Below are 47907 nucleotides of genomic sequence, written 5' to 3'. Positions count from 1 at the left end.
CAGTTGGCTCACGTTGACCGCGTCGGAGCCTGCCAGACCGGCGGCGACGTTGGTGATGCGGCGTTCGGCGCCCGTGCGGCCGATCGAGACTTCACCGCCGGCACCGGTCGCGGCCACGAGCGTGCCCGTGCCGGGGTTGTAACCTGACGTGGTGAGGTTGGCGGCTTGGGAGATGCTATTTGCGCCCAGTGCCACAGAGTTCTGTCCCAACGCCGTTGAATTAGCCCCAATTGCGATGCTGTACCCGCCAGCCACTGTCGCCTGAGTCCCGACTGCGACACCGAAATAGCCGGTCACTTTCGTGTCGTGACCACCGATCGCGACACCATCAATGTCACCGACCGCCGACGTCCTCAGACCGATAGCGACTGATCCCCCTGTCGGGTCACTGTTAACGGATGACGTACCAATTGCAACATTATCGGCTTGGCCAGAGTCATTCCCGCCTCCCGCTGAATATGCTGCGGCCTCCCCCATCGCCCCCATCAGCGCCGCCAACGTACTGGCGACCATCACCACCTTGCGAGCGCTGCGCTTGCCGCGGCCCTTTGCGATTTCCGACACCGCCATCCATGTTTGGGTGACGTCGTTCCAGATGACTCGATATGACTTGTTCATTTCATTGCTCCATGACCTGACGGTGAATCCGCTGGCCTGCTCGTGGCAGAGGAGCTGTTCCATAGGGGGCTCCGGCTTCGTCCAGCGACATGGACGCAAATCTAGGAGGCGAACGCAGGGCGAGCGATCCGGGCCTTTCTGATAGTCGGAAAAAAGCGTGGAACTCTCGGCTAGTGCTGTCTTGAAAATTGCGGCAATTGATTATCGTCAACACATATTTATTTGTCATTTACCGCATGACACAAATACGGTGGTTTTTTGAGCGGAAAAAAGGACTGTTACAGGAGGTAAAAGAGGGGCGACGAGGTGGCCGAACTGACTGACAGCGGCGCGATGGATTTGCCGTTCGGCCCGCTGCGCGACGTGACAGTCCGCCACGAATCCGGGCGCGGTTTTCGTAGGCCGGCCCGGCGCAGGACAAGGGTCGAATGGCGTTGGCATGAACACTGGCGCAGTGCCACATGACGATGGATTTTGCCGATGGAGTTGAGCGATGGAGTTGGGCAATGAAACAGGGCGACGCAAATGCACTTGCCATTTGCCGCGGTGACGGATCATCGACCCCGGCGCGCGGTGCCTGCTGCGATGTTGGAACCCGTCTCTGCGGGGCCGAATGCGGAGTTGGCTTGCATCTGGCTCCGCGCACGCGTCCGGGCGCGCGTTCAGTCCAGCCCTTCGCGCCGGGCGTATTCGAGCAGGTCCTGGTCGCTGAGGGCGCCGATCTTGTCCATGGCGGCGCGCTTCTGGAAGCTGATGGTCTTTTTGCTGCGGTTGAGCGCTTCGGCGATCTGGGTGACGGTGAGCCCGCTGGCAAAGAGGCGGACGACTTCGGTCTCGCGCAGCGAGAGCTGCGTTTCGGGCCGGGTGAGGCGCACGTCGGCCGATGCCTGGAGCAAGGCGGCGACGGCTTCGCTGGTGTACGAGCGGCCGGCCACCACGGCGCGCACGGCGGCGATCAGGTCGGCGCCGGGGTCGCGCTTGATGAGTACGACGTTGGCGCCGCGCTTGAGCGCCAGGCGGATGAGCAAGGGGCTTTCCAGCACGGTGAGCACGATGATGCCCATGCGCGGGTGCTGTTCGCGCAGCGCGGCGATGAGCGCGGCACCGTCGTCGCCACCGTCCATGTCGGGCATCTTGTAGTCGGTAACGACAACGTCCGGCAGGTGCTGGCCGACCAGCGCCATGAGCTGCTTGCCGTCATGGGCGCGGCCGCAGAGCTGGATTTCGGCGTCCTGCACGAGCGTGCTGGCAATGCCGTTGAGCACGACGGGGTGATCGTCGGCGATGACCACTTTGATCATGTCCTGCCTTTCTCTGTACGGGGTGCGGAAGCGCTTGCCGCATACGCGCGCAGATGCTCGATGGCGCGCTGCAGGGCCGCGCCGTCCTGCGCGTTGTTGGCGCTCTCGATATCGCCGCATAGTGTGGCACCGTCGAGCAGGTCGAGGGAATAGAAGCCCCCCTTGATGCGATGGGCCTGACGGGCAATGCCTTCGCGGTCGTTCTGTGCGTGGGCCTGCAGGAGTTGGCGGAGATCTTCGGCGAGCACGTCCCGCCATGGGCGATCGGATCGTCCGTCGCGCCCCGTCGCCTGTTGTGGGATGAGCGCCCGCCCGGCCGCGCTGCCCGGGTGAGCGTATTGCGCCAGCATGTCGTGCAGGGCGCCGAGCAGTACGGGCTTGACGAGGTAGGCGTCCATGCCGGCCGCCATCGCGCGTTCGATGTCGCTGGAAAGCGCGTTGGCCGACATGCCGATGATGGGCATCGCAAGCCCCTGCGCCCGGATGCGTTGCACCAGTTCAAAGCCGGTCATGCCGGGCAGCCCCACGTCGGTCAGTACCGCGTCCGCGGCCAGGGCCGGCAGAGCGGCGAGCGCGTCCTCCGCATCCTTGAACGCTGCGGCGGTGCAGCCGATGAGCGCCAACTGGTCGATGAGCAGATCGCGGCTGATGGGGTGGTCTTCCACGACGATCACGTGCAGCCCCAGGGGCTCGATGCGGTCGGCGGGCTCATCGGCGTGGACGTGCTCCCCGGCGCGCCCGAGCGCACGCAGCAGGGCGCCGACGATGTCGGCCTGGCTGTAGGGGTCGGCGCCGAAGCGCGTGCCGGACGACTGCCTGCCGGCGGGCGTATTGTCGAGCTGCACGGTGGCGAGGTAGGCGTCGTCGCCGGCCGCGGGTACGTCGTCGTCGCTGATGAGCAGGACGATGTCGCCGCGCGCGCTACCGGGCGGCACGGGATCGCCCTGGGCGAACGCGCGGGCGCCGTGGCTGCGGGCCAATTCGAGCAGGTTGCGGCGCACGTCGTCATCGGTGGCGCGCACGGCGATCACGGCCCCGCCCAGCACCGTCGGCGGCGGTGTGCTCGATTCGACGGGGAGTTCCAGTTCGACGATGAAACTGCTGCCCAGGCCGGGCGAGCTGACCACGTCGATGTCGCCGCCCATCAGGCGCGCCAGCCGCCGACTGATCGGTAGACCGAGGCCCGTGCCGCGGATGGTGCCGGCCTGCCCGGCCTGCACGAAGGGCTCGAAGATGCGGGCCTGCGCGTCGGGCGCGATGCCGGCGCCCGAGTCGGCGACCTGCAGCCTGAAGAACACCGTGGCGGGGCTTTCTCCATCGTCCGGCGACAACAGGTCGAGCTTGACGAAGACGCGCCCGACGCTGGTGAACTTGATGGCGTTGCTGACCAGATTCGCAGCGATCTGCCGGATGCGCGCGCCGTCCCCCACGAGACGCATGACGGGCGCCGGCTGCAGGCAGCACTGGAGGGCAATGTTCTTCTGCTGCGCCAGCGAGGCGTAGCCCGCGACCAGCGATTCGATCAGCGACACCGGATCGAACGCCTTGCGCTCCAGCGATTGTTCGCCGGCTTCGATGCGCGACAGATCGAGCACGTCGTCGATGACGGCCAGCAACATGCGGGCAGACTGCTGGGCGATGCCGAGCCGCTGCCGTTGTGGTTCGGGCAATTGGCTGCGCGCCATGATTTCGAGCGTGCCCAGCATGCCGTGCAGGGGCGTGCGGATTTCGTGGCTCATGGTGGATAGGAAGGTCGACTTGGCGAGGTTGGCCGATTCGGCCTGAGCGCGGGCTTCGTCGGCCTCTTGCGCGGCGGCCTGCACGGCGGCTTCTGCCTGCTTGCGGTCGGTGATGTCCACCAGCGTGCACAGCAGCGCCTCGCCCCCCTGGAACAGCGTGTCGCGCACCAGGGCAAGGATGATGCGCACGCTCCCGCCCTCATCGAGGATGGCGAACTCCTGGTGCTCGCCGGTTGCTGGCCGTCGCCGGGCGATGGCTTCGCGCAGCAGTGCGCCGTCGGCCTGCGCCAGCGGGCGCTCCATGAACGATTCGCCCATGGCGTTGGAGATGAGCGCTTTGCCGCCCTGCGCGCCCAGCACGACGATGCCTGCGGGCGCTGCGCTCAGGACACGGCCGATGAAGGCTTCGCTCTCTTGCAGGCGACGCAGATGCTCGGCGGCGGGCCGCAGCACGCCATCGCGGTAGCTTCGGTAGCCCAGCCAGGTCATGGACAGCGCGGTCAGCATCAGGCCGAAGGCCAACGCAACGCGGGCGAGGTCATGCCCGAACACTTGCGATATGGGCGTGCCGATCATCACGCGCAGCGCTCCGTAGCCTGTGCTGACAAGCAGCATGCCTGCTTCGAAACGGTAGTCGAACGGCTTCTTTTCGCCCATCGCCGCGCTGGCATCGCGAACGATCGGACGCAGGTCGCCGAGCTGCTTGCTCTGCAGAATCGGAAGGCCGGTGGGGCCATAGACGGATACGCGATCGAGCTGGCTCGGGAGGAAGCCGGCAGCAAACAGAGGCTTTCGCCCCACGGACAGGATTACGGAGCCGGCCTGGGCGGGCGCGCTCCCCGCGACCGCAAACCGCTGGGCAAGATAGATTCGACGCTCCCCCGGCGGCCCCGGATCGCCAGGATCGAGAAGGAAGATCGGCGAGGCACCGGCGCGCTGCAAGGTCGAATGCAATCGCTCGGCCAATTTCGACAGCGCGCCAACGTCGGTAATCGGTTCACTCTCGTCGTCGGCGGGAAACACCAAGGCTGCCGTGGCGCCGTCCATGACCACGTAGGTCGTGACGAGCGGAACGCCGTCCGGCCACTCCAGCGATTCCTGCGTCGCCAGGCGTTCGGCCATTTCGGCGAATCCGGGCGGGAATCCCGAAGCGCTTGTGGACAACATGGTGTACGGGCGATGGCGATTGCCTCCGCCTGCTTCGATCCGCCCGCCGCTCAGGCGCGCGGCGTCAGCCTGACGACGGGGCTTTTGCGCGGCCGTGGCGGCCATCCGTTCACCGTACCGCTTGAAAGAGGCCGCCTGGTCGAGCATCAACGACATCTGGCCGGCGCTGTCGACGAGCTGCCGTTCGATCGCCACCTGGGTCGCCATCGCGACGTAGATGACGAACAGGCCGAAGGTGCTCAGGAGTGAAACGAGCACAAAGCGGCGTAGTCGTGGCGGAATGCTGTCGGGTATGGCGGTGGTGCCACCTTCGCTGGCTTGCATGGGTTTCCCCTCCGGCAGACAGATCTCGCAGCACCTTACTCCGTGCGCCTCGAATGAGGGGCGTTGACACACCGGAACCCGGCACACAAGCCCCCAGACAGGATGCATGTAACCAGAAGACAATTCCGCACGCATAGGTGGAATTGTCGTGAAATCCGCCACGCCCCAAGTCTGGATGTTGTGGCGCGGCGCGCCGCGTATTCACCTTCTTTGAGACGGAAAATTCCCAATGGTGGGGCACCCCCGGCGGACGGCTCCACGTCGTGTGCCGTGACCGCATCGGGCACCTTCGATCCGGCTGCCCGAATGTGGCGAAGTGATACAAGTGCTGCGGCTGGCCGGTTTCGAGATTCGTCTTATGTTGGCCCTCGCCTCGCGTCGGCAAAGTTGCGCCATCGGTTGAACGCAATCGACCCATCAAAACCAACTTCACAGAGGCCCCAACATGACGAAACACATGAGCAGCCATGCCGCCAAGTCGAATGCTTTTCCTGGCGCCGCCAACGATCGCGCGCCCATCCGGGTGCTGGCAGTCGATCCTTCGCCGATGATCCGCCTCGGACTGGAAATCTGGATCAGGGACACGCCGGGGATCGAACTGGTGGGGCAGGCGGCGGACGCCACCACGGCGCTTTCCGTGGCCGCCGAGGTACGGCCCGATATCGTGTTGACCGAAGCCGTGCTGCCGGACATGAGCGCCGCGACCTTCGTCGAAACGCTGCGAAAGCTCTCGTGTCAGCCCGAGGTGATCATCCTGTCGGGCCGCGTGACGCTGCCCAGCATCGTGAACATCGCCCGCGCCGGTGCGAAGGGATTCGTCTCGAAGGAGGCGCAGCCTGACGTCGTGGTCAATACGATTGCGATGGTTTCCAGGGGATTCATCTGCCTGCCGGAATTCGCCAGCAGGGCGGACGGCTTCCAGACGCTTTCTGCGCGTGAAGAAGAAGTGCTCAAGAAGCTGCTGGCCGGCGAGACGAACCGGATGATCGCGGAAGAGCTTTCGCTCAACGAAAAGACCGTCAGCTACTACAAGTGTGCCGGCCTCAAGAAGCTCAACGTTCAGTCGATCGCCCAACTGGCGATGCTGGAAATCAAGCCTTGGTAGGGATCTGCCGGCGGCCCGCCTTCCGCCCTGCGCACGATGTCCATGACGAAACCGCCAGCAGCCACTAACTTTACGGTGGAGCAACAGGATGGCCGGGCGGGTTCGGCATTGCAGGTGAAGGAGCGCGGCATGGGCAACGAGCTCGCCGGCGCCTTGCTGGCAGCGATCGAGATCCCGGTCGACATCGTCCGCCAGACATGAGCCCCGGCGCGATGGATGCCGACGCAGCGGCCAGGATTGGAACCGGGCCACGGGGGCATGGGTCTACCGTGCCTGCAAAATCGAGGATGACGTCCACATGATTCGTGAAAACGCGCTGCGCCTTCGTCCGCTGGAACGAAGCGACCTGGGATTCGTCCACGAGCTGGACAACAACGAGACGGTGATGCACTACTGGTTCGAAGAACCTTACGAGGCTTTTGTCGAACTCGCCGATCTTTATGACAAACACATTCACGACCAGAGCGAGCGCCGTTTCATCGTCGAACGCGGCGATGACAAGGTTGGGCTGGTGGAGCTTGTCGAGATCAATCACATCCATCGACGCGCCGAGTTCCAGATCATCATCGCGCCTGACCACCAGGGGCAGGGCTATGCGGGACAGGCGACCCTGCTCGCCGTCCAGTACGCCTTTGCCGTGCTGAACCTGCACAAGCTCTACCTGCTCGTCGACAGCGACAACGAGAAGGCGATCCATATCTACCGCAAACTCGGCTTTCGCGTCGAAGGCGAACTCATCCAGGAATTCTTCAGCAACGGCAGCTATCGCAACGCGATACGCATGTGCATGTTCCAGCACGAGTTCTTCGGCAAGGAGCCGGGCGCCGCAGCGTAAGACCGGTAGCCCGCTTCTGTCGCGCCTGATTCAGTCGAAGTCGGTAGCGAGCGCAGGCTGGTGCAGATGCTCGAACATGCGCTTGATCTGCGCCGGCAACACGCGTCCGAGCGATAGATCGTCGGGCACTTCGTGTTCGCCAAACCACCGCACCTCGGAGGTTTCGAGACTCGTCGCCGCCGCTCCGCCGACGGGCCGGCACAGGAAGAACATCTTGCAGCATGAGAAAACCCCGGCCGGATGCGCCTGGCGAGTGCGATCCCAGACGGCTGCGAGCTTGGTCACGACGACCTCGTATCCGCTCTCCTCGCGAACCTCCTTGACCGCGTTCTCGGCCGCGGTGAAGTTCACGTCCGCCCATCCGCCGGGCAAGGTCCAGCGCCCACCGTCGGCGACCTCGCGCACCATCAGCACGCGCCCCGCATCGTCGAAGACGGCAGCACGAACATCCACTTTCGGCGTGGCGTAGCCTGTCTGCTCGGCGAACAGGGAAGCGATGCGTTCGACAGGTTCGCCAGTATGCGCGTGGAGCATTTCGGCGGCGAGCCCGCGCAGGCGCTCATAGCGCTCGCGGTCGTACGGGTCGCGCGTGAAGGTCAGGCCGGTCTGCGCGAGCGCCTGGATCTCTCTCGCCCAGACCAGCCATTGGGGTTCGGTATTTGCCATCGGTTCAAGTGTCGTGCGGCGTCGGCGGAATATTACGCATTGGCAAGTTCAGCATGGCGAGCGAGGAAATTCCGCAGCGCCTCCGCGGTATGCGTCTTTGCCTTCAGGATGCCGGACACCGGCCCTTCGAAGACCACTTCGCCGCCACCGTCGCCCCCTTCGGGGCCGAGGTCGATGATCCAGTCGGCCTCGGCCATCACGTCGAGGTCATGCTCGATCACCAGCACGGTGTTGCCCGCGTCGACAAGTCGATGCAGCACGTGGATGAGCTTGGCAACGTCGGCCATGTGCAGGCCCACGGTCGGCTCATCGAGCACATACAGGGTGTGCGGATTCTTGGCGCGCGGATTGCGCACGGCGCCGTCGAGCTTCACCTTCGACAGCTCCGTCACCAGCTTGATGCGCTGCGCCTCGCCGCCCGACAGCGTGGGCGACGGCTGACCGAGGGTGAGATAGCCGAGCCCCACGTCCTGCAGCAGTTTGAGCGGATGCTGCACGGACGGATGCGCGGCGAAGAATTCCACGGCGTCATCGACTTCCATCGCCAGCACATCGGCAATGCTCTTGCCGCGCCACAACGCCGTCAGCGTCTGGCTGTTGAAGCGTGCGCCGCCGCACACGTCGCAGGTCACCTTCACGTCCGGCAGGAAGTTCATCGCCACCGTCTGCTGGCCGGCGCCTTCGCATGCCGGGCAACGGCCTTCGCCCGTGTTGAACGAGAAGCGCGCCGCACCCCAGCCGCGCAGTTTGGCGACCTCGGTTTCGGCAAACAGCTTGCGGATTGCATCCCAGAAGCCGACGTAGGTCGCCGGGCATGAGCGGGGCGTCTTGCCGATGGGCGTCTGGTCGACTTCGAGCACGCGACCGATGGCCTCCCACCCCGTCAGGGCGGCGCAGCCTTCGATCTCGCGCGACACGGGCGCAGTGTCGCCCGCCTTGGCGCGCTTGCCCTTGGCAACCGGCGTATCGGCATAGACCAGTCGCTTGAGGTTCGCGTGCAGGATGTCGCGCGCCAGCGTCGACTTGCCGGAGCCCGACACACCCGTCACCACCGTGAGTCGACCGAGCGGCACATGCGCCGTCGCGTTCTTGAGGTTGTGCAGATTGGCGCCGGCCAGCGTGACGCGCGCATCGCTCTTGCCGACGTCGGCACGCGCATGCAGCGGATGCTGCAGCGGTTCGCGCAGACAGGCGCCCGTCACGGAGTCGTCCGATGCCATCAGCATCGCGGCATCGCCCTTGGCTACCAGATGACCGCCGCGCGTGCCGGCACCGGGGCCGAGGTCGAGCACTTCGTCGGCGCGGCGGATGGTCTCTTCGTCGTGCTCGACGACCACCACCGTGTTGCCCTTGCCGCGCAATGCCGACAGCATGTCGAGCAACACGCCGTTGTCGCGCGAATGCAGGCCGATGGAAGGTTCATCCAGCACGTAGCACACGCCCTGCAGGTTGCTGCCGAGCTGCGATGCCAGGCGGATACGTTGCGCTTCGCCACCCGAGAGCGTCGGCGCTGCGCGATCGAGCGCGAGATATCCCAACCCCACGTCTTGCAGGAACGACAACCGGCTGCCCAGTTCGGCAACGATGTCGCGACCGATCTCGGCTTCGCGCCCGACAAGCGCCAGCCCGTGCACCCACTCCGCCATGTGGCCAACGGCCAGACGGCTGTAGTCGGCGATGGACCGATCGCGGTAGCGCACCGCCAGCGCAGTCGGGTTGAGGCGCTGCCCATTACAGGCGCGGCAGGTGGTTTCTTCCGCACTTTCGTCCAGGCCGGAGAATTCCATCTCGGCCACGTCGACGTCCGGGTCTTTCATCCACTTGGGGATTTCGACGCCCGTGCCGCAGCAGCTTTCGCACCAGCCGTGCTTGGAGTTGTACGAGAACAGGCGCGGGTCGAGTTCGGGGAAGCTCGTGCCGCAACACGGGCACGCGCGCAGCGTGGAAAACGCCGTCGCCGCGCCGTCCAAGCCCTTGTCGACCGGCAGCACCTGCACCACACCCTTGCCGAACTCCAGCGCCTGCGCAAGCAGGCCGCGCAGGCCGGCCTCGTCGTCGGCGCTCACGACGGTGTCGCCCACGGGCAACTCGATGTTGTGCTCCTTGTAGCGGTCGAGCCGCGGCCACGGCGACACCGGCAGGAATCCGCCATCCACGCGCAGATGCGTGTAGCCCTTGCCCTTGGCCCACTTTGCCAGATCGGTGTACAGCCCCTTGCGGCTCACTACCAGCGGCGCCAGCAGGCCGATGCGCTGGCCGCGATACTCACGCAGGACGCGCGCGGCGATGGCGTCGAAACTTTGCGGTTCGATGGGCACGTTGCAGGTCGGGCAATACTGCGTGCCCAGCTTGACGAACAACAGGCGCAGGAAGTGATGCACCTCGGTCAGCGTGCCCACCGTGCTCTTGCGTCCGCCGCGACTGGTGCGCTGCTCGATGGCCACCGTCGGCGGAATGCCGAACACCGCGTCGACCTCGGCCTTGGCCGCCGGCTGCACGAACTGGCGTGCATACGCGTTGAGCGATTCGAGATAACGACGCTGCCCCTCCGCAAACAGAATGTCGAACGCCAGGGTCGACTTGCCCGACCCCGACACGCCCGTCACCACCGTGAAGCTGTTGTGCGCGATGTCGACCGAGATGTTCTTGAGGTTGTGTTCGCGCGCATGGACGATGTCGATCGATTCGCGCACGGCGCGATAGCTCACGCGGCGTTCGGCGACTTCGAGCGCGGCTTCCGCAAGCGGCTTGGCGAGCGCGGCTTCGTACTCGCGCAACGCGTGCCCCGTATGCGAAGCCGCTTGCGCGAGCAGATCGCGCTGCGTGCCTTCGACGAGGATTTCGCCGCCCGCATCGCCGCCTTCGGGACCAAGGTCGATCAACCAGTCGGCCGCACGCATGACGTCGAGGTTGTGCTCGACGACCAGCACCGAATTGCCGGCGTCGACCAGCGCACGCAATGCGCGCAGCAGCTTCGCCACATCGCCGAAGTGCAGGCCCGTGGTCGGCTCGTCGAACAGGAACAGCGTGCCATGCGCCGCCTTGGCGCTCTTGGTTTTCTTCTTGCTCGCGGCGGTGCTGGCTTCGGCCAGGTGGCCGGCGAGCTTGAGGCGCTGCGCTTCGCCACCCGACAGGGTCGGCACCGGCTGGCCCAGCGTGAGGTAGTCGAGACCCACGTCGACCAGCGGCTGCAGCACACGCGCGAGTTCCTTGTCGTCGCGGAAGAACGCCAGCGCTTCGGCTGCGGTGAGTTCGAGCAGATCGGCAATCGATTTGTCGCGCAGCTTGATTTCCAGCACTTCGGGGCGATAGCGCTTGCCGTCGCAGTCCGGGCAGCGCAGGTAGACGTCGGAGAGGAATTGCATCTCGACGTGCTCGAAGCCGTTGCCACCGCAGGTCGGACAGCGGCCGTCGCCCGAATTGAACGAGAACGTGCCGGCCGTATAGCCGCGCTGCTCCGCCTCTGGCAAGGCCGCGTAGCGCTTGCGGATGACATCGAAGGCGCCGACGTAGCTGGCCGGGTTCGAGCGCGTGGTCTTGCCAATGGCCGATTGGTCCACCATGACGATCGCATCGACGAGGGCATCGCCTTCGAGCCGGTCGAACTCGCCCGGCGCTTCGGTCGATTCGCCCTTGGCCTTTTTCATCGCCGGGAAGAGCACGTCCTGGATCAGCGTGGATTTGCCGGAACCCGACACGCCCGTCACGCACACCAGCCGCTGCAACGGCACGGCGAGGTCGACGTTCTTGAGGTTGTTGGCGCGCGCGCCGAGCAGTCGCAGGCGCGGCGTGGCCGAGTCCACTTCGCGGCGCACGAGGCCGGCGTCGACATGCTCATGTCCGCCCAGGTAGCGCGCCGTGACCGTATCGGTCCGGCCGCGCAATTCGTCGGGCGAACCCTGGAAGACGATATTGCCGCCCGCCGCACCGGGCCCCGGGCCGATATCGATGATGCGGTCGGCGGCCAGCATCACGGCTGGGTCGTGCTCGACCACCACCAGCGAATTGCCGGCGTCGCGCAGGCGGCGCATCACGCCGTTGATGCGCTCGATGTCGCGCGGGTGCAGGCCCACCGACGGTTCATCGAGCACAAACAGCGTATTGGTGAGCGAGGTGCCCAGCGCCGTGGTCAGGTTGATGCGCTGGACCTCGCCGCCCGACAGCGTGCGGCTCTGACGATCGAGCGTAAGGTAGCCCAGCCCCACCGCGCACAGGTAGTCGATACGGCTGCGGACTTCGGTCATCACCAGGTCGACCGCGTCGCCCGCCGCACCGCCGGGTGCGAGCTGAGCCATGAAGTCGCGCGTGCGCTCCACCGGCAGACGCATGACGTCGTGGATCGACAGACCGGGCAGGCGCTGCAGCACGGCCTCCGGCAGGTTGGCGCCGTTCGGGCGGAAACGGCGGCGTGCGCTGCCCAGCGCGGCATCGGCCTGCTCGCGCGTACCCACGCGCCACAGGAGCGAATCGGTCTTGAGGCGCGCGCCAAGGCAGGCCGGGCAATCGGTGTAGGCCCGATAGCGCGACAGCAGCACGCGGATGTGCATCTTGTATGCCTTGGTCTCGAGCCAGTCGAAGAAGCGCCGCACGCCGTACCACGTGCCCGGCCACGACTTGTTCCAGTTCTTCCATTCAGGCTCGCCTTCCATCACCCAATGGCGATGCTCTTCGGGCAGGTCGCGCCACGCAATGTTGGTGGCGATGCCACGCTTCTTGGCGTACTGCATCAGGTCGCGCTGGCATTCGTTGTAGCTCTCGGTCTGCCACGGGCGCACCGCACCGTCGGCCAGCGTCTTGGATTCGTCCGGCACGATCAGCCCGGCATCGATGCCGATCACGCGCCCGAAGCCGCGGCAGGTTTCGCACGCACCGACGGCCGAGTTGAACGAAAAATGCGCCGGCGTCGGTTCGGCGTACTGGATGTCGCAGGTCGCGCAATGCAGATCGGCGCTGTAGCGCCACACTGTCTCGGGCGTGGGCGATTCCACCACTTCGCCGCCCACGTGAACGGCCACGCGGCCGCCAGACAATTGCAGCGCCTTTTCCAGCGCTTCCATGGCGCGTGCGCGCTCCACGCCCGCCGCACGGAAGCGGTCGACCGTCACCGCCAGCATCTTGCCGACGGTCTCCACCACGCGCGTGTAGCCCTGGCGTTCCAGGTGGCCACGCATTTCGTCGGCCGTGAAGTTCTCGGGAATGGCCAGCGGCGCCACCACCGCCAGACGCGGATCGTCGGCCATCGCCGCACGGCGCAGCACGTCGTCCAGAATCGTCTCTGCCGTGTCGCGCTGCACCGGCGCGCCGCACTGCCGGCAATGCAGATGCGCCGCCCGCGCGTACAGCAGCTTCAGGTAGTCGGCCAGCTCGGTCATGGTGCCGACGGTCGAGCGCGAGGTGCGCACCTGGTTGGCCTGGTCGATGGCAATCGCCGGCGGCACGCCATCGATGCGGTCCACCTGCGGCTTGTCCATGCGATCGAGGAACTGGCGCGCGTACGGCGAAAAGGTTTCGACGTAGCGGCGCTGGCCTTCGGCGTACAGCGTGTCGAACACCAGCGAGCTCTTGCCCGAGCCCGACGGCCCCGTCACCACGACCAGTTCCCCGGTGGGAATGTCCAGATCGAGGTTCTTCAGGTTGTTCTGGCGGGCTCCGCGAATGCGGATGTACGGATGGGCAGTGGCGGGCTTGGGGGACATGGGGCGGCGTGGCGGACGAGCAAACGACGATTGTCCTATGTGGGGGCGGTCTGGCGAAAGTCCAGCCTTCTACATTACTGACACTTTCCACCAGGCAACCCTGAGTATCGCCACAGAATTCTACTGACAGCGACACGAGGCCGGCGAGGCATTCGTGATGGGGCATCGCCCCAGCGCCTGCAGAGCGGTAGCCATGGGCCTACTTGCGCAAAGTCTGGTCGCGCCCCAGAGAAATCCCAACGGCATTAAATCATGCCAGATCATTGATGCCCGTCGTCACCCGAACCGTGCTTTGCCATCAGCATCTACCTCTGGTTGCCGCCAAGCGCGACGCGACGGACCCATATCCACACCCAGTGGCCCAAGACCGTTGGGAATCCAGCTCTGCGAAATGCGCCTGACGGCCTCAGTCCTTTAAGGAGCCTTCATATGGTCACCCCAGGCACGCTGTCGATTCTACGCACCCCTTGCCCTTGCGCCGCTGCAACCCGCTCATTGGGGGTGCAACCATGAGCGCCACACCAGACAACAATCCCGACGCCCCCATCGTATTGGCGTCGCAATACGACGAATACGAGCGGCTTTGCGCCACTGCCACCCTGACGCCCAGCACGGACACGCGGCGCTGCGTCGTGCAGGCCAAAGGCAGGATCGTTCCGGTGCTGTTCGTGCCCGGCATCATGGGCAGTAACCTCAATTACGTTGACACCAAGGGGAACACAAAAACCGCCTGGGGCCCGCCAAACGGCTTTCTCGACGGCATCGGCCAGTCGCTGACCTATCGGTGGTTTCACTCCCCGGCAGACCGGGCCGAAGCGCTCGACCCCGACAACACCAGCGTCAAGAACGATGGGCGGGTTCATCCGGTGCCCAACACCATGCCCACCCAGGAAGACTACGAGCGCGCTCCTCACCCGTCCGACGATCAGGAGAGAGAGCCGCCCGAAGTCCTCGCCGGCCGGCGCAAGGCCATCAAGCGCGGCTGGGGCTCGGTGCACTTCGACAGCTACGCCGACTTTCTGCTCGCGCTGCAGGAATGGCTCGACCGGATTCATTTCAAGCCCGAAGAACACCCGTGGAGCGCGCTGCTTCAAGACTCATCCGCCGCGCCAGACAGCCAGACCACCCAACAGCCGCCCGAAGGTTTTGCGGGGCTCACAGCGGCAGAGCTCCTGCATGCCAGCAACTTCCGGTTCCCGGTGTATGCCTGCGGGTATAACTGGCTTCAGAGCAATCGAAGATCGGCATTGGGATATAAGTCAGGCCCGGATGTTGGCGTCAACGCCTTGGCCGACCGTATCGAGAACATCCTGACAGAGCTGCGCGCGCATCACGGCAACGGCGTGGGCGACCAGGTCATCATCGTCACCCACTCCATGGGCGGGCTCGTCGCCCGGGCCTATGCCAAGGCCCACCCTTGTCGCGTGCTGGGCATCGTGCACGGCGTCATGCCCGCTACCGGGGCGCCCGCCACCTACAAGCGTGCGCGCGCCGGCTTTGGCCGCGAAGGTGAAGGGGTTGGCGGAACCATAAAATCAGCCGCCGCCGCCAACATCCTTGGCAAGGACGCCGAACACGCCGCACCGCCCCTGCTCAATTCCGAAGGCGCGCTGCAACTCTTGCCCTGGCCCGACTACGGCCTGGGCACCTCGGGTATGGCGCAGGAACACGAAGGCGCCCCCCTCTCGCACTGGGTGCGCGTACGACGCAAGGGAGAGAAGACCGTATTGCTGGCGCTTTCCCGCGACGAGGTGCTGAGCTCTTCGGCCTGGTACGCCCTGCTGCCCGACGGCGACGCATGGAAGAAGATTGACGATACCGGGAGCGATGAATGGAAAACCGCTGATGCCAAATGGGGATACACGGGGAAAGAGAGTGGCGTAGAGCGCGACCGTCGCATCACCCCTTCGGACGAGCGCGCCATGGAAATCCGCAAGCGGCGCGGAATCACCGAAAAGCCCGAAGATGACCGAGTGGCACTGAAAAGCCGGATAGCGCGCGTCACTGAATTCCAAAAGGGCCACGCCAACGTCTATCTCACAGACCGCACCTATGCCTTCTACGCCAACGACCCAAAGCAGAAAAGCTGGTGGACCATCGACTGGGAAGGCGACATCCCCGCCGACGTCACGCCTGACATGCTGCGCAACGCCAAGCTGGACAGTGACGACGGCCAAGGTCGCCTGCGCGTGAAGCTTCAGGACGGAAGCATCCTGTCGCTGGATATCACACCGCCCACGCAGCCGGGGGACGGCACCGTTCCCGCCTGCTCGGGGCAGGCACCGGCGCAGGCGGACGTCCCCACCTTCACCCATACCGGCTACGAACACTCCGAGTGCTACCAGCCCGAATTCGAGGCAGTCGTGCACAACACGCTCTACGGCATCGTCAAGTTCGTTCAATCCCAGGAGGCCTGCTGACCATGCGCCCCGCATCGCTCAATCGGCTGCTTGCCGCTTTGCTTGCCATTTTGCTGCTGGCCGCCTGCGCCAACAGCCCCAAAACCGGAACCCCCACCATGCTCAACCTCGACAGCACGTTCTGCTTCGGCTACCACCAGATCAGCGTCCCTGCCAATGCCAAGACCAGCATCGGCCAACCCATCGTGTATGACCAATACAAGATCAGGACTCATCTCCATCAAGGCAAGGAGGGCTATGCAGCATTGATCAGGAAGGAGGAAAAGTACTATGCACCTCCTGGCATGGACGGCGAAATCATCCGCGACTCGCGCGAACTGTTTCCAGGTGGGCATGCGGTTGTTATTGGCATGAAGTTGCACCCGGAGAACACAACAGGGCAAATACTCCTGCAGCAAATTGGGGGCATTCCACACAAGTACTCTCTATACCGCCTCCTACCCCAGAACTTCACCGTCTACGAAATCACGGGTCCTGACTTCATCCTGAAATTCGAGGACGACGAAAACACCGTCCTGAACAAGCTCTATCAGGAGAGCGCCTCCTTCCTCCAGCGCATCAGTCCGCGCAAAGACCTAGACGTCCCCGCCCCCGATCAACGTGGTGTGTGCATCGACAGCGGCTTTATCGCGGACGCCAACGACGGGCTGGGCGAGCACTTCTTCAAGACCCCTTTTACCTTCGTCACCTTTCCCGACCTGCCGGGCGTGGAGATGCGCATCTCGGTCAATGTCGGTGTGGTCAAGCCCGGCGGCTACCTCTTCGACCGCAAGCCGGCCAGTTCGCTCGCCGCCATGCTCGATTTCTTCAAGTTCCGCACCCTGCGCAAGGCCGAGCGCACCGTCAACGGCGTGCCCGGGCAAGAAATTCTCACCGCCTGGACTTCGGACGCCGGACCGCAGTTTCTCTTCATCTGGGAATCCACCGAAAACCCGCGCTTGAAGGTCGAGGTCGATTGGGGACACCAGAAGGACGACAGCATGGGCTCCAGAAACACCCCCTCCCCCGTGTCGACCGAGCAAGCCATGGCCATCTGGGACGCCATGCTGCCCACACTCAAGGAGCGTTCGGTCAAGGATTGATGCGCTCGCACTCCCTCTCCCGTCCTTGCGCAAAGCCTCGCAGAGCCTTATGTTCCAGCCGACGGCCATTCAGGTCGCGTAGATCGATAACAAGCGGCACAACAGGGAGAGCAATACCATGATGAATTTTCTTGCGAGCAGGTTCGCGCGTGTGTTGGCACGCGTCGTCCTGACATTCGTGTTCTGGAGCGCCGCGCTGGCCAAGCTGATCGGCTTCAACGAAGGGGTGGCCGAGATGGCGCATTTCGGGCTGAACCCGCCGGCCGTCTTCAACGTGGCGGTCATCGTCGTACTGCTGGTCGGTTCGGCGCTGGTGATCTTCGACGTCTTCGCGTGGCTGGGGGCCGGCATCCTGATCGTGTTCACCGCGCTGACCATTCCCATCGCGCACAACTTCTGGACGATGTCCGGCCCTGTGCGGCTGGCGGAATTCCATGTCGTCATGGAACACATTTCGCTGATCGGCGGCCTGATGGTGGTGGCCTGCATGTCGGCGATGCAGCGGCGCGTCCGCTAGGGCCGGAAGGACGGCGGCCATGCGCGGTCGCCGTCGGGGAGATGCCGTGGTGGGGCTCAGCGTTGGAACAGCGCGTCGCCACTCCGGAAGTCGAATCCGGGGTGCGAGTCGAATCGCACCACGCCCACGGCGGCACGCCCCTTCACAGCCCTGGCGACAATGGCGGTGCCCTCGTGCCCGAAGCCGGCGCACAACTCGATGGCCACGATGCCCTGCTCGACCAGTTCGAGTGCCACTTCGCGCGCTTCCTCGTAGTCCTTCACGCCGACCACCGTCAGGCGCACCACGGGGGTGTCGACCACCGAGCGGTGCGCCGTCCGGTCCGCTTCGGGCGCGACGAAAATGAATGCTGCGTTGACCTTCATGGGACTTCCCTCTTTTCGACGAAAGTCCGCAACGCTACGGATCGCATGCGGCGACAGGCATGCGCGAGCGCAAGGCGGCCGGATGTTCAGAAATGCCCGAAGCCTGGCGTGCCAGGCGTGATGCGGCTTTGCGGTCCTATCTCAGATAGTGATCGACCAGCAGCGCCGCGAAGAGCAGCGACAGATACAGGATCGAGTACTTGAAGGTGCGGCGCGCCAGCGCGTCGCTGTAGTCGCGGTAGAGCTTCCAGGCGTAACCAATGAACACTGCATTGAGCGCCACGGCTGCAACCAGGTACAGCCAACCGGACATCTGCGTGGCAAACGGCAGCAGGGTCACGCCGCCCAGGATCAGGCTGTAGAGCAACACTTGCAGACGGGTGTATTCGGGACCGTGCGTCACCGGCAGCATGGGCAGGCCGGCGCGCTCGTATTCGCGCGTGCGGTACAGCGCGAGCGCCCAGAAGTGCGGCGGCGTCCACGCGAAGATGATCAGGAACAGCAGCAGCGCGTCGTGCGACACGTGCCCGGTGATCGCCGCCCAGCCGAGCACCGGCGGCATTGCGCCCGAGGCCCCGCCGATCACGATGTTCTGCGGCGTACGCGGTTTGAGAATGACCGTGTAGATGATGGCGTAGCCCACGAAGGTCGCCAGCGTCAGCCAGGCGGTGAGCGGATTGACGGCGTGATACAGCAATGTCAGCCCGGCCCCGCCCAGCACGCCGGACAACAGCAGGGTTTCGAGCGGGCCGATTTCGCCGCGCGGCAGCGGACGCGCACGGGTGCGCGCCATGACGCTGTCGATCTTCTGTTCGATGAGGCAATTGACGGCAGCGGCCGCCCCCGCCACGGCGCCGATGCCGAGCGTTGCCCACAGCACCGTGAGCATCGGCGGCAGGCCGTCGGGTTGCGCCAGGAACATGCCGATGACGGCGCAGAAAACGATCAGCGTGTTCACTCGCAGCTTGGTCAGCGCGAGATATGCGCGCAGATGCTGGCCAATGCTCAGCCTTTCGATGGACAAGGCCTTCATGCCCGGACTCCTTCAGAACCTGTACCCGATGCGGCGAGGCCGTGGTCGGAGCGCTGTGCGCCCTCGATGACCGGGCTTGCACGCAAGCGGTAATTGATCGACACCATCACGATGACCAGCAACGCGGCGCCCGCGTTGTGCGCCACCGCCAGCGGCAAGGGCAGGCTCAGCAGCACGTTGGCCATACCCAGCCCAATCTGCAGCAGCACCGCCGCCGCGAGCACGGCGCCAAGCGTGCGCTCGCCGCGCCGACGCAGCAGGGCGGCGGCAAAACCCAGCAGGAATACGCCCACCACGACGGCACCCACGCGGTGCGTCCAGTGGATTGCCTGCAAGGCGCCAAACGGCAGACGGTCGCCATCGGCCGTCATGCCCAGCTCGCGCACCAGGTGGAAGCCGTGATCGAAGTCCATGCCCTGCGGCACCCATTGCCCGCTGCAGGTCGGCAGATCGGTACACGCCATCGCCGCATAGTTGGTCGACACCCAGCCACCGAGCGCGATCTGCGCGACCACCAGCACCAGCCCGATACGCGCGGCGAGCGCGCGGCCCGAAGACACCGCGCGACGCGCCACGCCCGATTCGGCGTGCACGATCCACGTCAGCAGGCCGAGCACCGTCAGACCGCCCAGCAGGTGCGAACTGACGATGGCGGGTTTGAGCAGCAGGGTCACGGTCCACTTGCCAAGCAGGCCCTGGAACACCACCACCGCGACCAACGCGAACGGCAGCCAGGGCGCGATGCGCTGGCGGCGCCAACGGCGCCATGCCATGACCGCCAGTGCCACGATGAGCAGGCCCAGCGTGCTGGCGATGTAGCGGTGGGTCATTTCCTTCCACGCCTTGGGCATCGACACCCAGCCGTGCGGATCGGCGGCATGCTTTGCGGCGATTTCTTCTTCGGCGTGCGCGGGGCTGAGCTTGCCGTAGCAGCCGGGCCAGTCGGGACAGCCGAGACCGGCGTCCGAGAGGCGCACGTAGGCGCCGAAAACGACCACCACGGCGGTCAGCAAGAGTGCGATGAGAGCAAGGCGGCGCATCTTCAAAAACCTGTCATTTGCCCAGACTGGAGTACTTCAGCAGGCGCGACAGATCCTTGTTGAGCGCCTTGCCGTCGAGGGGTTCGTTGTAGCGGAGGACGAGATTGCCGAGCGGGTCGACCACCGCCACGCGGCCCATGCCGATCTGCGCCGCCAATGCCGCGTCGTGAACGCGAATGAGCTCAGTGTCGGGCGATGCCGCGCCTGCGTCGTCGCCTGCCACGACCGCAACACGCGCCACACGATGCATCTCCTTGGCCTGGAGCGTGCGCACCTGGCGCGTGAGATAAAGGGATTGTTCGCACGCTGCATCGCAGGCCGCCGGCATCGCCACGACCAGCACCCATTTGCCGTGCAGGGCTTCCGCCTGCGTGGCGGGCCACTGCACCGGCAGCGGCGGTTCGACCAACTGCCCCTGATTCGCCAGCGCCTGCGGCCGCCACAGGTAGAAAGCCGCGTACGAGGCCAGCACGGGCGCAAGGCACACCAGGAAGATCAACCACAGCGTGCGGCGCCCCGTCCTGCGGCGCGCTTCGACTGTGGTGTTATGCATCGTTGCGATGGTCATGTCTGCCTGCTACTCCCGATAGAGCCCGTTCTGAACAGGCTCTTGCGTACTGTCTTCCATCCGAACCACGCCGTCAGCCCGACCAGCACCGTCGCGAAAGCGAACCACTGGAAGGCATAACCGCGATGTGTGTCGATGCCGAAATCCGGTCGCGGCCAATCGCGCACAAGGCCATCGCCTGCCGCGCTTTCCTGCCGCACATACACGCGTGCCACGGGCTGACCGATCTCCTGCGCGGCGCGCGCCGGATCGATGCGTTGCCACACGCGCGGCTCGTCTTTCGACTCTCCCAGCGAGAATCCATGCGCCGGCTCCATGCCGAGCCCGGTGATGACGACTTCGCCATCGGGCGCGGGCACGACCGGCAATTGCCTGCGATCCGCGCCACCCGCAATCCAGCCGCGATCGACAATGACGATGCCCTTGCCATGATCGAGCAACAACGGTGTGAGCACGTCGAAGCCGGCGACCTGATCGCGTACGCGGTTGTCGAGGTACACCGTGCGCGCGTTCATCCACGTGCCACGCAATCCGACGCGCTGCCATGGCGCAACATCGCCGGCGCGATCGACGGCGAGCGGCAATCCGGCGGCGTCGAAGCGGGCCTGCAAAGCGGTCTTTTCGGCTGCGCGATGCAATTGCCATACACCGAGCCTGACGCACAGCAGCGCCAGGACAAAGCCTGCGGCGAGCGGTATTACACGGCGGATGCGCATACAGGTATTCCACGTGCGTGTGTGCGCCACATCGGACTACACTCTCGCATCCCGTTCATTCCGCGCCTTGCTGACATGCGCTACGTCGTCATTGCCCTGCTGGTCGCCATCTTCATCAGCCTGGCGTCCGGGCTCGTCTATCTCATTCGCGACAAGGGAGAAGGCACACGCACCGTGCGAGCGCTTACGTGGCGCGTCGGTCTGTCGGTGGTGCTTTTCATCTTGGTGGCGGTGGCCTACCGCATGGGTTGGATACATGGCCATCTGCTGGGGCGCTGATTATCTCAGATGAGGCCCGCTTTGCTCCCAAGAATCCATTTATCGGCCGATTAGGCAGTTCCTATCGGCCCTCCGCCTGTCCTGACTGTCGCCATGGGGCGACAGCCGGATACTGCATCACAGGATGTAGACCACCACGAACAGCAGCAGCCACACGTAATCCACGAAGTGCCAGTACCACGCGGCAGCTTCGAAGCCGAAGTGATGCTCGGCCGTGAAGTGCCCGCGCAACGAACGCACCAGCATCACGGTCAGCATGATGGCGCCGATGGTCACATGCAGACCGTGGAAGCCGGTCATCATGAAGAATGTCGAGCCGTACACGCCGGTGGTGAGCTTGAGCCCCTCGGCATAGGCGTGGTGATATTCGAAGGCCTGGCAGGCGAGGAAGATGACCCCGAGCACGATCGTCAGCGCCAGAAAGATATTGGTCTGCGCGCGCGAGTTCTTCTTGATGCCCCAGTGCGCGATGGTCAGCGTCACGGCCGATGTCACCAGCAGCGCGGTGTTGATCAGCGGCAGGCCGAACCAACCCATCTGGAGGAATTCTTCGCCCCTGTTATAGGGACCGGCGGTCGGCCACGCGGCCTCGTAGCCCGGCCAGAACAGGTGCTGCAGTTCGGTTCCGAGGTCAGGCACCGAGATCACCCGCACATAGAACAGCACGCCGAAGAAGGCTGCGAAGAACATCACTTCCGAGAAGATGAACCAGCCCATGCTCCAGCGGAAGGCGCGGTCGACCTGCTTGCCGTACTTGCCCGATTGCGATTCGTGGATGACCTGCCCGAACCAGCCGAAGAGCATGTAGAGCAGCACCGCGAAACCGAGCACGACGAGCGCCGGGCCGTGGTCGACCTTGTTCATCCACATGGCCGCGCCGCTGCCGAGCAGCAGCAGCGCGATCGATCCGAAGATCGGATAGCGCGACGGTGCGGGTACGAAGTACTTTTCGACTGTCTGGCTCATGCTGATCCCTCTGTGTCTCTCGTCAGTGCTTATGTTTTTGTCATTGCCGCGACGTTACGAGGCCGCGTTCATCACCACCAGCTTGACCACCGCCACGATCACCAGCACGAACACCACGCCGCCGACGATGCCGGCGATGATCACGTGCAGCGGCTTCAGTTGCGCCGCGTCGCGCTGGTAGTCGCTCTTGCGGCGGATGCCGGCGAACGACCACAGCACGGCGCGGATCGTCGCCAGCAGGCCCGGCGGTCTGTCGTGCTGCTCGCTCATCCTTCGCGCCCCTTTGCTGCGCCGGCCGTGCCCGCGACCTCGAAGAAGGTGTACGACAGCGTCACCGTGTTCACCTCGCCCGGCAGGGCGCGATCGATGGTGAACACCACCGGCATGACGCGCTTCTCGCGCGGCGCCAGCGTCTGCTGGGTAAAGCAGAAGCAGTCGAGTTTCTTGAAGTGCAGGCCCGCCACCTGCGGCCCGTAACTTGGCACGGCCTGCCCGGTGACCGGGCGATCGAGCGTGTTTTCCACTTCGTAGTCGACGCGCACCAGTTGGCCCGGATGCAGCGTCATGCTGGTCTTGAGCGGCTTGAAGCGCCACGGCATGTCATGCGTGTTGGCGTCGAACTCCACCGTCACGATGCGCGAGTCGTCCACCTGTGTGTTGCGCACCTCGTCGGCGCTATCCAGGCGATTGATGCCGGCGATCTCGCAGATCTGTTTGTAGAACGGCACCAGCGCGAAGCCGAAGCCGAACATGCCGATGGCCGCGATGACCAGGCGGCGGAGCAGGCGACGGTTTTCGGCGGCGCGTTCGTCGACCATGGCGTCACTGCCCGAACAGCGCGATCTTGACGATGATGCCGACGAAGAACGCCAGCGCGATGCTGGCGAGGATCACCAGCATGCGGATGTTGCGGGCGCGATTGGGTGCCATGCTGCAGGCCTCCATCATGTCGTTCAGTGATGCGCGCCGTGCGCGACCGGGTCGAAGGTCGGCGGCGTCTCGAAGGTGTGATGCGGCGCCGGCGAGGGCACCGTCCATTCCAGTCCTTGCGCGCCTTCCCAGGGACTGGCTGCGGCCTTCTCGCCGCCACGGATGCACTTGATCACGATGTACAGGAAGAACACCTGCGACAGCCCGAAGCCGAAGGCGCCGATGGTGGCGATCTCGTTGAAGTCCGTGAATACCGGGTTGTAGTCGGGCACGCGACGCGGCATGCCGGCCAGCCCGAGGAAGTGCATCGGGAAGAAGGTGATGTTGAAGAAAATGATCGACGCCCAGAAGTGCCAGCGGCCGAGCTTTTCGTCGTACATGTGGCCAGTCCACTTCGGAATCCAGTAGTACGTGCCGGCGAACAGCGCGAACAAAGAACCCGCCACCAGCACGTAGTGGAAGTGCGCCACCACGAAGTAAGTGTCCTGGTACTGGATGTCGGCCGGCGCGATGGCGCACATCAGGCCGGTGAATCCACCCATGGTGAAGACGAAGATGAAGCCAACGGCGAACAGCATCGGCGTCTCGAAGGTCATCGAACCGCGCCACATGGTGGCGATCCAGTTGAACACCTTCACCCCCGTGGGCACGGCGATCAGCATGGTGGCGTACATGAAGAACAACTGCGTCGGCGCCGGCATGCCGGTGACGAACATGTGGTGCGCCCACACCACAAACGACAGGATGGCGATCGATGCCGTGGCGTACACCATCGACGCATAGCCAAAGAGCGGCTTGCGCGCGAAGGTGGGGATGATCTGCGAGACGATCCCGAAGGCCGGCAGAATCATGATGTACACCTCGGGGTGCCCGAAGAACCAGAACACGTGCTGGTACAGCACGGGGTCGCCACCGCCTGCGGCCGAGAAGAAACTCGTGCCGAAGTGGCGGTCGGTCAGCACCATCGTCACCGCACCGGCGAGCACCGGCATCACGGCGATCAACAGATAGGCGGTGATCAGCCAGGTCCAGGCGAACATCGGCATGCGCATGAGCGTCATGCCCGGCGCACGCATGTTCAGGATCGTCACCACGATGTTGATGGCGCCCATGATGGAGGATGCGCCCATGATGTGGATGGCGAAGATCGCCATGTCCATGCCCATGCCCATCTGCACCGACAGCGGCGCGTAGAGCGTCCAGCCCGCGGCGGTCGCCCCGCCCGGCACGAAGAACGAGCCGATGAGCAGGATCGCCGCCGGCGGCAGCAGCCAGAAGCTCCAGTTGTTCATGCGCGCGAAGGCCATGTCGGATGCACCCAGCATCAGCGGCAGCATCCAGTTCGCGAAGCCGACGAAGGCCGGCATGATCGCGCCGAACACCATCACCAGCCCGTGCATGGTGGTGAGCTGGTTGAAGAATTCCGGATGCACCAGTTGCAGGCCAGGCTGGAAGAGTTCGCTACGGATCGTCAGCGCCATCACGCCCCCCGAGAGGAACATGATGAAGCTGAACACCAGGTACATCGTGCCGATGTCCTTGTGGTTGGTGGTAGTGATCCAGCGCATCAGCCCGGAGGGGGCGTAATGATGTTCGTGGTCGTGCGCGTGCTCGTGTCCCAGGGTCGCTTCAGGGGTAACGGCGCTCATGTCTCAACTCCTGTCGGATTCCGTGTGCCGCGCGAGTCGGGCTCACACCGCTCGCGCCGATCAATCTTGGGTAGCGGTGCTTATTGCGCCGTCTTGATTTCCACGCGGCGGCCGGCCCGGCCGTCGCCTCCTTCGGTCACCAGTGCGGGCGGCTGCATGACGATGCGGTTCTCCGCCACGCCATCGGCGACGAGGGTGTCGCGCACGGCCACAGCGCGGTTCTTGGCCAGCTCCTGGTTCTTGTCGAGACGGCCGGTCTTGTCGGTGTAGCCGGTGATGGTCACGCGGGCATCGGCGTTGGCGGCAAGCCAGTCGGCGGCCACGCGGATCGCTGCCTTGCCGGCGTCGTCGAGACGATCCTTGCTGCTGTCGAAGTAGACGCTGGCCGGCAGCGCTGCGGCCTGCACCTGTGCGGGCGCAGCGATCGGGGCCGACGCTGCGGCGCCGGCAGCGGCCATCTGCCCGGCCACCCATTCGCGATACTTCGATTCGGACAGTACGTGCACTTCGATCGGCATGAAGCCGTGGTCCTTGCCGCACAGTTCGGCGCAGTTGCCGCGGAAGATGCCTTCGCGGTCGGCGCGGAACCAGGTGTCGCGGATGAAGCCGGGAATGGCGTCCTGCTTGACGCCAAAGGCCGGCACCCACCACGAGTGGATGACGTCCTGCGCGGTGGTGAGGATGCGCACCTTCTTGCCCACCGGCACGACCAGCGGATTGTCGACTTCGAGCAGGTAGTTGTCGCCCTTCCATTCGCCGCGGTCGATCTGCGCACGTGGCGTGGACAGCGTCGAAAAGAAGTGGATGCCTGCGCCTTCACCCTTGATGTAGTCGTAGCTCCACTTCCACTGGTAGCCGGTGGCCTTGATGGTGATGTCGGAGTTGGAGGTGTCCTTCATCGCCAGCACGGTCTTGGTGGCGGGCCACGCCATGCCGAGCAGGATCAGCACCGGCACGATCGTCCAGGCGATCTCGACGGTGGTGTTTTCGTGGAACTGGGCGGCCACCGCGCCTTTCGACTTGCGGTGGGCATACACCGAATAGAACATCACGCCGAACACGGCGATGAAGATCAAGAGGCAGATGATCAACATGAACGTGTGCATGTTGTAGATCTGCTCTGCGATGTGGGTCACCGGTTGCTGCAGGTTGAAGCGACTGTTCGTCGTCGCACCGGTTTCCGCCAGACTTGCCTGGGCGCCAAGGATGCCCAGCGCAAAAAATGCTGCGCGTGCTGCCATCGTTCTCATGTCTCTGCCACCCGGGATAGCCCGCGGCGACGAGGTGAAGCACATCTCGTCGCAACGAGGACTTCTACGTGTTTCGTTTTTATTGATCCGCAGGTGTCCCTCTCTGTACCGACACCCTGCGGCTGCTCTGCCGACGCTTATGTGCGGCGAGCCTCACCAAGCGTCGAAATGGTGCCACAGGCGGCCGAATACCAGCAAGAACATTGCGGCTAATCAACGACTATCGTTTAGCGATGTGTTGGCTATCGCACGCCAGACGAGGCGCCGCACACAGACGCGCGCGCGACCCCATGCCGGGTGCATGAGCCACCGGCGCCTTTGGGCGGAGACGCGCGGCGCCGTGTCGAGCGGCTTTACATCGAGCCGGCCGACACTCCACTAACTATCTGTTTCGATTGAAAATCGCGCATCGGCACGGATGCTGTATCCGGTGCGCCGTCCCTTCATCGCTGGGAGATGCCGATATGAGAATCCTGCTGCGTGCGGTATTCGCGCTGCTGATCACAACTGGCCTGACCAATGGTGCCCACGCCGTGGCGGTTACGCCGGGCACCCAATACACCTATTACATCGGCGCCAATGCGGTGGCCAACGTCATGTCGGTCGCCGCGACCTTCGATGGTCTGCCGACCGCATTCCTGCGCAACGGGCTTGATCTGGCGCTCAACGAGAGTCAGACCGACCTGGGCAGCGGCAATTGGCTGATCACACTGGCGCTTACGTCGCGGGGTGATATTTTCCCCGGCGCGGCCGACGTCAGTCTGCTGGGCATGGGGATCGCGGGCGATGGGCTCGATCTGACCAGCGCCTTTCGCCTCGACGACGCGCGCATACAGTTCATCACCGACGAAGGACAAACGCTCCAGACGGGCAATCTGGCAGCGTTCTTCCCCGAGTACTTCGGCTCACCATGGAACGGAGATTTCGGTCTCGGCATCCTGTTTTCGACGGGTAACGTCGGCGACCGCGGCATAACCGAAATCCGCATGCTGTTCTCGGTGTCGCCTTTCCTCGCCGTACCGGAGCCGACCGCATTGGCTCTGGTGTGGGTCGGCCTGCTGGCCCTGTGGAAACACAACGGCGCCCGTACGGGCGCCGTGCGATTGAAGCGATAAACACGCCAGCGGCCCGGGCGGGCGCCCGGTCAGCGCGCGTTAGCCTCGTACATGACGCGGCCTTCGACGATGGTGTGGCGAACCTGCCCGGTCACGGGCAAGCCGAGGAACGGCGTGTTCTTGCCCTGGCTGCGCAGCGAGTCGCGCGACAGCAGGCGCTCGGTGCGCGGATCGAAGATGCAGACGTCTGCACGCGCGCCCGGCGACAGGTGCCCGCCGCGCTTGATGCCCATGATGCTGGCTGCGTCCGAGGTGATGCGGCCGATCGCGTCGATCAGCGGCACTTTCATTTCTTCCGCCCACTTCAGCGTCAGCGGCAATAGCAACTCCAGCCCCGTGGCGCCGGCTTCGGCCTCGCCGAATGGCGCCAGCTTGCTGTCGTCATCGACCGGTGTGTGATCCGAACACACCGCATTGATGGCGCCGCTTGCCAGTCCCGCACGCAGGGCCTCGCGATCGCGCTGACTGCGCAGCGGCGGTACGAGGTGGCACAACGGGTCGAAGTAACCGATGTCGATGTCGCACAGGTGCAGGTGATGGATGGCAACGTCGCAGGTCACGTCCAGCCCTTCGGCGCGGGCGCGCTCGATCATGGCCAGCCCGGCAGCCGACGACACGCGCGTGACGTGCAGCTTGGCGCCGGTGGTGCGTGCCAGTTGCAGGTGCGTGGCCAGCGCCACGGTTTCGGTTTCGACCGGAATACCCGTCAGGCCCATGCGCGAGGCGACCTCGCCGTCATGCGCCACACCGCCCTTGCCCAGGTACGGATCGATCGGCTGCAGCCACACGCGAAAACCGAAGGTTGCTGCGTACTGCATCGCGCGCAGCAGGACCTGCGTGTCCTTGAGCGGGTTGTTGGCCTGGCTGAACGCCACGCAGCCGGCTTCGACCAATTCGGCCATCTCGGTGATGCGCTCGCCCTTGAGGCCCACGGTCAGCGCGCCGACCGGATAGACGTGCGCGCAATTCAGGTTCTTGGCGCGGAAGCACAGCATTTCGACCAGACCCGGCTCGTCGAGCACGGGCTCGGTGTCCGGCGGGCACGCGAGGCTGGTGACACCGCCGGCCATGGCGGCATGCATTTCGGATTCGAGCGTGGCGCGGTATTCGAAACCCGGTTCGCGCAGGCGCGCGGCCAGATCGATGAGGCCCGGTACGACGACCAGCCCAGCGGCGTCGATCGTGCGTTCGGCCACGAAGCCGGCCGGCGCGCTGCCCAGGGCGGCAATGGCCTCGCCCGCGATGAAGACGTCCTGCACCTTGTCGGTACGGTTGGCCGGATCGATGACGCGGCCGTTCTTGATATGGATATTCATTCTCTTCAGCTCCCTGCCAGCATGCTCATGACCGCCATGCGCACCGCGATGCCGAAAGTGACCTGCGGCAGGATCACGGCACTCTTGCCGTCGGCCACGGCCGAGTCGATTTCCACGCCACGGTTCATCGGGCCCGGGTGCAGCACGATGGCGTCCGGCTTGGCGACGGCGAGCTTTTCTTCGGTCAGACCGAAGATCTTGTAGTACTCCTGGCTGGACGGCAGCAGCGCGCCCTGCATGCGTTCGTTCTGGAGGCGCAGCATCATGACCACATCCACGCCGCGCAGGCCTTCCTTCATGTCGTGGAAGACGCGCACGCCCATGCGTTCGATATCGGAAGGCAGCAGTGTCTTGGGGGCGATGACGCGCACTTCGGGCACGCCCAGCGTGGTCAGCGCGGCGATCTCGGAACGTGCCACGCGCGAATGCAGCACGTCGCCCACGATGGCCACCGTGAGGTTGGTGAAGTCGCGCTTGTAGTGGCGGATCGTATACATGTCGAGCAAGCCCTGTGTCGGGTGCGCGTGGCGCCCGTCGCCGGCGTTGACCACGTGGATGTGGTGGCGGCCGGTGGCTTGCAGATGTTGTGCGATGAGGTACGGCGCGCCGCTCGTGGCGTGGCGCACGACAAACATGTCGGCCTGCATCGCGCACAGGTTGTCGACCGTATCGAGCAGGGTCTCGCCCTTGTTGGTCGACGAGGTCGCCACGTTCAGGTTGATGACGTCCGCCGACAGACGCTTGGCGGCGATTTCGAACGTGGTACGCGTGCGCGTGCTGTTTTCGAAGAACAGGTTGAACACGCTTTTGCCGCGCAGCAGCGGCAGCTTTTTGATTTCGCGCTCGGCCACTTCGGTGAAGGGTTCGGCCGTGTCGAGAATCTGGTTCAGGATGTTCTTGGGAAGTCCATCGAGCGTGAGCAGGTGCTGCAACTCGCCGTCGGCATTGAGCTGCGGGTTGCGCGCGGGATTATTCATGGAGGAGCCTCAGCGAAAAGAGTCCGGCTTCGTCCTGTGACAGGGCAAGGCTGGAGCCGGCGGGAAGCGGGTGCGACAGGGTGTGTGCGCAGTAACGGGCGCCGATGGGCAGTTCGCGCTCGCCACGATCGACCAGCACCGCCAGATCGATGCGCGCCGGGCGGCCGTAGTCGAACAGTTCGTTGAGCGCGGCGCGCGTGGTGCGCCCGGTGTAGAGGACGTCATCGACGAGGATGATCGAACGGCCTTCGACGTCGAACGGAATGTCCGAGCGCTGGGGCTTGCCGTGCAGGCCGCGCGAGCCGTAGTCGTCGCGATAGAAAGCCACGTCGATGGTGCCCAGCGGCTGGGTGATGCCCAGCTCGCGATGCAGGTATTGAGCAAGCCACACGCCGCCGGTGTGGATACCGACGAGCGCGGTATCGGGCGTCAGCGTGGGACGGATGAGGTCCACCAGGTGGCGGGCCAGCAGGTTGGCGTCAAGTTGTTCCATGGCTGTCCAGGTAACTCTGAAGAATGCGCTGGGCCGCCAGCGCGTCGAGGTGCTGCTTGCGTTCGCGCCAATCGCGCATGCGCCCGCCGCCCGCGTGGCCGACTTCGCGCAACATGTCCTCGGCCTCGGCCGAAGACAGGCGCTCGTCGACAAGATCCACGGGCAGGCCGAAGCGGCCATTGAGCTGATTGGCGAAGCGCCGGCAGCGCGCTGTCATGTCGTGCTCGGCGCCATCCATGGCCAGCGGCAGACCAACCACCAGCCGGCCGGGGCGCCATTCATCGATGAGCTTGGCAATGGCCGCGAAACGCGGCGCGGCCGCCTCGCCGGCAATCGTCGTCAACGGCTGGGCGAGGCCGGTTTCGGTCTCGCCGACCGCCACACCGATACGGGCCGTGCCGAAATCGAAGCCGAGCAGGGTCGTCACCGGGGCCCTCCCGGCGGCAGCCCTGCAATAGCGGAAAAGATAGCGGCGGCGCGGCGGCGCGATAGGGCGAAGGCGGCGCCCTCACGCATGTCCGGCGACGTCCGAGAGGTTGGTGAAATCGATGCCGAGCAACTGCATCGCTGCACCCAGCCGCTCTTCGGGCGGCAGGTTGAAGATGATGTCGCCGTCGGCCGGTACGGTGAGCCAGGCGTTCTGGGCGAGTTCTTCTTCGAGCTGGCCGGCGGTCCAGCCTGCGTAGCCGAGCGAAATGAGGATTTCACGTGGCTCGCCCTGGCTGCCGACCGACTGCAGGATGTCTTTCGAGCTGGTCAGCGCGATGTCGCTATTGACGCGCAGGCTCGACTGCCAGTCGCCCGCCGGTCGATGCAGCACGAAGCCGCGATCGGTCTGCACGGGGCCGCCGAAATACACCGGCAGATCGGCAAAACCGTCGGACTCGAGCGACAGCTCGACGCGCTCGAACAGCCCCTGAACCGTCAGGTCGATCGGGCGGTTGACGATGACTCCCAGCGCTCCGTCCTCGTTGTGCTCTGCCACGTAGGTCAGCGTGCGGGAGAAATTCGGATCAACCATCGAGGGCATGGCGATCAGGAAATGATGGGTGAGGTTGACGTTTTTCACGGTGTGCATTTTAGCCTTCCTCGACGCCCTCCGGCAGACCGCGGCCTGCAAGAGTGCTGCAAATTGAAACCGGCGCGAATGCCGGCCGCGCCCCGCTTGACGCCCGGCGCCGATGCGCTAGGGTGGGCGGCCCATCGAGAAGCGTACCGCCCGCATGCCCGATCCGACCGATACGCCAGCCCTGGTCTGGTTCCGCCGCGACCTGCGCGACGACGACCACGCCGCGCTCTACCTGGCCTTGCGCAAGCACGCCCGGGTGTTCTGCGCGTTCGTCTTCGACACCGATATCCTCGATGCGTTGCCTCGGCGCGATCGACGGGTGGAGTTCATCCGCGAATCGCTGGTCGAGCTGGACGCCAGCCTGCGCGCCAGCGGAGGTCAGTTGATCGTGCGCCATGGCAAGGCGCGCGAGCAGATCGTGCGGCTTGCCGTCGAGCTGGGCGTGGGCGCGGTGTACGCCAACGGTGACTACGAGCCGGCCACCATCGAACGCGACGCCGACGTTGCCCGCAGCCTGTTCGATGCGGGCATCGGTTTCGTGAGCAGCAAGGATCAGGTGATCTTCGAGAAAGACGAGATCCTGACTCAGTCCGGCCGGCCGTTCGCCGTATTTACGCCGTATCGCAATGCGTGGCTGCGCAAGGCCGATGCGTTCTTCCTGTCGAGCTGGCCGGTGCACCGATACCGCCACCGGCTCGCGCCGCCGATCGATCATGCTGGCGTGCCGACGCTGCAAGACATCGGCTTCGAGCCCACCAACCTGCGCGAGCTTGCCCTGCCCTGCGGCATGCACGGCGCCGCCGCGACATGGACGGACTTCCAGCGGCGCATCGATCGCTACCATGAGCTGCGGGACTTTCCGGCCAGAAAGGGCGTGTCGTACCTGTCCGTCCACCTGCGCTTCGGCACCCTCTCGATCCGCGAACTCGCACGATTCGCGTGGCAGCGGGACTCCGAAGGCGCCCGCGCGTGGCTGTCCGAACTGATCTGGCGCGACTTCTATCAGCAGATCCTCTACCACCATCCGCACGTGGTCGCGCGAGCCTTCCGGCCGGAATACGACAGCGTCCAGTGGCTGGACAACGAAGCTCACTTCCGGGCCTGGTGCGAGGGGCGCACGGGATACCCGATCGTCGACGCGGCCATGCGCCAGTTGAATCAGACCGGCTACATGCACAACCGGCTGCGCATGATTACCGCAAGCTTCCTGACCAAGGACCTCGGCATCCACTGGCTGCGCGGCGAGCGCTATTTTGCGCAGCAGCTCAACGATTACGATCTGGCGGCCAACAACGGGGGCTGGCAATGGGCGGCATCGACCGGCTGCGACGCGCAGCCATGGTTCCGAATCTTCAATCCCGTCACCCAATCAAGAAAATTCGATCCCGACGGCGACTTCATCCGCCGCTACGTGCCTGAACTGACGGGGGTTTCGGGAAAGGTCATTCACGCTCCGTGGGCCGGCCCAGGGACTTCAAGCAGCCTGTTCGACACACGAGCGTACCCGCCGCCCATCGTTGATCACGACGCAGCCCGCAAAGCGTGCCTGGCCCGCTTCTCTCGTCTCAAGCCCCACGCATAGGGGGCCACACGGGGCGCAGTGCGGAACGATGGGAACAGCCCAGGGGGCTGACCGCCTTCTTTGGTTGCAGTCCCTGCCGCCCGCCGCGGAATCCCGAAGACTCTGACGTCAGTTTTTTATCCAGCGCTCGCCAGAACATTCTCCTGCCCGCAGGCAATCGCGAGAGAGGCGAGCTATCTCAATTGATGATCCACAACGCTGCCAGGTTTGCGCGACTTATCTGATTGTCATCCATTGTGACCGGAACCATTCTTGCCTCGTTCCGGCAAACAGCGGGACAGCAAAAAGATCAAGGAGACAACGATGGCAACCATTCACCCACGTATGCTGGCGATGCTCGCCTGCGCCGTGATGACCCTTTCGGCATGCGGCGGAGGCGACGGCAATAACGACGATCCGCCCAGCACACCGTCCTCTTCAAGCAGCAGCGTGGCGAGCAGCAGTGATGCGTCGAGCGCTTCGAGCGATGCTTCGTCGTCGAGCTCGCAGGCATCCAGCACCAGCAGCGCACACTCGTCGGACAACAGCTCGACGAGCTCCACGTCGTCCGCCAGCAGTTCGTCTACGTCGAGCAGCGCGACATCCAGCTCGTCGGTGTCATCGAGTTCTTCAAGCAAGACCAGCAGCTCGAGCAGCATGTCGAGCACCGCGAGCTCAAACTCGTCCAACGCGTCGTCGAATTCCTCCGACGCATCATCGTCGAGTACGACGTCCAGCTCAGCGAGTTCGCCCACACCGTCTTCAAGCTCGTCCTCCAGCACTCCGAGTGTGCCGACGGGACTGAGCGTCTACAACGTCGACGGCTACGCGGCCCTCGGCACCAAGGTCACCGGCGGGGGTGTCGTCGCCGAGACCGACGCGACCTATCGCAAGGTCACCACGCCAGCCGAATTCATCGCCGCCATCACGGCGGCCAAGATCGGCACCAAGCCAGCGCCGGTGAAGGTCATCGAGATCATGAACGACCTGAATCTCGGCACGATCGAATCGGGGCTGCCTATCAGCGGTCCGTACCGCGCCCAGAAAACGCAGCCGCAGATCCATCCCGAGCTGATACTGACCGGCATGAGCCTGATCGACATCCAGAAGATCGACGGACTCACGATCTTTTCCAAGAACGGCGCCACGCTGCGCCACGGCGAGTTGAACCTGAAGGATGTGAACAACGTCATCATCCGCAACCTCAAGTTCGACGAAGCCTGGGAATGGGACGAAGCCACCAAGGGCGACTACGACAAGAACGACTGGGACTACATCACGCTGGGCGACGGTACGGCGGCCACCAAGGTGTGGATCGACCACTGCACGTTCTACAAGGCGTACGACGGCATCGTTGATATCAAGGGCGGCTCCAGCGGCATCACCATCTCGTGGAGCGAAATCCTCGGCGGCGACAGCCGCGGCGGTGCGTTCATCAAGGCGCAGATGGATTACCTCGAAGCCAACAAACCGACGATGTACAAGAAACTGCGCGACAACGGCCTGACGCAAGACCAGATCACCCAGGTCACCCGCACGGTGAAGAAGGGACACCTTATTGGGGCCACGGCGAAAGATACGAAGAACAACAGCCTGCAACTGACGCTGCACCACAACTACTACCAGGATCTGCAGGACCGCATGCCGCGCCTGCGGGGCGGCGACGTGCAGGTGTTCAACATCTTTGCCGACAGCAGCAATGCTCGCGTCATCAAGTCCTGGCTGGATCCGATCATTGCCGGCAGCGCCGCGCTCACGAAGGACTTCACCGGCACGGGCTCGTACCACTTCGGCATTACTTCGAACGGCACGATCTCGACCGAAAGCGGCGTTATCGAAGTCGACAACAGCCTGTACGTCGGCGTCCTGACACCGCTGCGCAACAACCAGACCAATCCGAGCGACGCCACCTACACGGGCTCGATCATCGCGCGCAACACGCAGCACGAACTGCTCGCCGCTGACATGCCGGACGCCTCGCAGCAGAGCACCTATGCCGCACAGGGCCAGACCTGGGCCGTATGGAAGGGCGACAGCGCGGATTCGACCAGCACGCTGGGGCCCGTTCAGGCGCCACCGATCTACCTGAGCTACAAGAACGCTCCGCCCAATCCGATCGCCATGCACCAGCCGACCGAATTGCGGGCCGTGCTGCACACTGGCTCGGAACCGGCCGGCGCGGGCAAGATCACGCTGACGACGGCGCAGTGGCTCAATTCGGAGAACTGACGAGATAGGGCTGCGAACTCCCGGGCACTGTCGGGAGCGCGAAAAAAATGGCCGGCATGTGCCGGCCATTTTTGTTTGCGGCGAAACGCCGTGTGGCATCAGAACGATGCGTTGGTGTAGCCCGGCGTGACGACGATATTGTCGAAGCGCGCGGCGGACGGCGTCTGCGGCTCCCAGGTCAACGTCGGGAAGATCGCCGGATTCTTCTGCGATGCGCACAGCTCGTCGAAGCGCGCCTGCGTCAGGTTCGGGTACGACGGCATCGATCCGAGGCAGGTCAGGCGCTTGGTCTCGTTGCCACCGAAGAACGTGCTGAAGAACACCGCGTTGACCCACGTTGCCTGCGTGTCCGGCACCGTGCCCGGACACGTGCCGTTGCACTCGTCGCGCAGGGCCACGTTCGGATAGACCAGCAGACGCTTGTCGGTTCCGCTGGCATTCTTGATCGCGAGGCTGACCTCACCGTTGCCGGACACGGGGATCGGGTCGCCCTGACTATCGAGCACCAGGTTGCCGCTGCCGTCGCGCTGGTAGACCACCGAGTTGTTGTCATTGACCTTGACCGACAGGCGGATGGTGTACCACGTGCCCGGAGTGAAGCGGAACTTGCCGTTGTTCGGGATCTGGCCCGGCACTTCATACGGCGCATCGCCATCGACAGCGTCGATCATGCGGTCGATGCCGCAGTTGCCGGACGGACGGCTCTGGTCGTACGAATACAGCTCGACTCGACCATTCGCGCGCCACATCAGTCGCACGCTCCAATTGGTGCCTTGCCGCTTGGCGTTGCCGTCTTCGGTGCAACCGCTGTCGAAGGCCTTCGATGCCAGGCCCGGCAGCTTGCCGCCCTTGGCGAAGTCGAAGCCCGGTTCGAAGTACACGTCATACGTGAGCGTGTAGGACTTCGACGGCACCGGTGCATTGGTGTCCTTGCCGCTGTCGTTGGTCGTGCCATCGATCGGCAGATTGGCCTGCGTCACGTCGGTCGCGGTGTTGGTGATGCCGGTGCCCGAGGGCGTCCAGTCGATGACACCGTTGGTCGTGGTGAACACCGGATTGGCCGGCGGCTGCTTGTGGATGCCGTCCGCGTGACGGTAGACCACGCGATAGCAGTTGGAGCTATCCGGACCGCATGACGCCGTGATCAGCGCGTTCTCGGGGTGGGCCTTGATCTTGGAACTGTCGATGTTGTTGGTCCAGATCGCGCCGGTGGTCAGCGAGTTGAAGGTCTGCTTGTAGGCCGGAGCCACCGAACTCGAACTGCTCGACGAACTGGACGACACGCTCGACGACGAGGACGACGAGACCGAAGAACTGCTCGAACTGGAACTGGACGCCACCGAGGACGACGAGCTCGAACTGCTGCTCGAACTGGACGAACCGCCCACCGGCACGCCGCCGACCAGGAAGGTGCACGGCGAACCGTTGATCACGCAGTTGGCCAGGTTGGCGGCGTTGAACGTGCCGTTGGCCGTAAAACCGAAGCTGGCGGTCTTGCCCGGATTGATCGTCCCGTTGAACGACACGTTGGTGAAGGTGTAGGGATCGGTGCCGCTCTTGTTGGCACTGTAGAAGCTCTTGAGCGAATTGCCGAGGGTGAAGCTCAGCGACCAGCCGTTGATGGTGGAACCGGTATCGTTCGTGATGACGACATCGGTCGTGTAGTTGGCGCTGCCCGTACTCTTCATCTGGAAGTCGACGGTCACTGCATGGGCCTGGCCAGCAAGCGCCAGGACCATCAGTGAACCGCAGAACCGCCCTATCGGACTTGTGATTTTCATGCTGTCTCCTCCATGGGATAGCGGGCCTGTGAAGCGCCCGCGGCGGAGTAAAACGTTAAACAGCATGAACTTCCACTAGGAAGTTTTCTTACACGTAAACCTTTATGTTAAAACGAATATACGATCAGTTAATCGTTTTACTCGTTTTGCCGATCGTTTTGGTGATTCGGACAAATCAACGCCTCAGCACGTGAGCGGCGCACCAACCTTTGGCAGCAACCTGCTTGCCGCCGAAAGCCGAGCACGGGCCCCATGCATCGGTCGGCTTGCCTGCGAACAACTGGCAATTGGCACAGGTGTCGCCGGCCTTGTAGTTGGCGTATTTCTTCTTGTCGACCTTGGCAACGTCTTCCTTGTAGCCCAGGGCCACCGCCGTCGGGTCGGTCTCGGCCACCTTCGCCGCCTGTGCGCTCGCGCTGCGGCTTCCTAGCAGACCCAGGCCGATGACGGCCGGCACAACGGTCATGAAACGACGACGTTTGTTCATTCTTTTCACCCTTTTTGCTACATGTTGGAGCCGTTACCTTATACGAGGTGAGCAATCCGGGCACGCATCAAGCCCACATCCGGATTTGATGGTAATCAAATGCAAAATGCACCCCAAGGCGCTGGACGGCGCTTGCCGAAATCGGCGGCAGCCCTCAGCATCGGGGCCGCCGTCGGCATAGCTGCTGGGAGTTCGACCATGACAAGCCTGCATGCACTCATTGCGGACATCACCACGCTCAAGGTAGATGCGATCGTCAACGCCGCCAATTCGAGCCTGCTCGGCGGCGGGGGCGTCGACGGGGCCATCCACCGCGCCGCCGGCCCCGGCCTGCTGGCGGAATGCCGCCTGCTCGGCGGTTGCCGCACAGGTTCGGCCAAGCTGACAGGCGGTCATGACCTGCCCGCGCGGCATGTCATCCATACGGTGGGGCCCGTCTGGCAAGGAGGCCGCCATGGTGAAGCCGAGCTGCTGGCCGCCTGCTACCGCAACAGTCTTGAGCAGGCCGAGGCGCACCGCCTCCACAGCATTGCATTTCCGTGCATCAGCACCGGCGTTTATGGCTATCCGGCAGACGAGGCGGCCGTCATCGCAGTGCGTACGGTACGCGGCTTCGTCGACGCCGGCTGCACGCTGACGGACGTGCTCTTCTGCTGTTTTTCCGAGACCAACCTGGCCTTGTATCAGGCGCTGCTGAACGGCCCTCCTGATCCCGCGGCCAACGAGCGATCGAGATGACCGCGTCCAGCAAGCAGCCGCTCCCCTCCGCCCGCGTCGTCACGCGACCGCGTCGGCTCGACCTGGCCACCTGGATTCGCATGGGGGCGGTACTTACGGTGCTGGTCACAGTGATTCCGCTGCTGATCGTGGTGGACCGCTTTGCCAAGCATTACGCCGAACGGCAGGCCGTCGAGTCGCTCGACCAGATCGCCAGTGAACTCCGCGACGGACTCGACCGCGGCATGTTCGAGCGCTACGCCGAGATCGTGCGCATCGCCAGCGCCGACACCATCGTGCACCGCGACGTCCCCGCACGCGTGCAACGCATGCTCGAACGCCTGCAGGCCACGCTGCCGATTTATGCATGGATCGGCGTCGCCGATACCGACGGCGTCGTACAGGCGGCCACCGGCGGCTTGCTCAATGGCGCGGATGTGAGTGCGCGGCCGTGGTTCAAGGCCGGGGCGATCGCGCCTCATGTAGGCGATGTGCATGAGGCCGGTCTGCTCGCTTCGTTGTTGCCGAAGCGAGACGAGCCTTGGCACTTCGTCGACATCTCGGCCCCGATCCGCCTGGCCGACGGCACGCTGGTCGGCGTGATCGGCGCGCATCTGTCGTGGAACTGGGCATCGCAGCTCGAAAAGGAGCTCATCGAGAACGAGCGCATCAGGCGCGGCGCGGACGTGTGGATTGTCGACCGCAGCGGCGCGGTGCTGCTCGGACCGCCCGACCAGAAGATGACGCACATCGACGTTGGCGCGATGCGCCACAAGGAGCACGGCCCTGAGCAGTTGTTCGTCACCTGGCCGGACGGCCATCGCTACGCCACTGCCGTGAGCGACACGCTCGGCTACATGTCTTATCCGGGCCTGGGCTGGACGGTGGTGGTGCGCCAGCCCGAATCGGTCGTCTATGTGGAATTTCGCGAACTGCAGGCGCAACTGGTCATGACGGGGGCGCTGGTGTGTACGGTGTTCTTCCTGCTTGCGACGGTGTTCGCGCGCGGGCTGGCACGCCCGCTCAACGAACTCTCGCGGGCGGTCGAACGTTATACGGCGGGCGAACATGACATCGAGATCCGCCGGCAATCGAATTACCACGAGTCCTTCGTCCTGTCCGACGCGATCATCCAGATGATCGACACCGAAAGGCAGCACACACGCGAGCTCGCCGCGCTCAATGCCTCGCTCGAACAGCGCGTCGAAGAACGCACCGAAGCACTCCACGAAGCCAACGAACATCTGGCGCGCGCACTCATCGAGCGCGGGCAGGCGGAAGACGCGGCGCTGCGCAGCGAAGAGCAGGTGCGCGACATTCTGCGCAATGCCAACGTCGCGTGCATCACGGTCGACGAGCAGCACCGCATCACCTCGTGGAACCTGCAGGCGCAGTACACCTTCGGCTGGATGGCAAGCGAAGTGATGGGCGAACGCCTCACAGACCTGGTCGTGCCGCCTGCCTGTCGCAAGGACTACGACCAGTTGCTGCGCCACGCGCTGGTGGACAGGGGCGATCGGGCCATGGATACGCCGCGCCGCGAACTCAAGTTGCTCAGGCGCGATGGCGCGGAGTTCATCGGCGAGGTCGCGACGTCAGTGGTTCGTCGCGGCAGTACGGTGATCATCACCGGCTTCGTGCATGACATCAGCGAACGCAAGGAAGCCGAGCGCGCCCTGCGCGAGAGCCAGAGGCGGCTCAAGACGATTACCGACAACCTGCCAGTGCTGATCGGTTACGTCGACACCGATCTGCGGTATGGCTTCGCCAATCAGGCGTACCACACCGTCTTCGGCATCGATCCGGCCGACATCATCGGACGCAAGGCGCAGGAAGTGCTCGTGCCCGACACGATGGCACGCGTGGCGCCCTACATGGATCGCGCCGGCGCGGGCGAGCAGGTGCAGTTCGAGAACGTGATCGCCATGGATGGCACCGAGCGCTATCTGCTGACGACCTACATCCCGCACGTAGATGAGGCGACCGGCAAGGTGCTCGGTTTCTACACGATGGGCGTCGACATCACCGAGCGCAAGCAGCTCGAACTACGGCTCGAAGAGCAGGCCATGCAGGACCCGCTTACCGGCCTGCCCAACCGGCGCGCGTTCATGGAGCGCCTGCCGCAGGCGATGGCGCGCGCCCGTCGATGGGGCAAGCCATGCGCGTTGATGTTCCTCGACCTGGACGGTTTCAAGAATGTGAACGACACGCTCGGCCACGAAGCGGGCGACGAATTGCTGCGCCAGTTCGCCGTGCGTCTTCTGGAGAACGTGCGCCAGACGGACACCGTCGCGCGGCTCGCGGGGGACGAATTCACGGTGCTGCTCGAATCGCTCGGCGACGGCATCGACGACGCGCGCGAAGTCAGCCGCCACATCGTCGAAGCAATGACGCAGCCCTTCCACATCGCGGGCCAGCAATTGACGATGACGACGAGCATCGGCATTTCGCTCTATCGCCCGGACAGCGGCTATAACGCCGACCACTTGCTGGCCGCCGCAGACGAAGCGATGTACGCCGCCAAGCGCGCAGGCAAGAACGGCGTGCAGCTCGCGCCCGAAGAGGCCTGAGCGCCGGCGCTCAGTCTTCCTCGACGAACACGACCTCGCGACCGCGCTTGATCGCCGGCACAAGCACGGCGATCAGTAGCAGCGCGGCCATCGCCAGCAGCGTGGCCGAGATCGGGCGCGTGATGAATACGGTCGGGTCCCCGCGCGACAACGACAGCGCGCGACGAAGGTTTTCTTCCAGCATCGGCCCCAGAATGAAGCCCAGCAACAGCGGCGCCGGTTCGCACTCCAGACGATGGAAGATGTAGCCGAGCAGCGCGAAGGGCAGCGTCAGCATCACGTCGAACAGGTTGTTCTGGATGCCGTACACACCGATCGCGCAGCACACCAGGATGCACGGATAGAGCAGCCGGTACGGCACGCGCAACATGCGGATCCAGATACCGATCAGCGGCAGGTTGAGCACCAGCAGAATGGCGTTGCCCACCCACATCGACGCGATCAATCCCCAGAACAGCGCGGGGTCGGTGTTCATCACCTGCGGGCCGGGCTGGATATTGTGAATGGTCATCGCGCCGATCATGAGCGCCATCACCGGGTTGGGCGGAATGCCCAGCGTCAGCATCGGGATGAACGAGGTCTGCGCACCGGCGTTGTTGGCGGACTCGGGGCCGGCCACGCCTTCGATGGCACCACGACCGAATTCCTGCGGCGTGCGCGAGAGCTTTTTCTCCAGCGAGTACGACGCGAAGGACGACATCAGCGCGCCGCCGCCCGGCAGCACACCGAGGATCGATCCGAGCAGCGTTCCGCGCACGACGGCGGGCGCCGCGCGGCGCATGTCGGTGCGCGTAGGCCAAAGGCTGGAGACCTTCTGCAGACTGGCCTCGCCCGCCTCGGCCTGTTCGAGGTTACGGATGATCTCGGCGAAGGCGAACAGGCCCATCGCCACCACCACGAAGTTGAAACCATCGGACAGTTCGGGCACGTCGAATGCAAAACGTTGTACGCCCGAATTGACATCGGTGCCGACCATGCCGAGCAGTAGTCCCAGCACGATCATGGCGAACGCCTTGAGCAGCGAACCATGCGCCAGGACCACCGCGCCGACCAGGCCCAACACCATCAGCGACACGTATTCGGCGGAGCGGAAACTCGTGGCGAATTCCGAAAGCGGAGTGGCGAAGGCCGCGATGAGGATCGTCGCCACCGTGCCAGCAAAGAAAGATCCGAGCGCAGCGATCGCCAAGGCCGCCCCCGCCCTGCCCTGCTTCGCCATCTGGTACCCGTCGAGACAGGTCACCACCGACGACGACTCGCCCGGCAGGTTCACGAGGATCGCCGTGATCGAGCCGCCGTACTGCGCGCCGTAATAGATGCCGGCCAGCATGATCAGCGCCGACACCGGCGACAGCGCATACGTCAGCGGCAGCAACATGGCGATGGTCGACACGGGCCCCAGCCCGGGCAACACGCCGACGGCAGTGCCGAACAGCGCGCCGATGAAGCAGTACATGAGGTTATTCAGCGTCAGCGCAGTTTCGAAACCGAGCGCCAGATGGTTGAGCAAGTCCATGATCAGGCCGAGGCAAGAGAAGCGCGTTCGCGGACGCGCGAAAGATCAAACACGATGAGCCGATGCGTCAGAACCGTGGCCACACGTTGAGCGGCAATTTGAGTCCGTAGGCGAACACCAGCACGGCCACCACCGTCAGCGCGATCGCGGCGACGAAGGCCTCGATCCAGTGCGGCTTGCGCTGCCCGGCCGTCGACACCATCACCAGCGCCCAGGACGCCAGGGCCAGTCCGCCTTTTTCAAGCAGCAGCGCGAATACCGCGATGGCCGCACAGATCGCCAGCAGCGGGCGCAGCGGAAAGCCGCGCAGCAGGCCTGCCGTCACCGGGGCACGCGCGCCCACCGCGAACACGGCAATGCCGAGCAGGACCAACACGCCGCCGAGCATGCGCGGGAAGAACCCCGGCCCCATGCGGGCGGCGGTGCCCATGTCATAAGCACCGGCACCAATGACAAAGGCAAGGCCGAAAAGGACGAATACGATTCCCGCAAGGGTGTCGCGGTTACGGGCGGGCAATAAGGTTTTCATGGCGGACACGGATGCGCGGGTAGCGCGCCGGAATGCGCGCAACACACACGCGGAAAAGGAATACGGACGGCAGGGTGAATGCGTCACCCTGCCGGTACATCATCAGTCGACCTTGGCGCCCGAGCGCTTGACGACCGGCGGCCAGTGGGTGAATTCGGCCTTCATCAACGCGGCGAACTCTTCCGGCGAGCCGCCAGCGGGCTCTGCACCGGCCGCTAGCAGCTTATTGCGGACATCGGGTTGCGCGAGGATCTGATTGATCGCGCGATTCAGGCGCGTGACCACATCCTTGGGCATGCTGGCCGGCGCAAGGAAGCCATTCCAGGTTGTCGCGTCGAATCCGGGGAAGCCCTGCTCGGCCACCGTCGGCACATCCGGCAAGGCAACCGAACGCTTGCCGTTGGACACCGCGATCAGCTTGACCTTGCCCGACTTGACCAGCGGCTGCACGTTCGACAACGCGGCAAAACCCATCTGCACTTCGCCCGCAGCCAATGCCTGCGCGGCGGGCGGGCCGCCGTTGAACGGCACGTGCAGCATGTACAGGCCGGCTTCCATCTTGAGCATTTCCATCGACAGGTGCGACAGCGAGCCGTTGCCGACAGAGGCATAGTCGAGCTTGCCGGGACGCGCCTTCACGTAGGCGATCAGTTGCTTGAGATTCGACACGCCCAGATCGCTGCGTACCGCCAGCACGTTGGGCTGCGTGGCGGCCAGGATGACCGGCTGGAGATCCTTGGCGGGGTCGTAGGGCAGTTTGGGGAACAGCGAAGGCGCGACCGTCAACGGGCCGTTGTAGCCGAGCAGCAGCGTGTGGCCGTCGCGCGCCTTGGCCACGACGTCGGCACCGATCGTGCCGCCGGCGCCGGCGCGGTTTTCGACCACGACCGGCTGGCCGAGCGAATCCTTGAGCCTGTCGCCGATCACGCGGGCAACGATGTCGACCGAACTGCCCGCCGGCGTCGGCACGACGATGCGAACGGGTTGCGACGGCCAGTTCTGGGCGTGGGCTGACGACAGCAACCCCGCCGCGGCGATGGTCGCAGCAACCATGCGCAGAATTTTCATGTTCGTGACTCCCTATTTGTCTTTATCGTGACAGATGCGCTGTGGCGGCGATGATAGCAGCTTGAGCGAGGCTCGCCGCCAATACGGCGGGCAAGCGGCGGCATGTCGGGCAAACTCTGGCACCGCGATCGGCCGATTCCGTTAAGCTAGGCACTCCCCGTCCGAGAGTTCTGGCCATGCAATTGATCGGCATGCTCGATTCGCCTTACGTTCGGCGCGTAGCCGTGTCGGCGGCGCTGATGGACCTTGCGTTCGAACACCGTTCGGTATCGGTGTTCCGCGACTTCGAGGCGTTCAAGATCGTCAATCCCATGGTCAAGGCGCCCACGCTGCTGTGTGATGACGGCGAAATCCTCATCGACAGCACGCTCATTCTCGATTACCTCGAAAACATGGTGGCACCGTCGCACCGGCTGATGCCCAGCGCGACATGGGTACGCCGGCGGGCATTGCACATCATCGGCGTAGCGCTGGTGGCGGCCGAGAAAACCGTGCAGTACATCTACGAGGTAAAGCTGCGGCCCGAGGACAAACAGTTCGAAGACTGGGTCGTGCGCATCACCAGCCAGCTCTCGCACGCGTGGGACCTGCTCGAACCGATGGCGGCCGGCGCCCATCCCTGGCTGATGGGTCAGCGCATGACGCAGGCCGACGTGACGCTGGCCGTGGCGTGGCGCTTCAATCAATTCTCGGTGCCCGGGCTGAGCGATCCGCAGCGCTATCCCGCGTTGGCAGCGTTCTCCGCGCGGGCCGAGCAGTTGCCGGCCTTCATCGCGTATCCCGTCGACCGGGAGTGACACGCCCGGCGAGGCCACCGGACGCGGGCGCGTCCGGCGTCTTCGGCCGCGCCTAGCCCTTGCGGCGGAAGATCAGATCCCACACGCCGTGCCCAAGGCGCAGGCCACGCGCTTCGAACTTGGTCAGCGGACGATAGTCGGGGCGCGGCGCGAACTCTTCGCAGGAATTCTCCAGGAGCGGCTCAGCGCGCAGGACCTCCAGCATCTGCATGGCATAGTCCTCCCAATCGGTGGCGCAATGCAGGTAGCCGCCGGGAGCCAGGCGACGCGCGAGTTCAGTGACGAACGCCGGCTGCAGGATGCGGCGCTTGTGGTGTTTTTTCTTCGGCCACGGGTCCGGGAAGAACACATGCACGCCGGCCAGCGAACCTTCGCCGATCATGTCGCGCACGATCTCTGTCGCGTCGTGCTGCATGACGCGCAGATTGGTGATCCCGTCCGCCTCGATCAGCTTGCACAGATTGCCCACGCCGGGACCGTGGACTTCGATGCCGATGAAGTCGGTGTCCGGGCGAGCCTTGGCGATCTCTGCCGTCGCCACGCCCATGCCGAAGCCAATTTCCAGCACCACCGGTGCGTGACGGCCGAACACGGCGTCGGTGTCGAGCCGCGCCGCGCGATAGGGAATGCCGTAGCGCGGCATCAACGCTTCGATGGCGCGCGTCTGCGCGTCGGACATGCGCCCCTGGCGCAGCACGAAGCTGCGGATCGGCTGGCGCGACAGGCGCGGGACGTCGTCGTCCATCGGCGGGGGTGAAGCGGTCATGAAACGAACCCCGTTCAGGAGCCGATCAGTCCGCCGGTCGGCGAACTGGGCGAAGCAGAATAGAACTTGCGCGGCATGCGCCCCGCGAGGAAAGCATCGCGCCCCGCCTCGACGGCCTTCTTCATGGCGCCGGCCATGCGCACCGGGTCTTGTGCCGCGGCGATGGCGGTGTTCATCAGCACACCGTCGCAACCCAGTTCCATGGCAATCGCAGCATCGGACGCCGTACCGACGCCAGCATCGACGATCACCGGCACGCGCGCCTGCTCGATGATGAGCTTGAGATTCCACGGATTCAGAATGCCCATGCCCGAACCGATCAGCGATGCCAACGGCATGATGGCGACACAACCGATGTCTTCGAGCATGCGCGCCTGGATCGGGTCGTCCGAGCAATACACCATGACCTGGAAGCCGTCTTTCACCAGCACGTCAGCGGCCTTGAGCGTTTCCGGCATGTTGGGGAACAGTGTGTGCTGGTCGCCGAGCACTTCGAGCTTGACCAGCGAATGTCCGTCCAGCAGTTCGCGCGCCAGTCGCAGCGTACGCACGGCCTCGTCGGCCGAATAGCAGCCGGCCGTATTCGGCAGATAGGTGAAATGCGACATCGGCACTGCGTCGAGCAGGCTGGGCGCTTTGGGGTCCTGCCCGATATTGGTGCGGCGGATGGCGACGGTGACGATCTGCGCCCCCGAGGCGTCGAGTGCCGCGCGCGTCTCGGTGAAGTCCTTGTACTTGCCCGTACCGACGAGCAGACGCGATGCGTAGCCCTTGCCGGCAATCAGCAGCGGATCATTCATAGGTGTGTGCTTCCGGAAAATGCAGCGCCGCGTCTCAGCCGCCGCCCACGGCGACGACGATTTCCAGGCGATCGCCCTCGGTCAGCGAGGTCGCAGCATGCAGACCGCGCGGCACGATGGCGCCATTGCATTCCACCGCCACGCGTTTGCCCGCCAGTTCAAGCGATTCGAGCAGACCGGCAACCGTCAGCGGCCCGAAGAACTGACGGCGCTCGCCATTGATGGAGAGGGTAAGCATGCGGCGACTCGCCCGCGAACGCGGCTCATCGAAAAATGGGAGCGGGGATTCTAGCACGGTCGCCGCCATGCTCCTCGCAGGGCTTGCGCGCATCGCCCGCCGTCGCCGTCACGCGACCGCCCATTTCCGCAGAAGCCCGATCGCGGTTCTAAGATGACATCTTGACCAGGTCGGCAGGCACTTGCATGCCTGCGAAACACCCGTCTCATGCGGCCGCCGTGCCGAGGGCGGCCCATTTCTTGCGAAGCCGGCGTAACCCGTTTTTTCCAAATGACCATGAAGTCACTCCGTCAGACCTTACCGGCGCTGATCGGCGCCACTTTGTTCGTCTCTCTCCCCGCACACGGCCAGGGCCGCCCCAGCGACCCTGCGTTCAAGAGCATGGCGTCGTCCCCGCAGAGCGGAAACGGCCGCTGGACAGGCTCATTGGGCTTTGGCATGACTATCAGCCGCGGCAACAGCAATTCCACGCAGGCTTCGCTGTCGGCCGACGCGGTGAGGGCATTGCGCGACAGCCGCATCGTCCTGCATGGTTTGTTCATCCGGAATACCAGCAACGGCGACACGACCGCGGATAACGATCTGGCCAGTGCACGTTATGAGCGCAACTTTGCGCAAGCGTGGTTCGGCTTTGGCGATGCGACGCTCGAACGCGATCCGTTCAAGGACCTGGAACTGCGCCAGACCTACGGCGCCGGTGCCGGTTATCGGCTGCTGCGCGCGGAGGGGCTGCAGTTGAACGTGTATGGAGGCCTGGCCTACACCTTCGAAGACAACAAGACCGCGTCGGACGCCAAGGGCATTGAACCGATGGTCGGCAATGATTTCACTTACGCGCTGTCGCAGACGGCCACGCTCTCTCAGCGCTGGGTGCTGTTTCCGAACACCGTCGGCCGGGGCGGCATTCGCTCGGTCTTCCAGGTCGATCTCAGCACCAAGATCACCGAGCGCTTCGGCTTGCAGCTTTCGGTGCTGAACAAATTCCGCGAGAAGGTCCTGCCCGGCGAGAAGAAGTCGGACACGATCATTTTCACGGGCATCACCGCCAATTTCTGACGCAACTCGCGCCGCGTGCCGGTTGAGGCGGGCAGCCGATTTCCGTACAATCGGCTTCTCTTAGCTCCCGGCCTGTTGCGTCGGCGGGCCGCCCGAGCGGGCGTCGTATAATGGTAATACCCTAGCTTCCCAAGCTAGAGCCGTGGGTTCGATTCCCATCGCCCGCTCCACGAATTCCGGCGACAAACACTGATCGCCAAACAAAAAGCCAGGCTTTCCGAGCCTGGCTTTTTGTTTATCAAGTCCCATCCGGTCGCAGCGAAACCCAGTGATCACTTCGAGGCACGGTCGCGCGTCTTGCGCGCACCCTTCTGCCCAGCCCTCCAATGCGCAACCAGGATCAATTCCACCGGTGAACCGGACCGATCCGCATGACCCGTCCGTCACGCACAACAGATTTTGATTACTACGAAATCGGACTTTGTCGCAGACACTTGAACACCCGGTTAAGTGGCTGCGGCGCCTGATTTATGTCAGCTTTGGGCGCATTCTCAGATCATAGGATCGTCCCATACAAGCGGTGTTTCCTTGCTTGCGCAACAGCGTTTCCAAGCCG

The 47907-nt window shown here is 64.4% G+C and carries 45 protein-coding genes and 1 tRNA gene; 16 read left to right on the top strand and 30 right to left on the bottom strand.

The window, feature by feature from the left end:
• The 3 genes from ACDA63_RS09945 to ACDA63_RS09935 form a co-directional block, all read right to left on the bottom strand.
• Nucleotides 1-681, bottom strand: a 681-nt coding sequence (locus ACDA63_RS09945; protein ID WP_373663077.1) for an ESPR-type extended signal peptide-containing protein, incomplete at its 3' end; no start/stop codon positions are given.
• 599 nt (nt 682-1280) lie between these two features.
• A complete protein-coding gene (locus tag ACDA63_RS09940; RefSeq protein WP_373663076.1) occupies nt 1281-1919 on the bottom strand; it encodes a response regulator in 639 nt (212 codons plus the stop codon).
• Nucleotides 1916-5149, bottom strand: a complete 3234-nt coding sequence (locus ACDA63_RS09935; protein WP_373663075.1) for an ATP-binding protein — start codon at nt 5147-5149, stop codon at nt 1916-1918. The genes ACDA63_RS09940 and ACDA63_RS09935 overlap by 4 nt, the downstream gene beginning before the upstream one ends.
• A 445-nt stretch (nt 5150-5594) precedes the next feature.
• Between ACDA63_RS09935 and ACDA63_RS09930 the strand changes: the two genes are divergently transcribed.
• From ACDA63_RS09930 to speG, 3 genes are all read left to right on the top strand, one after another.
• On the top strand, nt 5595-6254 hold the full coding sequence (locus ACDA63_RS09930; RefSeq protein WP_373663074.1) for a LuxR C-terminal-related transcriptional regulator: 660 nt from the start codon (nt 5595-5597) through the stop codon (nt 6252-6254).
• A 42-nt stretch (nt 6255-6296) separates the two neighbouring features.
• On the top strand, nt 6297-6455 hold the full coding sequence (locus ACDA63_RS09925; RefSeq protein WP_373663073.1) for a hypothetical protein: 159 nt from the start codon (nt 6297-6299) through the stop codon (nt 6453-6455).
• 97 nt (nt 6456-6552) lie between these two features.
• Nucleotides 6553-7089: a spermidine N1-acetyltransferase gene (gene speG / locus ACDA63_RS09920; RefSeq protein WP_373663072.1), complete on the top strand. Its 537-nt coding sequence runs from the start codon at nt 6553-6555 to the stop codon at nt 7087-7089.
• Between the two features lie 30 nt (nt 7090-7119).
• Here speG and ACDA63_RS09915 read toward each other — a convergent pair whose 3' ends face one another.
• Together ACDA63_RS09915 and uvrA are read right to left on the bottom strand one after the other, a co-directional pair.
• The gene (locus ACDA63_RS09915) at nt 7120-7755 is read right to left on the bottom strand and encodes an NUDIX hydrolase (protein ID WP_373663071.1); all 636 of its coding nucleotides are present in this window, start codon (nt 7753-7755) and stop codon (nt 7120-7122) included.
• A 32-nt stretch (nt 7756-7787) separates the two neighbouring features.
• Nucleotides 7788-13451, bottom strand: coding sequence for an excinuclease ABC subunit UvrA (gene uvrA / locus ACDA63_RS09910; RefSeq protein WP_373663070.1), 5664 nt, complete (start codon nt 13449-13451; stop codon nt 7788-7790).
• A gap of 467 nt (nt 13452-13918) precedes the next feature.
• Between uvrA and ACDA63_RS09905 the strand changes: the two genes are divergently transcribed.
• From ACDA63_RS09905 to ACDA63_RS09895, 3 genes are all read left to right on the top strand, one after another.
• On the top strand, nt 13919-15871 hold the full coding sequence (locus ACDA63_RS09905; protein WP_373663069.1) for a lipase family alpha/beta hydrolase: 1953 nt from the start codon (nt 13919-13921) through the stop codon (nt 15869-15871).
• A 2-nt stretch (nt 15872-15873) separates the two neighbouring features.
• On the top strand, nt 15874-16953 hold the full coding sequence (locus tag ACDA63_RS09900) for a T6SS immunity protein Tli4 family protein (protein WP_373663068.1): 1080 nt from the start codon (nt 15874-15876) through the stop codon (nt 16951-16953).
• A 118-nt stretch (nt 16954-17071) separates the two neighbouring features.
• Nucleotides 17072-17470: a DoxX family protein gene (locus tag ACDA63_RS09895; protein WP_373663067.1), complete on the top strand. Its 399-nt coding sequence runs from the start codon at nt 17072-17074 to the stop codon at nt 17468-17470.
• Nucleotides 17471-17526: 56 nt separating this feature from the next.
• Here the strand turns inward: ACDA63_RS09895 and ACDA63_RS09890 are convergent, their stop codons facing one another.
• The 5 genes from ACDA63_RS09890 to ACDA63_RS09870 all read right to left on the bottom strand — a co-directional run bounded on the left by ACDA63_RS09890 (nt 17527) and on the right by ACDA63_RS09870 (nt 21192).
• The gene (locus ACDA63_RS09890; protein ID WP_373663066.1) at nt 17527-17835 is read right to left on the bottom strand and encodes a DUF6506 family protein; all 309 of its coding nucleotides are present in this window, start codon (nt 17833-17835) and stop codon (nt 17527-17529) included.
• Between the two features lie 136 nt (nt 17836-17971).
• Nucleotides 17972-18868: a heme o synthase gene (gene cyoE / locus ACDA63_RS09885; protein ID WP_373663065.1), complete on the bottom strand. Its 897-nt coding sequence runs from the start codon at nt 18866-18868 to the stop codon at nt 17972-17974.
• The gene (locus tag ACDA63_RS09880) at nt 18865-19908 is read right to left on the bottom strand and encodes a heme A synthase (protein ID WP_373663064.1); all 1044 of its coding nucleotides are present in this window, start codon (nt 19906-19908) and stop codon (nt 18865-18867) included. The genes cyoE and ACDA63_RS09880 overlap by 4 nt, the downstream gene beginning before the upstream one ends.
• 13 nt (nt 19909-19921) lie before the next feature.
• Entirely contained in the window at nt 19922-20476 is a 555-nt protein-coding gene (locus ACDA63_RS09875; RefSeq protein WP_373663063.1) for a hypothetical protein, read from the bottom strand.
• Complete coding sequence (locus ACDA63_RS09870) at nt 20473-21192, bottom strand: SURF1 family protein (RefSeq protein ID WP_373663062.1); 720 nt, start codon at nt 21190-21192, stop codon at nt 20473-20475. Before ACDA63_RS09870 ends, ACDA63_RS09875 begins: the two co-directional genes overlap by 4 nt.
• Before the next feature lie 75 nt (nt 21193-21267).
• Between ACDA63_RS09870 and ACDA63_RS09865 the strand changes: the two genes are divergently transcribed.
• Complete coding sequence (locus tag ACDA63_RS09865) at nt 21268-21471, top strand: twin transmembrane helix small protein (RefSeq protein ID WP_373663061.1); 204 nt, start codon at nt 21268-21270, stop codon at nt 21469-21471.
• Between the two features lie 117 nt (nt 21472-21588).
• Here the strand turns inward: ACDA63_RS09865 and ACDA63_RS09860 are convergent, their stop codons facing one another.
• From ACDA63_RS09860 to coxB, 6 genes are all read right to left on the bottom strand, one after another.
• Complete coding sequence (locus tag ACDA63_RS09860; protein ID WP_373663060.1) at nt 21589-22437, bottom strand: cytochrome c oxidase subunit 3; 849 nt, start codon at nt 22435-22437, stop codon at nt 21589-21591.
• A gap of 54 nt (nt 22438-22491) precedes the next feature.
• Entirely contained in the window at nt 22492-22707 is a 216-nt protein-coding gene (locus ACDA63_RS09855) for a DUF2970 domain-containing protein (protein WP_373663059.1), read from the bottom strand.
• Nucleotides 22704-23255: a cytochrome c oxidase assembly protein gene (locus ACDA63_RS09850; protein ID WP_373663058.1), complete on the bottom strand. Its 552-nt coding sequence runs from the start codon at nt 23253-23255 to the stop codon at nt 22704-22706. The genes ACDA63_RS09855 and ACDA63_RS09850 overlap by 4 nt, the downstream gene beginning before the upstream one ends.
• A 4-nt stretch (nt 23256-23259) precedes the next feature.
• Entirely contained in the window at nt 23260-23367 is a 108-nt protein-coding gene (locus ACDA63_RS09845) for a cytochrome oxidase small assembly protein (RefSeq protein WP_373663057.1), read from the bottom strand.
• A gap of 23 nt (nt 23368-23390) precedes the next feature.
• The gene (ctaD, locus tag ACDA63_RS09840; RefSeq protein ID WP_373663056.1) at nt 23391-25016 is read right to left on the bottom strand and encodes a cytochrome c oxidase subunit I; all 1626 of its coding nucleotides are present in this window, start codon (nt 25014-25016) and stop codon (nt 23391-23393) included.
• 80 nt (nt 25017-25096) lie between these two features.
• The gene (coxB, locus tag ACDA63_RS09835) at nt 25097-26266 is read right to left on the bottom strand and encodes a cytochrome c oxidase subunit II (protein WP_373663055.1); all 1170 of its coding nucleotides are present in this window, start codon (nt 26264-26266) and stop codon (nt 25097-25099) included.
• A gap of 464 nt (nt 26267-26730) precedes the next feature.
• Here coxB and ACDA63_RS09830 point away from each other — a divergent pair, with 464 nt between their 5' ends.
• Entirely contained in the window at nt 26731-27381 is a 651-nt protein-coding gene (locus ACDA63_RS09830; protein WP_373663054.1) for a hypothetical protein, read from the top strand.
• 29 nt (nt 27382-27410) lie between these two features.
• Here the strand turns inward: ACDA63_RS09830 and ACDA63_RS09825 are convergent, their stop codons facing one another.
• The 5 genes from ACDA63_RS09825 to ACDA63_RS09805 all read right to left on the bottom strand — a co-directional run bounded on the left by ACDA63_RS09825 (nt 27411) and on the right by ACDA63_RS09805 (nt 31245).
• A complete protein-coding gene (locus tag ACDA63_RS09825) occupies nt 27411-28697 on the bottom strand; it encodes a dihydroorotase (RefSeq protein ID WP_373663053.1) in 1287 nt (428 codons plus the stop codon).
• A gap of 5 nt (nt 28698-28702) precedes the next feature.
• Nucleotides 28703-29674, bottom strand: coding sequence for an aspartate carbamoyltransferase catalytic subunit (locus ACDA63_RS09820; protein WP_373663052.1), 972 nt, complete (start codon nt 29672-29674; stop codon nt 28703-28705).
• Complete coding sequence (gene pyrR / locus ACDA63_RS09815; RefSeq protein WP_373663051.1) at nt 29667-30167, bottom strand: bifunctional pyr operon transcriptional regulator/uracil phosphoribosyltransferase PyrR; 501 nt, start codon at nt 30165-30167, stop codon at nt 29667-29669. Before pyrR ends, ACDA63_RS09820 begins: the two co-directional genes overlap by 8 nt.
• The gene (ruvX, locus tag ACDA63_RS09810; protein ID WP_373663050.1) at nt 30154-30594 is read right to left on the bottom strand and encodes a Holliday junction resolvase RuvX; all 441 of its coding nucleotides are present in this window, start codon (nt 30592-30594) and stop codon (nt 30154-30156) included. Before ruvX ends, pyrR begins: the two co-directional genes overlap by 14 nt.
• 81 nt (nt 30595-30675) lie before the next feature.
• Complete coding sequence (locus tag ACDA63_RS09805) at nt 30676-31245, bottom strand: YqgE/AlgH family protein (RefSeq protein ID WP_373663049.1); 570 nt, start codon at nt 31243-31245, stop codon at nt 30676-30678.
• A 145-nt stretch (nt 31246-31390) separates the two neighbouring features.
• On the opposite strand from ACDA63_RS09805, the gene ACDA63_RS09800 reads away from it, so the two are divergent.
• Nucleotides 31391-32818: a deoxyribodipyrimidine photo-lyase gene (locus ACDA63_RS09800; RefSeq protein ID WP_373663048.1), complete on the top strand. Its 1428-nt coding sequence runs from the start codon at nt 31391-31393 to the stop codon at nt 32816-32818.
• Nucleotides 32819-33132: 314 nt separating this feature from the next.
• On the opposite strand, the gene ACDA63_RS09795 is transcribed toward ACDA63_RS09800, so the two are convergent.
• Nucleotides 33133-33579 carry a hypothetical protein gene (locus ACDA63_RS09795; RefSeq protein WP_373663047.1) on the bottom strand — a complete coding sequence of 149 codons (447 nt, stop codon included), beginning with the start codon at nt 33577-33579 and terminating at the stop codon, nt 33133-33135.
• 7 nt (nt 33580-33586) lie between these two features.
• Between ACDA63_RS09795 and ACDA63_RS09790 the strand changes: the two genes are divergently transcribed.
• On the top strand, nt 33587-35026 hold the full coding sequence (locus ACDA63_RS09790) for a hypothetical protein (protein ID WP_373663046.1): 1440 nt from the start codon (nt 33587-33589) through the stop codon (nt 35024-35026).
• A 98-nt stretch (nt 35027-35124) separates the two neighbouring features.
• Here ACDA63_RS09790 and ACDA63_RS09785 read toward each other — a convergent pair whose 3' ends face one another.
• Together ACDA63_RS09785 and ACDA63_RS09780 are read right to left on the bottom strand one after the other, a co-directional pair.
• Complete coding sequence (locus ACDA63_RS09785) at nt 35125-36807, bottom strand: polysaccharide lyase (protein WP_373663045.1); 1683 nt, start codon at nt 36805-36807, stop codon at nt 35125-35127.
• A 175-nt stretch (nt 36808-36982) separates the two neighbouring features.
• A complete protein-coding gene (locus ACDA63_RS09780; protein ID WP_373663044.1) occupies nt 36983-37294 on the bottom strand; it encodes a high-potential iron-sulfur protein in 312 nt (103 codons plus the stop codon).
• Nucleotides 37295-37492: 198 nt separating this feature from the next.
• Between ACDA63_RS09780 and ACDA63_RS09775 the strand changes: the two genes are divergently transcribed.
• Nucleotides 37493-38032 carry an O-acetyl-ADP-ribose deacetylase gene (locus tag ACDA63_RS09775; protein WP_373663043.1) on the top strand — a complete coding sequence of 180 codons (540 nt, stop codon included), beginning with the start codon at nt 37493-37495 and terminating at the stop codon, nt 38030-38032.
• The gene (locus ACDA63_RS09770; protein WP_373663042.1) at nt 38029-40581 is read left to right on the top strand and encodes a diguanylate cyclase domain-containing protein; all 2553 of its coding nucleotides are present in this window, start codon (nt 38029-38031) and stop codon (nt 40579-40581) included. The genes ACDA63_RS09775 and ACDA63_RS09770 overlap by 4 nt, the downstream gene beginning before the upstream one ends.
• Before the next feature lie 10 nt (nt 40582-40591).
• Here the strand turns inward: ACDA63_RS09770 and ACDA63_RS09765 are convergent, their stop codons facing one another.
• The 3 genes from ACDA63_RS09765 to ACDA63_RS09755 form a co-directional block, all read right to left on the bottom strand.
• Nucleotides 40592-42097 carry a tripartite tricarboxylate transporter permease gene (locus ACDA63_RS09765; protein ID WP_373663041.1) on the bottom strand — a complete coding sequence of 502 codons (1506 nt, stop codon included), beginning with the start codon at nt 42095-42097 and terminating at the stop codon, nt 40592-40594.
• 67 nt (nt 42098-42164) lie between these two features.
• A complete protein-coding gene (locus ACDA63_RS09760; RefSeq protein ID WP_373663040.1) occupies nt 42165-42626 on the bottom strand; it encodes a tripartite tricarboxylate transporter TctB family protein in 462 nt (153 codons plus the stop codon).
• Between the two features lie 102 nt (nt 42627-42728).
• Nucleotides 42729-43694 (bottom strand): Bug family tripartite tricarboxylate transporter substrate binding protein, encoded by a 966-nt coding sequence (locus ACDA63_RS09755; protein WP_373663039.1) that lies wholly within the window; start codon nt 43692-43694, stop codon nt 42729-42731.
• A 176-nt stretch (nt 43695-43870) separates the two neighbouring features.
• Between ACDA63_RS09755 and ACDA63_RS09750 the strand changes: the two genes are divergently transcribed.
• A complete protein-coding gene (locus tag ACDA63_RS09750; RefSeq protein ID WP_373663038.1) occupies nt 43871-44491 on the top strand; it encodes a glutathione S-transferase family protein in 621 nt (206 codons plus the stop codon).
• Between the two features lie 52 nt (nt 44492-44543).
• Here ACDA63_RS09750 and trmB read toward each other — a convergent pair whose 3' ends face one another.
• Genes trmB through thiS form a run of 3 tightly spaced genes read right to left on the bottom strand, consistent with a single transcriptional unit; the run spans nt 44544 to nt 46295 of the window.
• Nucleotides 44544-45257, bottom strand: coding sequence for a tRNA (guanosine(46)-N7)-methyltransferase TrmB (trmB, locus tag ACDA63_RS09745; RefSeq protein WP_373663037.1), 714 nt, complete (start codon nt 45255-45257; stop codon nt 44544-44546).
• Nucleotides 45258-45271: 14 nt separating this feature from the next.
• Entirely contained in the window at nt 45272-46057 is a 786-nt protein-coding gene (locus ACDA63_RS09740) for a thiazole synthase (RefSeq protein ID WP_373663036.1), read from the bottom strand.
• 34 nt (nt 46058-46091) lie between these two features.
• Entirely contained in the window at nt 46092-46295 is a 204-nt protein-coding gene (gene thiS / locus ACDA63_RS09735; protein ID WP_373663035.1) for a sulfur carrier protein ThiS, read from the bottom strand.
• Between thiS and ACDA63_RS09730 the strand changes: the two genes are divergently transcribed.
• From ACDA63_RS09730 to ACDA63_RS09720, 3 genes are all read left to right on the top strand, one after another.
• Nucleotides 46279-46452: an MYXO-CTERM sorting domain-containing protein gene (locus ACDA63_RS09730; protein ID WP_373663034.1), complete on the top strand. Its 174-nt coding sequence runs from the start codon at nt 46279-46281 to the stop codon at nt 46450-46452. The two genes, thiS and ACDA63_RS09730, sit on opposite strands and share 17 nt — an antisense overlap.
• Before the next feature lie 119 nt (nt 46453-46571).
• Entirely contained in the window at nt 46572-47351 is a 780-nt protein-coding gene (locus ACDA63_RS09725; protein ID WP_373663033.1) for a YdiY family protein, read from the top strand.
• Between the two features lie 96 nt (nt 47352-47447).
• A tRNA-Gly gene (locus tag ACDA63_RS09720) sits at nt 47448-47521 on the top strand.
• The last annotated feature ends 386 nt before the right edge of the window (nt 47522-47907 follow it).

Origin of the sequence: Uliginosibacterium sp. sgz301328 (genome assembly GCF_041807905.1) — a bacterium.
Classification (GTDB): domain Bacteria; phylum Pseudomonadota; class Gammaproteobacteria; order Burkholderiales; family Rhodocyclaceae; genus JBGVSA01.
This window is presented reverse-complemented; position numbering and strand designations above follow the sequence as displayed.

Coding starts and splice junctions, on each gene's coding strand:
- ACDA63_RS09940 (WP_373663076.1), bottom strand. CDS start 1,919: ATGATCAAAGTGGTCATCGCCGACGATCACCCCGTCGTGCTCAACGGC.
- ACDA63_RS09935 (WP_373663075.1), bottom strand. CDS start 5,149: ATGCAAGCCAGCGAAGGTGGCACCACCGCCATACCCGACAGCATTCCG.
- ACDA63_RS09930 (WP_373663074.1), top strand. CDS start 5,595: ATGACGAAACACATGAGCAGCCATGCCGCCAAGTCGAATGCTTTTCCT.
- ACDA63_RS09925 (WP_373663073.1), top strand. CDS start 6,297: ATGACGAAACCGCCAGCAGCCACTAACTTTACGGTGGAGCAACAGGAT.
- speG (WP_373663072.1), top strand. CDS start 6,553: ATGATTCGTGAAAACGCGCTGCGCCTTCGTCCGCTGGAACGAAGCGAC.
- ACDA63_RS09915 (WP_373663071.1), bottom strand. CDS start 7,755: ATGGCAAATACCGAACCCCAATGGCTGGTCTGGGCGAGAGAGATCCAG.
- uvrA (WP_373663070.1), bottom strand. CDS start 13,451: ATGTCCCCCAAGCCCGCCACTGCCCATCCGTACATCCGCATTCGCGGA.
- ACDA63_RS09900 (WP_373663068.1), top strand. CDS start 15,874: ATGCGCCCCGCATCGCTCAATCGGCTGCTTGCCGCTTTGCTTGCCATT.
- ACDA63_RS09895 (WP_373663067.1), top strand. CDS start 17,072: ATGATGAATTTTCTTGCGAGCAGGTTCGCGCGTGTGTTGGCACGCGTC.
- ACDA63_RS09890 (WP_373663066.1), bottom strand. CDS start 17,835: ATGAAGGTCAACGCAGCATTCATTTTCGTCGCGCCCGAAGCGGACCGG.
- cyoE (WP_373663065.1), bottom strand. CDS start 18,868: ATGAAGGCCTTGTCCATCGAAAGGCTGAGCATTGGCCAGCATCTGCGC.
- ACDA63_RS09880 (WP_373663064.1), bottom strand. CDS start 19,908: ATGCGCCGCCTTGCTCTCATCGCACTCTTGCTGACCGCCGTGGTGGTC.
- ACDA63_RS09875 (WP_373663063.1), bottom strand. CDS start 20,476: ATGACCATCGCAACGATGCATAACACCACAGTCGAAGCGCGCCGCAGG.
- ACDA63_RS09870 (WP_373663062.1), bottom strand. CDS start 21,192: ATGCGCATCCGCCGTGTAATACCGCTCGCCGCAGGCTTTGTCCTGGCG.
- ACDA63_RS09865 (WP_373663061.1), top strand. CDS start 21,268: ATGCGCTACGTCGTCATTGCCCTGCTGGTCGCCATCTTCATCAGCCTG.
- ACDA63_RS09860 (WP_373663060.1), bottom strand. CDS start 22,437: ATGAGCCAGACAGTCGAAAAGTACTTCGTACCCGCACCGTCGCGCTAT.
- ACDA63_RS09855 (WP_373663059.1), bottom strand. CDS start 22,707: ATGAGCGAGCAGCACGACAGACCGCCGGGCCTGCTGGCGACGATCCGC.
- ACDA63_RS09850 (WP_373663058.1), bottom strand. CDS start 23,255: ATGGTCGACGAACGCGCCGCCGAAAACCGTCGCCTGCTCCGCCGCCTG.
- ACDA63_RS09845 (WP_373663057.1), bottom strand. CDS start 23,367: ATGGCACCCAATCGCGCCCGCAACATCCGCATGCTGGTGATCCTCGCC.
- ctaD (WP_373663056.1), bottom strand. CDS start 25,016: ATGAGCGCCGTTACCCCTGAAGCGACCCTGGGACACGAGCACGCGCAC.
- coxB (WP_373663055.1), bottom strand. CDS start 26,266: ATGAGAACGATGGCAGCACGCGCAGCATTTTTTGCGCTGGGCATCCTT.
- ACDA63_RS09830 (WP_373663054.1), top strand. CDS start 26,731: ATGAGAATCCTGCTGCGTGCGGTATTCGCGCTGCTGATCACAACTGGC.
- ACDA63_RS09825 (WP_373663053.1), bottom strand. CDS start 28,697: ATGAATATCCATATCAAGAACGGCCGCGTCATCGATCCGGCCAACCGT.
- ACDA63_RS09820 (WP_373663052.1), bottom strand. CDS start 29,674: ATGAATAATCCCGCGCGCAACCCGCAGCTCAATGCCGACGGCGAGTTG.
- pyrR (WP_373663051.1), bottom strand. CDS start 30,167: ATGGAACAACTTGACGCCAACCTGCTGGCCCGCCACCTGGTGGACCTC.
- ACDA63_RS09805 (WP_373663049.1), bottom strand. CDS start 31,245: ATGCACACCGTGAAAAACGTCAACCTCACCCATCATTTCCTGATCGCC.
- ACDA63_RS09800 (WP_373663048.1), top strand. CDS start 31,391: ATGCCCGATCCGACCGATACGCCAGCCCTGGTCTGGTTCCGCCGCGAC.
- ACDA63_RS09785 (WP_373663045.1), bottom strand. CDS start 36,807: ATGAAAATCACAAGTCCGATAGGGCGGTTCTGCGGTTCACTGATGGTC.
- ACDA63_RS09780 (WP_373663044.1), bottom strand. CDS start 37,294: ATGAACAAACGTCGTCGTTTCATGACCGTTGTGCCGGCCGTCATCGGC.
- ACDA63_RS09775 (WP_373663043.1), top strand. CDS start 37,493: ATGACAAGCCTGCATGCACTCATTGCGGACATCACCACGCTCAAGGTA.
- ACDA63_RS09770 (WP_373663042.1), top strand. CDS start 38,029: ATGACCGCGTCCAGCAAGCAGCCGCTCCCCTCCGCCCGCGTCGTCACG.
- ACDA63_RS09765 (WP_373663041.1), bottom strand. CDS start 42,097: ATGGACTTGCTCAACCATCTGGCGCTCGGTTTCGAAACTGCGCTGACG.
- ACDA63_RS09760 (WP_373663040.1), bottom strand. CDS start 42,626: ATGAAAACCTTATTGCCCGCCCGTAACCGCGACACCCTTGCGGGAATC.
- ACDA63_RS09755 (WP_373663039.1), bottom strand. CDS start 43,694: ATGAAAATTCTGCGCATGGTTGCTGCGACCATCGCCGCGGCGGGGTTG.
- ACDA63_RS09750 (WP_373663038.1), top strand. CDS start 43,871: ATGCAATTGATCGGCATGCTCGATTCGCCTTACGTTCGGCGCGTAGCC.
- trmB (WP_373663037.1), bottom strand. CDS start 45,257: ATGACCGCTTCACCCCCGCCGATGGACGACGACGTCCCGCGCCTGTCG.
- ACDA63_RS09740 (WP_373663036.1), bottom strand. CDS start 46,057: ATGAATGATCCGCTGCTGATTGCCGGCAAGGGCTACGCATCGCGTCTG.
- ACDA63_RS09730 (WP_373663034.1), top strand. CDS start 46,279: ATGGAGAGGGTAAGCATGCGGCGACTCGCCCGCGAACGCGGCTCATCG.
- thiS (WP_373663035.1), bottom strand. CDS start 46,295: ATGCTTACCCTCTCCATCAATGGCGAGCGCCGTCAGTTCTTCGGGCCG.
- ACDA63_RS09725 (WP_373663033.1), top strand. CDS start 46,572: ATGAAGTCACTCCGTCAGACCTTACCGGCGCTGATCGGCGCCACTTTG.